Genomic DNA, 57,671 nt, shown 5'->3' with positions numbered 1-57,671 from the left:
ATCGACGACAGACCGTCCTGCGATCACTCGTGGGAGCAGTCAACTTTCTGGGCACCACCGGTTGGCCCAAAGGGCATGCGGAGGCAGGGTTCAACTCGGTTCACTTCACCGAACGCGCTCGACGCATCAACGTCACACTCGTCGGGTTGGTGCTTTCCGCAGTGGCCACACACCTGGCAACTGCGTACGTGCGGCTTGGCGAGGGCCTGCCCTCCACCAAGGATGAGCGCCTCCACGAGCTCCAACGACAGGAACTCGGCCTCTACGCCCCCGGGCACATGGATGGGACCCAGCGGTTCGCCCTTCGCCAAATCATGCCCTCGCCACTGGGAGCTCTTGGGTCCCGCCGATCGGGCGTTCCCGGCCGGGCTGCTGGATGCCCCGCTGCAGAGCGAACCGTGAAACCGCCGATTCGTGCCTGGTCGGCTCGCCAAGTGGAGCCCGCCGCTGCAAATGATGATTGGAAAGGATAGAGGCAGGTCCGGAACCGTCGATTCATGAGGGGTTATCGGAGCCTCCCGGCTTGGCGGGACTGCGGCCTGGGTGCCCCCCCGGACAGATAAGCCCCGGACGTTGTCAACCATCCATCACCACCGCCAGCCTTCCCCGTGGCCGGAATGAGACTTTTTATGTCCCCATCGGTCTGGTTCCCCATCGGTCAAGACGTGGACAATGGCTACGTCACCCATGCGGAAACGGAGCCTTATTGATGAGCGAACGAACGGATCCACGGCGAAACCTGCATGCCTGCTTCGCTGCCGCCACCGGCTTCAGGGGTTCAGAGGCAAAGGCCTGACTTCCACTATGAGCACCGGGATTTGGAAGATTCTTTCCAACCCGTCGGGCACCCGCCCAACGGGCCCCATGCCAGCGCCCAGAGACAGGCGGGAAAGTGATTCAGTTGTCCATTCGATTTCACCAATCAGCCCGATAGCTGGTTGGCCGTTGATCGGGAAAAGGACCCCGGGTCTACTTGTAGGGAGGAAAAGCGGTGTGCCGCAAGTCACACCACCCTCCCGTTCATCCGATCCCAACCGCGAGGAGACCGTCGTGGCAACTACCACGGCCATCGGCTGTAGCGTCACCAAGACCAGCACGCCAAGCAGCCGACGCAACTGGGGCATTGTTCTCATGCTCTTGATTTTCTCGATGCTCAATTTTGCCGACAAGGCAGCAATCGGATTGGCCAGCAAGCCGATCCGGGAAAGCATGGACCTGAGCGCAAGCCAGTACGGCCTGCTGTCCAGCGCATTCTTCTGGCTCTTTGCCCTCGGAGCCGTGGTGCTAACTGCGGTATTCCGAAAAATCTCCTACAACTGGGCCGTCGGCATCCTCATGATCACCTGGATCCTGACGATGCTGCCGCTGACCACGCAAACCACGTTTGGCGTCCTGCTGGCCAGCCGCATCGCCCTCGGATTCTTCGAAGGCCCCGCGCATGCCCTGTGCCAGTCGATTGTTCACAGCCTGTTCCCGGCCGAGAAGCGAGCCGCCGCCGGTGCCGTGGTCACCGCCGGGACGTCGCTTGGCCCGCTGATCGCAGCCCCGGTACTGACCTGGATCATCCTGACATGGGACTGGCATGCGTCGTTCATCTTCCTGATCGGCGTCAGCCTGGCGTGGACCGCCGCTTGGTTCTTGTTCTCCGACCGCCTTCCGTTCAGGAAGCGCATTGAAACCGCCGCAGAGAAACTGGCCACGGTCGACCCCAACGGCGACATCGTTGTTCCCTTCTACCGACTGCTGATGCTTCCAAGCTTCTGGGGACTGGCACTGCTTTCGTTTGCCGGGTATCTGATCACCTCACTGAAGGTCACGTGGCTGCCCGCATTCATGAACGAAGGCCTGGGCTACTCGATGGAAACCGTCGGCATGCTGGTAGCCATGCCGTACGTTGCTGCCATGGCGATCCTGCTCGGCGCTGGAGCACTCTCCGGCTGGATGCTCAAGCGCGGATTCTCCTCCCGGGTGGCGCGCTCCTTCCTCACCGCGACCTGCCTGCTGTTCGCCGGCGTCTCCATGATCGCCTTCACCCAGGTCCCAGCTGGTCCGCTGCAACTGGTTCTCGTGGTCGGCGCCTTCTCCATCAATTCCGTTGCCTTCGCGATTGGCTTCGCCGGCGCCTCCGACTTCCTGCCCGCCCACCAGCGTGCGGCATTCTTCGGCTGCATCATCGCCGCATACTCGGTGGCGGGAATGGTCGCGCCCTACGCGCTGGGCCTCATTGTTGAGAACGCAGCAACCCCCGCCGAGGGGTATGCCAACGGGTTCCTCATCGTCGGCATCGTCATCTGCGTCTTCGGCGTTGCCGGCGGCCTGATGCTGGATCCCACCAAGGCCCGGGCCCGGCTCCTGGAGCTCACCGCGATCCACGCCGTGCGCAAGCAGGCATCCGAGGATGCGGGAACCTCTCGCTGAGCCGCTTCAAGCTCATGAGGTCCAACTTAAATATGTTGATGGCCACTGTGCCCAGATCCGGGAGGATCTGGGTACAGTGGCCATCAAGCGCGGGAACGCCCGAATACCCAACCAGGCCTAGCCTGTACCGCCAGCCCTGCAGCCTCCGGCCTCGTCGACACAGACGCCCCGGCCGACAAAATCTTGGCCGCGCCCCGCGAGCGCACCTCCACGCGGCTCCCCCGCCTGCGTTGCCTCCACCACGCCAGGCCTTGCGTTTCTCGGTTCACAAAGCAGAACATTTCACTCTCTTGACGCGAGTCGAGATAGTGATACGCTATTTTCATGGCTTGCCCGCACGCACAGACGCCCGAGGGCGCCCGCGAAATCGAAGACTCCGTCCGCACCGACTTCCGCAACACCATGTCGTATGGAAGCTACCTGGACCTGGAGCGCATCCTTTCGGCACAGCATCCGGTCAGCGTCCCGGAGCACCACGATGAAATGCTCTTCATCATCCAGCACCAAACCAGCGAACTGTGGCTCAAGTTGATGCTGCATGAGCTTGTGGAATCCCGCCGGCTGATGGACAACAACGAAATGGGCAAGGCATTGAAATGCCTGGCACGCGTCAAGCACATCCAAAAGACGCTCACCGAGCAGTGGTCGGTCCTGGCCACGCTGACCCCTCGCGAGTACGCGCAGTTCCGCGACTCGCTCGGATCGTCTTCCGGATTCCAGTCCTTCCAGTACCGCGCCGTTGAATTCATCCTCGGCAACAAGCACGAAGGCATGCTCAAGGTCTTCGAATCGGACCCCGCCGCACACGAGCTGCTGTCCAGGTTGCTGCGCGAACCCACCGTCTACGATGCTTTCCTTCACGCGCTTTCCCGTGCCGGCTATGCCATTCCCGAAGACATCCTCAACCGCGACGTCACCAAGCCGTGGGTGTTCCACGAGGCGCTGGTTCCCGTCTTCAAGGACATCTACGAATCCGACGACACCACCTGGAGCCTTTACCAGGCGTGTGAAGACCTGGTGGATCTCGAGGACAACTTCCAGGCCTGGCGCTTCCGCCACATGCGCGTGGTGCAGCGGACCATCGGCTTCAAGAAGGGCACCGGAGGCTCCTCGGGAGTCGACTTCCTCAAGCGCGCACTGGACCTCACCTTCTTCCCGGAACTCTTTGCGGTCCGCACGGAAATCGGCAAGTAGTCCCCGCCCCTCATGAACCCGGCACTCGATGACCTGGACGCCCGCCCCGGCAGCACCACCTCACTGGTTCGCACCATCGTGGGTTTGTACATCCGTGAGCTTGGCGGCTGGATTTCCTCCACGCACCTCATCTCTCTCATGGACACGCTGGGCACCAGCGCCCAGGTCACCCGGACCGCCATAACGCGGCTCAAGAAGAAGGGGATCCTTGAGCCGCGCGCCGTGGACGGTGTACTCGGGTTCGCTCTCACCGATGCCGGCGAACGCATCCTTGCCCGGGGCGACCGCCGGATCTTCGAGCCGCGCTCCATGGAGCCCGGGGACCCCTGGTGCCTGCTTTCGTATTCGGTCCCCGAGGCAGAACGCGAAAGACGCCACCAGCTCCGCCGGCACCTCCAAGGAATCGGCGGTGGGTTGGTTGCCCCCGGATTGTGGATCTTCCCCGAATACCTGCGCGCCGAACTCTGGGAAATCCTGCAAGCACTGGAATTGCAGGACCACGCAACGGTCTTCGTGTCGCAAAGCCCGGAGATCACCGGAAGCATGCGTGATGCGGCCTCAACCTGGTGGGATCTCGAGTCGCTGGCGGCCTTGCACCACGCATTTATCGCCCTTAACCATGCTGTCCCCGAATCCGGGGCCCCCGAGGCATCGGAAAGTTTCGCGACGTATGTGCGCGCCATCGATTCCTGGCGAACCATCCCCTACCTTGATCCAGGCCTGCCTCCGCAGTGCCTGCCCGAGAAATGGCCCGGCCGTGACAGTGCAGGACTTTTCCTACGCATTCAGGCGAGCCATGCGAGTCCGGCGCGGGGCTTCGTCCAGGCGCTCCGCTAAGAACTGAAAGGCCACGGGTTTTATCCCCAAACCCCTTGGCTGAGACACGCTGTAGGCGCATTCTGTAATCAACCGAAAGGTTGATAAAGAAAGAAGTTGAATACGTGTCGTTCGATGAGCACGCTCTTGACCGGGCCTTCATGGCCCTCGCCGATCCCACCAGACGGCAAATCATAGCCAGGCTTTCCCGGGGCCCGGCCACACTCAACGAGCTCGCCGAACCGTTCGAAATGACCAAACAGGCGATTTCGAAGCACATTCAGGTGCTCGAGCGGGCAGAGCTCGTCACTCGCACCCGCGAGGCACAGCGCCGGCCGGTCCACCTGAATCCAGCCCTCCTGGCCGAGCTAGCCGGATGGATAGACCAATATCGACTGGTTGCGGAACGCAAGTTCAGCCGTCTCGACGCCATCTTGAAGAATCAATCCGCGTCCAACGGATAACCCAACGAAAGTCTCGTCATGAGCAACGCATTGAAACTCAGCATCCCCGAAGGAAAGCCGTTCATCGATTTCACACGTGAATTCGACTTTCCCGTTGCCGCAGTGTTCGAAGCACACCGCGACCCCGAGCTGGTCGCCCAGTGGCTGGGGCCGGACGGCATGCAAATGGAAATCGACCACTACGATTTCCGCACCGGCGGTTCCTACAAGTACTCCCACTCCGACGGTTCGGGGACGTACGGGTTCACCGGCGTCTTCCACACCGTGCGCGAGAATGAATTCGCCCTGCAGACCTTCGAGTTTGACGGTTACCCGGATATTGTCGCCATGGACTACATGCGCTTCGAGCCCCTCGACGGCAACCGCTGCAGGCTGGTTGGCCACTCCGTGTATCCCACGCAAGAGGCACGCGACGGCATGGCGGCCGCGGGCATGGAACGGGGAATATCGGAAGGCTACGAGCGCCTCGAGGGCATCCTCGCCGCTCGGGGCTAGCTGATTCCACAAGGTCAAAAGGGTCCGTCAGCGCACGCAGCGGAATCCGATATGCGTGGTTGCCGAGTCCGGTGTTTGCGCCGACCTCGCTGCGGGGCGGTACCTGTGGCAGTACTCCGGTGCGCACAGATGCGACCCTCCCTTGAGGACCAGCTGAACCGCGGATTCGCTCCCGGGCTTGGAGCTCGGCCCGCAGCCGCAGCCGCACCCGGCTTTTGCCTGCTCAAGTTTTTTCCGGTGGTCGGGGGTGAAGGGCGAGTTGGTCCACTCCCACACGTTCCCGCACATGTCGTAAAGCCCGAACCCGTTGGCGGCAAAGCTGCCGACCACGGAGGTGCCCGCAAAGCCGTTCGCTCCCGTGTTCCGGTAGGGGAAAGTTCCCTGCCAGATGTTGGCTTGCAGGTTGTTCGGGTCAGGTTCGGCGTTGCCCCATGAATAGATGGCTCCAGCCAAGCCTCCCCGTGCCGCGTACTCGAATTCGGCCTCGGTCGGCAATCGTTTTCCGGACCACGCCGCGTAAGCCGCGGCGTCCTCGTGCGCGACCTGGACCACGGGGTGGTTTTCCTTGCCCGCAAGATCGGACGCCGGGCCGAATGGTCGGCGCCAGTCGGCCCCCGGCACCCATTGCCACCAGGCACGCCAGTTGCCCAGGTCCACGGGCCCGTCGGTCGGGGTGAAAACCAGTGAGCCCGGTGCCCTGTCGACCTCGGACAGCTGGGGGAATTCGGTGCTGTCAAGGGTTCGCTCGGCCACCGTGACATAGCCCGAGTCCGCGACGAACCGGGCAAATTGGGCGTTGGTCACCGGATGCACATCAATCTCGAAGGCCGCCACGGTGACCCTGTGCACCGGCGCTTCCTCCGGGTAGAAGTCCTCGGATCCCATCAGGAAGCTGGCGCCAGGAAGGCCCAACATGGTGGTTGTTTCCCGGAGCGTCGGATCCAAGACATGTCCCTTGTTAGAAGTGTCGATCGGTGGGCCCCGCTCGCAGTGGGACCCACCGACCTTTTCCATTTCCTAGACGGTCGACCCTTCGCGTGGTTTCTCCGTTAGGTTTGCCGGGACAGGCTGCGAATGGTGCGGCTCGTCCCGAAGTTCTTGCTGCAGCTCCCACAGCTGCACCTTGAGGTCCTCACGCACCTCTAGGTACGCGGGATCATGGTAGACGTTGCGCAGCTCATCCGGGTCCACGGCCATGTCATACAGTTCCCATTCGGGAACGAAGACTTGTTCCGAGGTGCCGGCGAGACCCATGCCGTCATTGTAGAAGTAGATCAGCTTGTGGCGCTCGGTGCGAATCCCGTAGTGGGCCAGCACGTGGTGGTTCTCGTCGTCGTTCTCGTAGTACCGGTAGTAGACGCCCTCGCGGGTGGGTGCCTGCGGGGAGGACGTGAGCTGCGGCAGGAAGCTCAGTCCCTGCATGCGCTCATGCGGCTCGATGCCGGCCGCCTCGAGGATGGTCTGGGCGAAGTCGACGTTCGTGACCATTTGCTCCATCGGGGCCCCAGGGGCGATGACGTTGGGGTACGAGATCAGCAGCGGCATGCGGATCGACTCCTCGTACATGAAACGTTTGTCGAACCATCCGTGGTCGCCCAGGAAGAAGCCCTGGTCGGAGGTGTAAAGCAACAGCGTGTCGTCGAACTCGCCGCGTTCCTTCAGCCTGTCGATGACCTTTCCGACGTTCTCGTCCACCGAGGCGACGCAGGCGAGGTAGTCCTCCATGTAGCGCTGGTACTTCCAGAGCGCCAGCTCGTCGGGCGCGAGGTCAGCGGGCGGCTCGACCTTCAGGTCGTCGAGGGTCAGGTGCTCGGCGACGCGCATGGCGGCGTGCCTTGCGGCGGACGACCGGCCAGCGTAGTCGTCGTTGAAGGTTTCCGGAACGGCGATCGGCTCCGCGTACATGCCCTCGTGCTTCGGGTGGGGCTGCCAGTTGCGGTGCGGGGCCTTGTGGTGGATGAGCAGACAGTACGGCTCATCGCCCTCGAGCGAATCGACCCAGTCCAGCGACAGGTCGGTGATGATGTCGGTGGCGTATCCGGGTTCGATGTGGACGCCGTCCTCGGTGAGGATCTGCGGGTCGAAGTACTCGCCTTGGTCGCGCAGCACCGCCCAGTAGTCGAAGGCCTTCGGGTTGTGGGCTTCGCCCTCGCCCATATGCCATTTGCCCACGACGCCCGTCTTGTAGCCGGCATCCTTGAGCAGGGAGACGAAGGTCGGCTGGCTCGCATCAATCGGAGTGACCAAGGTGGTGACGCCATTGACGTGGGAGTGCGTCCCGGTGAGGATCGACGCACGGCTGGGCGTGCACAGTGAGTTGGTGCAGTAGCAGTGGTCGATGCGCCGGCCTGCCTGGGCGATCTCATCGATGCGCGGGGTCTGGTTCACCACCGATCCGTAGGCGCCGATGGCGTGTGCCGCGTGGTCGTCGGTGAGGATCAATACGATGTTTGGCCGTTTGGCGGTTCTGTTCATGGTTTCTTCGTGCTCCAAGAATGCTGTGGTGGAGGTGTGCCCAACTGTTCCGGGTGCGGCGCGGCGCTCGCGCCAGGCTGCGCCCAACCGCACCGGAACATGAGTTTTGCTGTTACTTGCCCGCTTCGGTGAACAGCTCGGAAGTGAAGTAGTCCTTCGGGTCCTTGGGGTCCGTGACCTTGCCGGCGCCGACGAAGTACTCGTTCATGCCGGTGAGCCAGGAGCCCACGGTGCCATCGGCGATCTTCGAGTCAAGTTCCTCGGCGGTGTAGTAGGTGCCGTTTCCGGCGTCGACCTTCACGGTTTCCAAGTCAAGCTTCATCATCTTCGCGGTGAGCTCGATGGTCGCTTCGAGGTTCTTGGCCCGGTAGTCGAGCGCCTCGCGGACGACCTGCAGAACCTTCTTCGTGGTTTCAGGGTTTTCCTCGACGAACTTGTTGGCGCCGACGAAGCCCGAGGCAAAGGCCACTTCGTCAACGAAATCCTTGTTGGAAGCCAGGATGTTCATGTCCGGGACCTGCTTCTCGACGGTCGAGATCAGCGGGTACCACAGCCCCGCAGCGTCGACCTGCTTCGAGGCGAACGCCGCAACGATGGTGGCCGGATCCATGGCAACCTTCTCCACGTCGTCCATTGTCATACCGGCCTTCTGCAGGGCCAGGTTCAGGATCATGTCGCCACTGGTTCCCTCTGGAACGGCAACTTTCTTGCCCTTGAGATCCGCAATGGAGTTGATTCCGGCCTGGGCGATGACGCGGTCGCCGTTGCCGGTCGCGTTGACCGAAACCACCTTTGCTTCTCCCTTGGCCGGAAGCCACATGGCACCGGGGCCGATGTAGCCGAAGTCAAGGTCCTCGGTGCCCAGCGCCTGGATCTGCAGCGGACCGTTGGTGAAGACCGGGGTCTTGACCTTCAGCCCGTACTTGTCCCAGAGCTTCAGTTCCTGCGCGATGGCGTGAACGGAGGCACCGTTGAAGTCCGCGATGTAGCCGAATGTCACCTCGTCCTTGGCTGCCCCGCCGGCCTCGGCGCTGCCTCCCGAGGAACACCCCGTCAACGCCAGTGCCGCCACTGCCGCGATTGCCACTGCCGCACACTTAAAGATCATCTTCTTCATGTCCTTGTTCCTTCGGTTAGGCCGTCGTAGCCGACGGGGCCAGCGCAGAATCGTCTGCAGCTTCTTGGTGGTAAACAGCGTTCCAAACTCGGTTGCGCAGCGCGGTGAATTCCGGGCTCAATCGCGTCTCCTCGGTCCGCTGGTCGGGCAGGTCAACGTCGATGATTTCGTGGATTCTCCCGGGGCGGGCCGCCATGACAATCACCCTGTTGGCCAGGTAGACGGCCTCATCCACGTCGTGAGTGATGAATACGACGGTGCGCTTTTCGGCGCTCCAGGTTTCGCGAAGTTGCTCCTGCAGCTTGACCCGCGTCAACGCGTCGAGCGCGCCGAAAGGTTCGTCCATCAAGAGGATCGAGGGGTTCACCGCATAGGCGCGGGCAATCGCGCAACGCTGGCGCATGCCGCCGGAAAGCATCTTTGGCAACGCATCGGCGAACTGCCCCAGGCCCACGAGGTTGATGAAGTGGTCAGAGATTTTCCGGCGCTCCGCCTTGGGCACCTTTGCGGTCTTCAGGCCGAATTCGACGTTCTCGCGAACCGTCAGCCATGGGAAGAGTGCGTATTGCTGGAAAATGACGCCGCGTTCGGGGCCGGGACCGTTTACCGCGACGCCGTCGACGAGCGCCTGGCCCGAGGAAACCGTCTCCAGGCCTGCGAGGACGTTCATCATCGTGGACTTGCCACAGCCTGAGGGACCGACGATTGTCACGAATTCGTTGTCGGCAACGTCGAGGGAGACGTTGTCCAACGCGGTGAATTGGCCGTTGCCAAGCGGGAAGACCTTGGTGATCCCTTGAACGGAAATTTTGGGGCTGCACGAGGTGCTGGTCATGGTGCTCATCGCCGTTCCTGCCAGGAAGTGAGTTTGTTTTCGGTAAAGAGAAGGACGCGGTCCATCAACAGCCCCAGGATGCCGATGACGATCAGGTTTACGAAGATGGTCGGTAGGTCGTAGTAGAGCTGCGCCTGCTGCATGCGGTACCCCAGACCTGCCTGCGCGGCAATCAGCTCGGCCGCGACCACCGTTGCCCAGGCCGCACCCAGGCCCACCCTCATGCCGACCAGAATGAAGGGCGTCGAGGCGGGGATGACCACGCGGGCAAAGATGCCGGCGTCCTTGGACCCGAGCACGCGCGCCGCGTTGATCAAGGTCTTGTCCACATTGACCACACCCTGGTAGGTGGAAATCACGCAGGACAGAAAGGCCGCCAGGAAGATCACGAAGATCTTGGGTTGTTCCCCAATGCCCATCAGGACAAGTACCAAGGGAATAATCGCAAGCGGCGGAATGGTCCTGAAGAACTGGATCCACGGTTCCATGATCCCGCGGGCCGCCGCGTACCAACCCATGAGGAAGCCGACCGGGATGGCCAGCAAGGTGCCGAGCGCAAAGCCTGCCAGGACGCGTCCCAGCGAGGCGCCTAGGTCGGCGATCAGGGTGCCGTCGGCAATTAGTTCCCCTGCGCGTTCCACGACCTGTGGCGGGGTCGGGAGGCGGAACCCGGACACCGAGAGAACCCACCACAAGGCAATGCCGCCAATGACGGAGATGACATTGAGGCTCAGCATCTTGCGCTTCTCGAGGCGCTTCTTTTCGGCCGGAGTGATGGTGGTTTGAGGCTTGGGGGCAGTCATCGTGCTCATCGGCTTGTGCCGTCCTCGGTGGTTGGCTGGATCATGGGGGTCTTGCTCCTTTGCAGCTGACAAATCTTGGGGAAGTGTTTCGGCGCTCATGGTTCCACCGAGTATCGTTCGAGCAGGCTCGAGCGTCGCAACACGGCGGCGATGGCTCCGCGGGCTCCGGCGTCGTCGCCCAACGCAGCGGTTCGGACCACGGGCGCCGCCTCGGGAATGGGGATGAGCTGGTAGCGGATGGCTGCTTTGACGTAGTCAAGGATCTGCGGGGCAACGGCCATGAGCGCTCCGCCAACGACGATCTCCGATGGATCCACGACTACGGCGAGTCCACCAAGGACCCGGCCGACGGCGTCCCCCACTTCATGCAGCACGGTTCCGACCACGGGGTCCTCGCGCTGGACCGCGCCAGCCAATTCCTCAAGGCCCTCGAGTACAAGTCCCTTTTCGGCACAGGCGGCAAGCACGGCCGGAACTGATGCGACGGTTTCCAGGCACCCCCGTTTGCCGCAGCGGCAAGTCTTCCCGTTGGGGTGCACGGCCACGGTGTGCCCGATTTCCCCGGCGTGGCCGAAGGCGCCTGTCGCCAGCGACCCGTCGACAACTAGCGCGCCACCGACTCCTTGGTCGAGGCGAAGGTAGATGAGGTGTTTGGGTGCCCCGCCCTCGGAACCCCAAATCGCTTCGCCCAGTCCGGCCAGACGCGAATTGTTGTCGATGGTGACGGGCGCGTCGAAGCGCTGTCGGAACAGCTTGGGCAATTCTCGAGCGCCCTCGAGGGCTATGGTGTCCTTGTTGTCGCGCCCCAGCGCCAATCGCGCCCCCTTCTCGGAGAAAGGCCCGGGGAATCCGATTCCGATGGCGTTTAGCGAGTCGAAGTGCACACCCGTGGATTCTTGCAGAGACTCAAGCAGCGCGAAAGCCACCGAGGCCCGTTCGGCCCACGTGGTTTCCGTGCCATATTCGAGCTTTCCGCTTGCCATGATCTCGTGACTTGCATCGGCAACCGAGACCCGGACCCGCGCATGGCTGAAGTCGATTCCGATGACTTGACCCGCTTCGGGATCGATCGCCAGGCGTTCGGCAGGACGTCCCCTACCCGCACGTTCGGACGGCGTGAGGGAGATGATGGCGCGGCGCTCAAGCAAGTTCGCGGTGATCTCCGAGGTGGTCGTACGCGAGAGCTTGACACGTTCGCGGAGTTCCGCCCGGCTCAACGCACCGTGCTCCCGCAGCGCTCGCATGATGCGCTCTTCGTGTGAACGCCTCAGCAGTGAGTGCGCTCCAGTGATCTGGGTCATAAAGCCCAACAGTATGGAGGCTGTTTTTTTCCGTCAACCATCCGGCAAAATTACGATCCCTTTTGACCAATAACCGGCAAATGTGACGTTCGCTAGCGCCGCGGCCCCCCGCTCGCCTCTGAGCACGCCACCGCCCAGATTAGCTTCGAGGCTTCGGGCAGGATCTCGAAAAGGCACATTTCGCGCGCTGACGGCCAACGCGAACACGGGGACGCACCATCCGTTTTCAGCGCCGGCGGGTGTCCGAAATTTCTGCTTTCGTGGTCTAAAAGAATTTCAGCATCGTCTATGAATATCGCGGCAGCAGGAATATTTTGCATGTCAATGCCCAAAGTTTGACTACTGCCGATCCGTCCAGTCGATTGATCGATTCTCGCCGGAAGATGAACGCCACTAACGGCAAATAGAATGAATATAACAATTTTAACAAGCTAATATTTACGATCAAAATTTCCAAATTTTCTGCAGAAATTTGACTTGTTGCACTCCAACTGTTGCCATGGGAGGGAGCCAGTTGCCACTGTCGAACCGAAGCCTGGCTCATTCGGAACCGCACGGACCGCCAGTTTTCGGTCATTTCTATCAGTGCGGCGCCTCTCCCTTGCCGGGATTGAGGCCGTGGAGCAAATTGTCATGCGGCGCTAAGTACGCCGCACCCGATGCAGGGGAACCCGACAAGGGTTCCTCTGCTGGGTTGCACCTCCAAACGCGCTTTCCCTGTGGCGCGGTTCCGAAGTGCCCGAACCCACGGGCAAATATTCGGTTCGAGAAATGAGGAGAAAGCATGAACATGCGAGTCGGAATCATTGGTGCCGGACCGAGCGGAATGGCACAGCTGCGAGCATTTGAGGCAGCAAGCAAGCAAGGCGCCGCCATGCCCGAAATCACTTGCTTCGAAAAGCAGTCGGACTGGGGTGGACAGTGGAACTACTCATGGCACACAGGCATCGACGGGGCCGGAGAATCAGCGCATTCATCGATGTACCGCCACCTATGGTCGAACGGCCCGAAAGAGTGCCTCGAGTTCGCCGATTACACCTTCGATGAACACTTCGGCCGCCCCATTTCCTCGTTCCCTCCACGCGCCGTCCTTTTCGACTACGTCAGTGGTCGCCTCGAAGAGTCCGACGTACGCAAGTACATCCGTTTCAACACCGCGGTGCGCTGGGTCGACTACGACGCGACAACAGAGCTGTTCACGGTTCAGAGCCAGAACGTGAAAACCGGGGAAAGTGAAACCCACGTCTTCGACAAGCTGGTGGTATCCACCGGACACTTCGCCGTACCCAACATCCCCGAATTCGAAGGAATCAACACCTTTCCCGGCGAAATCATGCACGCACATGACTTCCGTGGCGCCGAGCGGTTCGCCGGCAAGGACCTGTTGATGATTGGTTCGTCGTATTCGGCGGAGGACATCGGCATGCAGGCACACAAAATGGGCGCCGCCTCGGTGACCCTGAGCTACAGGTCCGCCCCGATGGGGTACGACTGGCCATCGACCACCGTCGAACGCCCCTTGGTCACCCGCTTCGAAGGTCGCACCGCACAATTCGCCGACGGCACCAGCGGCGCGTTCGATGCAGTGATCATGTGCACCGGGTACCTGCACAAGTACCCGTTCTTGCCGTCCGCCATGTCCATAAGCTCGGCCAACGTGTTGTACCCGGGGAACCTCTACAAGGGGGTAGTGTGGCAGCAAAACACCAACCTGTTCTATCTGGGCGCCCAGGACCAGTACTACACATTCAACATGTTTGACGCTCAAGCCTGGTTTGCCAGGGATGTCATGGTCGGGAAGATCGAGCTGCCGGCAGAGGAAGATCGGTCTTCCGACATCAATCGCTGGCTCGAACGCCAAAGCGCCCTCGAAGGCCACGACGCCGAGTCCGATTTCCAGACCGACTATGTGCGCGAGCTCATCAACACCACCGACTACCCGGAATTCGATCTTGACTCCGTCAACGCGCTCTTCAAGGACTGGATGCGCCACAAGAGCGAAGACATCCTGGGGTACCGCGACCAGACCCATCGCTCGGCGATCACCGGAACGATGTCGGAACCCCATCACACGCGGTGGATCAACGCCATGGACGATTCCCTGGAACGTTATCTCAATGGCCCCTCGGAGAACGTGAACACATATGCCATGGCAACCCTTGATGTCGAGGGGCGTCTCGCCGGCCACAAGTAGTTAGGGGCCTTTCCCCAGGAACTCGCGTCGGGCCTTCCACTATTCAGGGCGGGCCCGACGCCACTTGCAGCTTCCGCTGCCCCCGCTCAACGCAAAAGGGCTGTATGACAGGGCCCGCAGAATGCGGGATTCGTCATACAGCCCTTCCAGTTCCGTTCCCCGACAGGGTGGCGGTTTACTTGGCCGGCAAGTCCAATGACTGGCCAACGAAGATGAGGTTTGCGCTCGGAACAACGTCATGGTTCAGCGAGAACAAGTCCTGCCAGTTGTTCAGGCCCTGCGACTTGGCAATCTTGTACAGGGTGTCTCCGGACTTGACCGTGTAGTTCTTGCCCGAATCCTTCACGTTCACGTTCACCGCGGGGGCCTTGGTTGCAGGCGCGGCAACACGCTTGCCACTCGATGCGAAGCTCTTGGCGGGGACCGACTTGGTCTTGTATGCGGTCCGCTCATACGAACTCCCGGACAACTTCTTTGCCGTCGGGGCGTGGTAGCTCTTGTAGGAATTCTTCTGCGTGGTGGCCTTCTTGGCGGGGCTCGCATAGCTCTTCGAGACCGAGCCCTTGCCGCCGGAAAGTCCCAATTTGGCGGAGCATGCGGGCCATGCGCCCCAGCCCTGGCCAGCCTTGACCTTTTCGGCCACGCGGATCTGCTCAGACTTCGAGGCGTTGTGCGCGCTTCCCTTGCCGCCGTAAGCCTTCCATGTCGAGCTGCTGAACTGCAGGCCACCCTTGTAGCCGTTACCGGTGTTGATGTTCCAGTTTCCGCCGGATTCGCATTGCGCCAGGGCATCCCAGGTGTTGCCGCCGGCGGCGGAAGCCGGTGCCACGGACATTGCCATCGCCCCACCCGCCAAGGCCAGTGCCGCAACCGTTGCTGCACCGCGGCGAATGTTCTTTTTCTTGGTGTTTTGCTGGATCATGGTTCTCCAGTGCCATCCCCGCATAGGTCGTCCCCGACCATTGTGGCGTCGTTGTCCGGCGTCGCATTCGACGTCTGGGTGGCTACCGCCGCGCTGGACAACGGAGGATATCCGGCGGTAGGTGTATCGTGTTCCGCAACCTGCTGTTATAGAAACGTTACTTAATGACCGTACGGTACAACCCCCGCCTCAAGTCAACCCCGACGTCCACAATTTATACATTTGCACTAGTCAGCGCAGAGAAAAAAGTTCTTTCCACGAAAAACGGCACCACGGCAGCCTCAAGGGCCGCCATGGTGCCGTTACCAAGTCGAAATTTTTACTTGCTGACTAGTGCCGATGCAAGCACTTCCGGAAGGTCCTTGACGCCACCCAAAACCCATTCATGGGGGTGGGCTTCGAGCTGATCGCGGTCGAGCGCTCCGGTGAGTACACCCAGGGGTCGCACCCCGGCGTTGTGTCCGGCAAGGAGGTCCACGACGGTGTCGCCGCCGGCAATCACATTTCGAACGTTGTGTACGCCGGTGGCTTCCATGACACGGTGAATCAAGTAGGGCGCAGGTCGTCCCGCAGCCACCTCATCACTTGTCACCACGGCGTCCAGCAGTTCACCCTCGCCGATGCCCCATCCAAGCGTCTCCAGGATCGGTGCGGCCACATCACGGGAGAATCCAGTGGTCAGGCCAACCTTGATCCCGCGTGACTTCAATTCGCGCAGGGCGTCTTCGACTCCCGGCAAAGCCACCGGCGGGTTCGCAGCATAGAACTGCGCCAGCAACGCACGGAACTCATCGAATTGGCGGGCAACGACGATCGGGTCCGGAGTGATCCCGCCGAGTTCCATGAGTGCCGCGATGGCTTCGGTCTTGTCGGCGCCCATCCACGTTTGCAGGTCGTCCGCACTTACCGTCGCACCCGTTGCCTTGACGGATTCTTCCAACGCCCGGTAAACGTCCCCGTGCTCGTCAATGGTGGTGCCTGCCATGTCCAAAACTACAAGTTCAATCATTGTTCTTCCTTTATTTTTGTCGTTTTATGCCACCAAGGGAATGCGAACCAACGCAGCCCTTGTTTGCCTCGTATTTTCAATGACGAAGTTCGCCAAATGGGGCAAATACCTGTCGTCGGAACATTCCAAAACGCTTCCGTCTTTCCCGAAGGTCAGCCGGCGCTCACGCAACAGCGGGGCACCCTGCCGGATCCCCAGCAGGGAAGCGTCCACCTCATCGGCAGCCACCGCGTCAATCAGGTGCTTACCCCTGGAAAGATCAATTCCCAGCGAGGTCAGGTACCCAAAAATCGATCCGCTATCGGTATCGAAATCAAAAAGGGCGTTGCCGGCTTCCGGCACGAAGTTGCCCCGCTCCACCATGGTCGGAGCCCCGTCAAGCAGTCTCAGGCGCAATATCTGCACCACCGGGTCTCCTGGTTCAATGTTCATTTGACCCGCCAGGTACTCGTCAGCCCCACGTCGGGCAATCTCCAAGGTCTTTTGCCCCGGCACCCTACCCATGGAATGCGCCCACTCGGTAAAAGACATAAACGTGGCAAATGGCTGAGAAGGCACGGCATGGGCCACCACCGGAGGCTTGCCACGCCCTCCGGTGATCAGTCCCTCGCTGCGCAAGGTCGCCAAAGCCTGGCGAATTGTTCCACGGGAGACCTCGTGGGCACCGCAGAGTTCGGCCTCGCTGGGAAGGCCTTGGCCCTCCTTCCACGCCCCGGATGAAATCCGTTCGCGGAAAAGTTCGCTGAGACGCTGGTGCATGGGTTCTTCTGCTATCGGCAACACAATCTTGAGCATACAAGTGGAAATGGCATGATTTCGGGGTATTTGGCAAACGCTAAGTGAACAAATCGTGGACGATTAACGACCAAAATGAACCGTTGATGAACTTGTCTGAACAAGTGCCATTTCAGCTTGAAACGAGCATGTTCGATCAGCAAATATCAATGCCGTGAACATCTCTATTACGAATTCCACGGCCACCCAAGAACCGGTGGCGAGCAGCGACGTACTGATCGTCGGGGCAGGCATTATCGGTCTCGCCCACGCTGCTCTGGCCCACCAAGCGGGTCTGAGCGTTACCGTCATCGACCGCGACCACCGCGCCATTGGCGCCTCGATCCGCAACTTCGGCCATGCCTGCATCACCGCTCAGCACGGCGAACTCTACGACCTCGCCCAGGCAGGACGACGCCACTGGCTGCGTTTTGCGGACAAGGCCGGATTCTGGGCCGCCGAAGCCGGCGCCCTGGTGGTTGCAGCAACCGAAACCGAACTGCAGGTCCTGCGCGAGTTCTCGGATTCCCGCCCACCCGGCCAGGTCACCGTGTTGACTGCGGAAGAGGTCCGGGCCAAGCTCGGCCGGGAGAACACCGACGGCATCCGCGGTGGCGCATTCCTGGCGGATGACCTGCGCGTAGACCCGCGCTCTACCGTCGGCACCTTGGCAACTTGGCTGAACAAGCAGGACAACGCCGCAGTTCATTTCAACACCGCGGCGTTGGGCTTCGGCGAAGGAACCGAACGCCGGGCCCGCGTTGCCACCAGCAGGGGCGCCTACGAAGCCGATCAGGTCTTCATCTGCGTCGGCCACGATGTCGACTACCTGTTCCCGGACATCGCGGCCGAACACCAGATCAAGCGGTGCGCACTGCAGATGACCGCAGCTCCGGCACCGGAAAGCACGTCCATCGTCCCGGCGGTACTGACGGCCACGTCGATGCTGCGCTACGAAGCTTTCACCCACATGCCTTCGGCGAGCGCGCTGCGCGACCAGGTCAAGGCGGCCCGCCCCGACTTGTTGGACATCGGCGCCAACGTGATGTTCACCCAGCGGCCAGACGGCACGTTGCTGCTCGGGGACTCCCATTCCTACGCCCTGACCCAGCCGCCGTTCCTCACCGAGTCGACTTCCGACCTGCTGCTGCAGGCCGCCGCGCAAGTGTTGGGCGTGGAAGAGATCATCCCCACCGAACGCTGGCAGGGCGTCTACGCCTCATCCGACGTCGCACCGGTGCTGGTACGCGACATCACCGATTCCATCACTCTGGTCTCGGTCACCAGCGGGATCGGCATGACGCTCTCCTTCGGCCTGGCCGAGGCTAACCTCAACGCACTTCATTCTTCCCCGCTCGCAAACAGCAGCGCACGCTAAGGACCCGGAACACCATGAAACTCCCCCGCACACTCGCACTATCCCTGGCCACCCTGGCTGCCTTCACCATGGTTGGTTGCTCATCCGCCGAGGCGCCGGCCAACGCTGATGCCAAGGCCTCCAGCTTCTGCCCCAACGGCGAGCTGAAGTTCGGCATCGAGCCTTTCGAGGATCCCTCCAAGCTCGAACCCGCCTACAACGTCCTTGCCGCAGCGCTGGGCAAGGAACTGAACTGCAAGGTCGAGGTCCAGGTCGTTGAGGACTACGCGGCCGAGGTGCTCTCGATGCGCAACGGCAAGCTGGACCTTGGCCAGTTCGGCCCCATGGGCTACGTCTTCGCCTCCACCAAGGCCAACGCCGAACCACTGGTTTCCTTCGGCACCGCCGACGGCAAGCTCTCCTCCTACACCGCAGGCATCTGGGTGCCCAAGGACTCCCCGATCCAGGGCATCGACGACCTTCGCGGCAAGGACGTGGCCCTTGGCTCGGTCGGTTCCACCAGCGGCGATGTGCTTCCCCGCTACGGTTTGAAGACGGCAGGCATTGCCGAGGACGAGCTGAACATGAACTACGCCGGCGGTCACCCCGAGGCCCTGCTCGCCCTGACCAAGGGCACCGTCGACGCCGCACAGATCAACTCGCAGACCCTGGCCAGCGCGCAGGAGGCTGGAAACTTCGACCCGGCGAACTTCCGCCAGATCTGGAAGAGCGAAGAGATCCCGAACGACCCGATCACCGTTTCCGCCGACGCCGACCCCGCCTTCAAGGCAGCGGTGAAGGACGCGCTGCTCAACCTGGCGCCGGCCGACATCCAGGCAGTGGGCAAGTTCCTGGATGTCTCCCCCGCCGGGGGCCTGATCGAGGTCTCCAAGGAAACGTACTCCCCGCTCTTCGACCTTGCATCCACCATGGGCCTGACCGAGGACGACATCTAATGACAACGCTGAACCTGTCCAGGCCGCTGGCGTTGCCCGATACCGCCGCTTTCGCCACCGAGCCGATCCTGCGGGTATCGAACCTGACCAAGTCCTTCGGCGGCCGCACGGTCCTGGACGGCGTGGACTTCTCGCTGCACCGCGGATCCGTCGTCGCATTCCTCGGCGCCAACGGGTCGGGGAAATCCACCACCCTCAAGTGCGTCATGGGGCTGGAAAACCCCGAGGCCGGCTCCATCCAGCTGGACGGCACCGAGCTGTCCACCCTGCGCGGCGGCGAATTGACCCGCGCCCGCTCGTCGGTTGCCATGGTCTTCCAGAAGATCCACCTGGTTCCCCGGCGCACCGCACTGGAAAACGTCTGTGCCGGGGCCCTGGGCCGGATCAGCGGCCCGGCATCCTTCAGCCCGATGTTCTTCCCCCGCGAACTCAAGGAAGAGGCGATGGCCGCTCTGGCCCGCGTCGGCCTTGCCGACCGCGCCCACGACAAGGCCGGCCGGCTCTCCGGCGGCCAGGCACAGCGCGTGGCCGTGGCCAGGGCCCTGTGCCAGCGCGCCAGCGTCCTGCTCGCCGACGAACCCGTATCCGCGCTGGATCCCCGGGCGGCCGAGGAAGTCATGGCCCTGCTTGCGGAGCTGGCGCACGAGGAAAACCTCGCCGTCGCGGCCGTGCTGCACCAACCGGACCTGGCCATGCGCCACGCCGACCACGTCATCGGGCTGATCAACGGCCGCATCGAGTACTCCGGAGAGATCTCCGGCCTCGACGCTTCCATGCTGTCCCGCCTTTACACCCCGAATCGAGTCGCGGCATGAGCACGCCGGTTGCAACCCTCTCAGTACCCAAGGTCCCCAACGCCGGTTGGCGGATCACCTCCATCCTCACCGCCATCGCGGTGTTCATCGTGCTTCACGTCTTTGCGCTGCGCGGCACGGACTTCCAGCTCTCGGCCCTGGTCACCGGGGCCGAAGGAATGGCATCCTTCCTGGCCGATGCCTTCCCGCCGGACCTCGACTGGGAGTCCGTGGTGGCACCCGCGTTGAAGGCAACGACCGTCACGCTGTGGATCGGGCTGCTCGGCACCACCCTTTCCATCCCCAGCGCATTGCTGCTGGCGGTTTTCGCCTCGCGCACCACCACACCCCACCCGGTGGTGTACCAGCTTTCCCGGGCGGTCCTGTCCTTCTTCCGCGCGGTGCCAGACATCGTCTTCGCCCTCATCTTCGTGACCGCCGTCGGCCTCGGTCCGTTCGCCGGCGTCCTCGCCCTGATCTGCCACAACACGGGCGTGATGGGCAAGCTCTGGGCCGAGTCCATGGAGGAAACCGATTCCGGTCCGCAGCAGGCGCTCGCCACCGCCGGTGCCTCCCGGTTCCAGCAGGTCACCCACGCCGCACTGCCCATGGTGCTTGGCCAGTTCGTCGGCCTGCTGCTCTACCGCTTCGATGTGAATGTCCGCTCCTCCCTGGTGCTCGGACTCGTCGGTGCGGGCGGCATCGGCCTGCTGATCAACCAGTCCATCAAGTCCTTCCGCTTCGACGCGATGCTCACCCAGATCCTGGTGGTCCTGGTCCTGATCGTCCTCGTCGACCAGCTTTCCTCCTTCATCAGGCGCAAATTGGAGGTCTGATCGCAGACTTTGATCGGCATTCATTTAGACTGAAGGTTCCAACAAACCCCATAGAGACGGAGCGTCTTCGGTGAATCGCGGCGTTCTTGCCTCCATCATTGCCTCGGCACTGTTCGCAACCATTTTCCTCATCTCGGGTTCCCTGAGCGGCATCGGGCCGAACGAGGTCTATGGCTGGCGGATAGTGCTGACCTTGTTGATCCTGGTTCCGGTGTACGCGCTGGTTCCGGGGCGGCGGGCGGAGATGACGGCGCTGCTCGGTCGGGTCAAGGCGCGCCCGGGACTGCTTGTCTACGGCGCGATCGCCAGCTCCCTGGTGGGCGTCCAACTGTGGCTGTTCATGTACGCACCGATGAACGGGTTCGCGCTCGCCACCTCGCTGGGCTACTTCCTGCTCCCCCTGGTCATGGTCGTCGTCGGGCGCCTGTTCTTTGCCGAAAAACTTTCCAGGTGGCAACAAATCGCCGTGGCGCTGGCGGCCGTGGGCGTCGGCCACCAGCTGCTCTTTGCCGGCGGCCTCGCCTGGCCAACGCTGCTGATCTGCCTGGGATACCCGGTCTACTTTGCGGCCAGGCGCAGGGCGCGCTTTGAATCCAACGCCGCGTTCACCTTGGAGATCCTGTTCCTGACCCCGCTGGCCGTCTACTTCATCCTCGCCGGTGTCCGCGAACCGGGCTCGTCCCTGGTGCCGGTGTTTGCCATCGGCATCCTGGGGGCGGTGGCCATGTTCCTGTACCTGGGCGCGGCGTCGTTGCTTTCGCTTTCGATCTTCGGCCTCTTGAGCTATGTCGAGCCGGTGCTGCTCCTGGTTGCGGCCGTGGCCATGGGCGAGCAGCTCTTCCTCCGGGATGCGTTCACCTATGCACCCATCGTTTTGGCCCTGACTGTCCTGGCCCTTGACGGGTTCAGGTCCTCGCGCTCGTTGCGCTGACGGTCGGTTCGCGTAGTGTGGGCTGGATAGCCGACACCATGTGGAAGCAGGTCCCAGCCCGTGAAGTTCCGGAAAAATGACGACCACAAGTTGCGCATGGATTCGTACCTGTATGCGTTCAAGCGCTCCGTCCGCGAATTCTCCCGGGACGGCGGAACCGACCTTGCCGCGGCCCTGACGTACTACGCATTCCTGTCACTTTTTCCGGGGCTGCTTGCGCTGATCTCCATGCTCTCGCTGCTGGGCAGCGGGCCCGAAACCCGGGAGTGGATGGTCCAAACGATCACCCAGATAGGCTCGGCACAGCTGGGCAAGAGCGCAGACGACCTGCTGGCCCAACTCGCCCGGAACACCGGTGCCGGGTGGACCCTTGTCCTTGGCCTGCTCGGTGCCTTGTGGTCCACCTCGGCCTATGTGGGCGCATTTGGCCGGGCCATGAACCGGACCTATGACACCGCCGAGGGCCGCCCCGCTTGGAAGTTGCGTCCCCAGATGTTCTTGCTGACGCTGGCCGTCCTGTGCCTGGCAGTGCTTGCCATCGCCATCGTGGTCTTGTCGGGGCCCGTCGCTCGGGGTGTCGGTTCCGTGCTGGGATTGGCAGACCAGACCCTGTTGGCATGGAACATCGCCAAATGGCCGATCCTCGTCGCCATTGCGGTCCTCATCGTTGCGATGCTGTACTACTTCACCCCGAATGTGCGCCAACCGGGATTCCGTTGGCTGAGCGTCGGCTCCTTTGTTGCTTTGCTGATCCTGGCACTCAGCACCGTCGGGTTCTCCTTCTTCGTAGCGAACGCCAGCAAGTACCAGGCGACGTATGGTGCCGTGGGCGGGGTCATCTTGCTGTTGCTGTGGATCTGGCTGGGCAATGTTTCCCTCCTGCTGGGGGCGGAACTGGATGCCGAGTTGGAACGCTCACGCCAGCTGAGGCGCGGCATGTCCTCGGAGAAAGTGCTGCACCTGCAGGCACGCGAGACCACGGGGATCGTGAAGGCGCAACTGGCATTCCTCGACGACGTGGACGCGGCGCGCGAGCTGCGCGTCAGGTCGGGCGGAAGCACCTATCCGGACCGGGATCTCGCAGGGCCGAGCATGCACTGGGGCCTGCTGGCAGGTGTTTTCGGTGCCGTCGGCGCCTACGTGCTGGGCAGGCGCCACGGCTCGGACGGCTAGGATCGACCGAGGTTGTGCCGCAGCGCGGCTTCAAGGTCCGCATGCCTGAATTCGTAGCCGCTGGCAACGAGCTTTTCGCTCGAAACCCTCTGGTCGGCAAACGCGAGCTCGGACGCGCCTTCTTCTCCCAATAGGAGCCGGGGGCCGAACTTCGGGACCGGAAGTCTTGCCGGCCTGCGCAGGACCTTGCCTAGTATCTGTGCATATTCCTTGGCCTGCACCGGGTTCGGTGCCACGGCATTGACCGGGCCGCTGAGGTCCGGAGTGAACAGTGCGTGGGCGTAGATTCCTGCCATGTCGTCGATGCCCACCCAGGATTGCCAGGCGTCGGCTCCCAACGGGCCGCCGAGCCCCAACACGTAGAGCGGCAGCAGTTGCTGAAGCATTCCCCCGGACGGGGTCTGAACCAGGCCCGTCCGAAAGTTCACCACACGGACGCCGGCTTCCAGCGCCGGTGCGCAGGCTTCCTCCCAAGCCAAACAGACCTCGGCAAGAAAGTCGTTTCCCGCGGGGGCGTCCTCGGCAAGCGGCAGTGCCGCGGAACCGGCATGCGGCGAGGCACCGTAGATCCCGATCCCGGATGCACAGAGAAGAGTGCGCTGCTTCCCGTCATGGGAAAGCGTCGCGAGGGTCTTTGCCAGAAGCTTCGTTCCGTCCACCCTGGACGACATGATTTTGCGCTTGGTCCCTTCGGTGAAGCGTCCGCCAATGGCGTGGCCGGCCAAGTTGACCACCGCGTCGACATCGGAAAGGTCTTCCGGGTTCAGGATGCCCAGTTCGGGATTCCAATAGATGCGGTCAACGCCGTTGGCGGCATCCCGGTTGCGGACAAGCCTCTTGACACGGTGTCCCCCGCCGCCGAGCAGGCCGCAAAGTTGGGTGCCGATCGTTCCCGTGGCGCCGCTCACCGCGATCGTCAGGGGCCGCGAGGCGTAGCGGGCATGGAACTTGAGATCGGCGCGCAACGTCCGTTCGCGGTAGCGGAAGACCTGGGTGAGTTCGCGTGTGAAAGCCTTCTCGCTGAGTGTCCGGGGTTGGTTCCACGGCAGCAGCCCCACGGCCGGCAGCTCGAACTCGACGACGTCGCGCATGAGCGTGCCGGGTTTTCCATCCACCGTGATGTCCGAAAAGAAATGCTGGTGTTCCCAGCGCGACAGCGGTCCGGATTCCATGATGTCCGTGAAACTGTGCCCCCGGTCCAGGGAAATGTGCTTGGCATGCCATGGGATTTCCGCGCGTACCCGGCCGGGCAGCCCCAAGGTCCGGGCACCTGTCGCGACTGCGGCGGTCAGGCCCATTCCCACGGTTCCGGGTGCAGCGACATCCAGGATTGCGCGTGAACCGACGTCGAGGCCACGGTCGGGTTCCTGCCGGATCGTCCCCATGAAAGGCGCAGAAAGCCGGGGCAATGCGCCCGGGCGTTCGAACCACGCGAAGACCGTGTCACGGTCAAACGGCAGACTCGTGTTGTATTCAAAAATCGCCATTGTTCGCACCCTTCAATCCACGTATCACCAAGCCTAGGCGAATCACCTTGATGTGCACCGGAAGGGATCTCAAATATTTTTTCGTTTCCGGGGTCCAAAACGTCGGTGCCGGCGAGTGTACTTGTCATATCGGCGCAAGCTGAAGGGAGCCGAAGATGACCACCGGGATGCCCGCGTACGCCACCTTGATGGAGCTGCGCAGCGCGGGTTGGACACTGCAGCAGATTTCGGACACGTATGGGGTCAGTGAAGCCAGTATTCGAAGCGCCCTTGCGCTCCATTTCATGTGGCGAAAGCCGGCCGCATAGGGCCATTGCGGGAACCCCGCAATCGCAAGATTCGCCATGGCGTTCGTCTGCCGCGATGCGCCGGCGGGTCGTCTAGAGCACGAAGGTGTCGTGAGCTACCAGTTCGTGGAGTTCAATGGTTCCGTCCGGCAACTTCCAATAATGAACGCGGCGTGCCGCGGCAACACCGCTTTCGACGCTCATCCTCCAGCAGGTCGCCCCGTCTTCGTCGCGAACCATCTGCGGATCGTCTCCGCCCATGCCGATGCGCTTCGGGTGCACTTCACGCGCCTTCATCCGGTCCGCGCGGCCCGTCAGCAGTTGCGTCAGCGCCTTCAGCGTCTTGGCCCGGAGGGCAGCGTCGTGGGTGTAGAAGGAAGCCGCGAACTTGGGACCTACCCGGTAGTTGTCGTTCCAGGGGTATTCCGACTTTTCATTCGCAGGCACACGTTCCACCCATTCCATGTACAGCTCGTGCCGCAAGGCCAACTCATCGTCGAGGAACTTCTCGCGCACGTTGGAGACAGCAACGACGTCATGGGACCGGGCCTTCTTCCGGGCCGCCTTGTGTGCCTCGTTCAGCGCCTCCGATTTGCTCTTCAACAGCGTTCGGAGTTTGTTTGCCTCGTCCCGATAGTGCACAACCTGTTCCAGCGCCAAGGCCAGTTCATCAATTGACCCGTTGTCCGCCTGGCGGCGCAGAACCGCCAATTGGGATTTGAGGGCATCGATTTTCAGCAGTGCCTGTCTCAAGGCGTCCCGCTGTTTCTCCGCCGTCGGAATCACCGGCATGTCCAGCGTCGAAGCGGCTTGCTCGGACTCGGAAAGTTCCGGAACATAGTCACGGTCCAAGGCCAACCACGGAGTCCCTCCGCGAATCAGTGCGGGGGCCGGGGCCACCGGCTCGTCGTCGTCCACGTCAACCAAAACCAGTTTCCGAACCCCGGCGGCGTTCACCAGGCGGGCCACGACGACTTGTCCCGGGGCCAACAAGGAATCGACATCATCAAGTTCGTTGGAGGAGACGTCTTCGCGCCAGACCGTGATCTTTTCCCCGGGCATCGGAGTCAACACGGCAAACTCCGTGTTTGCTTCCAGGACCAGGCAAAGGACAACTTGGTTCCAGGAATAGTGTTGCAAAAGGCGCGGATTGGTCAACGAGTCACGAAGCGACAACTGTTGCTTCTTTGGATCATAGACACCGCTGAGCCTGCTGCCTTCGCTGAAAACCCAGGTAAGCGGCGCGTCGACATAGATGTCCTCGCTCTTCAGTTCGGCGGTCTTCCCGGTGTCCAGCGCAACGTCTGCGGTGAAACCGTTGTCACGGAAACCCTTGACGATTCCCGAAACCAGGGCGGTGTGGCTGCTTGTGGCAGTCGAGATCAAACCTGGGGAAGCGATGGTGCGGACGGGTTCGGCAGCGCGGCGGCCCGGTCCTGGGGTTGGCGCAGTGGGCACCACCAGCGTTCTTGGGTTGGGCAGGAAAAGAACCTCGTCAATAACTTCGTTCGTGATCTGTTCAACGGAATCCCCGGGACGAACGATGTGCGGCTTGCCCGGCGGCATGCCGTCCTCACTGATGCCGATCGGATACACACGTGCCGCCGTTCCGAACACGTCCCAGCCCCGAGGAAGATTGTCGCGTAGCTCGTAAGTGATGCGGCCCGAAGATACTTCGATGACCTCCGCCCAATCCTTGACTTCCTCATAGATTGCTTCGGTGTTGAAGTCGGCGCAGTCACGTCGCAAGCTGCTCGTAACGATGATTGAGTGCAACCGACGGGGCTGCATGAGGTGAAGCGCCAGTTCCGCCCCGGAGAACTTCCAGCTTTGTACGCCCATGGCTTGCTCCCCCCGTCGCTGCGCTGGAATCGGAATCTTGTGATTGTGGCTCTAACTTACCCGAGCCTGTCTCCAATCCATCGGCTAAATGCCCAAAGTTTGGCGGGAATCCGGGTTCTTGCGGACCACTGCGTGATTCATTGGGGTTTTGACCTAGCCCTTTTCGTTGGGTACTCCCAGTGAAACCCTCAACCGAGACTGGAGTGTCGCAACCTGATCCAGCAGCGATACGGTTTTGGCGGGCATACCCATGCGATCAGGCCTGCAGCATCAGGGCCAGCATCATCGTTGAGACCACGACGCAGGCACCCACGACAACGATGAACCCCAGCAGCCAAAACCATGCCGGCAGCCAGCTTCGCGTCGCCAGCAAATAGGCATCGGAAGATGCGATAAGTTCCCTTCTGCTGATGTGGACGCCCAGGACCTTGAACAAATCACGGACCCCGCCGATCAGGAGCATGAGTCCCAGCGACAGGACAACCCATGCGATTGCGTACTTTGGAGTGAACACCACCAATAGCTGCGCGATCGCTGCGGAGGACAGTGCCACCATGATCCCCACCCAGTTGCGCAGGAAAATCAGGGACACAAGCAAGATCAGGGCCCCTACGGACAATGCGGCAGATCCGAAGCCGAAGTAAGTCGACCCAATCAGCATTGCCCCCACCAGAGCCGGAACCGGATAGCCCCAGAACCCGCTCCACGCCGCGGAGAAGCCCGGCTTTCCGCTACTGACCAACTCGCCGGAGTGGTCAAGCCCGATCTTGAGCCCATGGACAAACCTGCCGGTCATGAGAGCCGCAAATGCATGCCCGAGTTCGTGGACAAAGGTCACGTAGAGACCGAAATATCTCCACGTGGCTCTGGGCACCGTAAGCAGAATGCAGACGGTAATGATTGCCAGGATCGGGAACATCGTGAAGCTCAGCGGATCGGTTTGAACGAACCCTTGAAGTACCGCCTGCCACCACGTGTCTAGTATCTGCATTTGCCAACCCTACTGGTGCACCCTGTGGACAAGTGGAGACTCCGAACGACATGAGTGCGGACTGGTTTCGCGCTCCCGAAGAATTCCCTTGTTACCGACGACCCAAAAAATAATGAATGTATGTTCGAAGACTTTACAGGGACGAATTCAAGGTTCGAAAATCAAGTGGCTTTCTGAATGGTTTCTGAATCAACGGCAGCCTCTATTGCCCGGAAAACCGGTTGAGGAACGGACGAAACACAGAGGGGAAATGTGACCGATGCCTGATATCTTCACAGCGTCCACACAACTTCCATTCATAAAGTTGAGCACTCAACTAACTTTTTTCGAAGGAGGCACCCCTCGTTGAAGCGACTGTTCGGCTTGTTGCTTGCGTTGGCCCTCCTGTTGCCGCTGTGCCTGTCCAACGGGGCTGCCTCGGGCGCAAGGACTCAAGAGTTGGTTGTTGCCGGCGAGACACATTGCCCGGTGGACATGCCAAATCACCATTACTGCGCACCGGCTGCCGATCCGGTCCCAAATATCTCCCAGATTGCGCCCCGGCCGGACTCAAACGAATTGTTCGGGGCTTCTCCCGCTGTCGTTGCCGAGATGACAAGACTTCCCCGGGCGCAGGATTCCCCCGCCCCTGATCTGTATCAGCTTTCAATCACACGCATATAGGCAGCCTGCCGATAGCTGTCCCCGCGCGCCTGCTATCCAAGGGCGCATTCACTACGTGTATCCAAGGACCAATTTAATGTCCGATTCAAAAACGTCGCGTTCCCTGATCATTGCCCTGGCGGCATTGGTCATTGCCATGGGTTTCGGTGGCTGGATGCTGGGCACCGCCAGTCCGCGCAGCCCCTATCCGTCCGAGGCATCGCCCGAAGCCGGTTTCGCACGCGACATGCAGACCCATCATCAGCAGGCCGTCCAACTGTCAATGATCATCCGGGACAACTCGACCAATGAAGCGGTCCGTTCCTTTGCCTACGACATAGCCCTGACCCAGCAGCAGCAATCCGGGCAGATGTATGCCTGGCTTGAACTCTGGGGGCTGCCGCAATCCGGTGAATCCATGACCTGGATGAACGACCTGCTCACCGAGGACTCCTCGCACGCCAGCCACGGGACCCCGACCTCGAAAGAGGCCCACACCATGGCGTCGATGGGCATGGCGACCCAAGAGCAGATCAAGGCACTGACCGCGGCCCGCGGCACCGAAGCAGACCGCCAATTCCTGACCCTGATGATCGCCCACCACAAGGGCGGCGTCGAAATGGCACAGGCGTACCTGGACCGCGGACGCGACCCCATGGTGCGCACGTTCGCCCAAAAAATCGTTATGACCCAAGAAGCCGAAATTTCGGCCCTGACCCAGCTGTTGGATCAGCTGGACTAAAGGATTCCAACCATGAACAAACGTGAAGAAGCCCAAGCCGTCATCGCCAAGGCAAAGGCCAAGGAAAAACGAACCAAGATCCTTACCATCTCCATTGCGGCGGCGGCCGTTCTGGCCATCGCGGTGCCGACGGCCGTCGTGCTCAGCGGGGCCGCACAGGAAAAGGCGGCGGTGAAGTCGGCCGCAGCCGCACCCATCGACGGCGTGCAGAACTACACGATCGGCGCGGCCAACCACACCCAAGCCCCCGTGAAGTACCCGCAGAAACCGGGCGTCGGCGGGGACCACTTCCCCGTCTGGGCCAACTGCGGCATCTACACGGAACCCATCCAGGAAACGGCCGGCGTCCATTCCCTTGAACACGGCGCGGTCTGGATCACCTACGACGGCATCAGCGACGCCGACGTCAAGGCCCTCGACGCAGTCGTCGGCGACCGCACCTACATGCTGCTCAGCCCGTTCCCTGGCCAGGGAGCAAAGATCAAGATCAGTGCCTGGGGCGAGCAGCTGAGCGTGGACTCCCCGACGGACCCGCGCATCCAGACCTTCATCACGAAGTACCGACAGGGCCCGCAGACCCCCGAGCCGGGTGCCGCGTGCACCGGCGGCATCTAGTAAGAAAGTAAAAGGAGAAGGAACATGTCACTTTTGCCCTCCGCCTTGGCGGGAACCGGATTGATCGGCGGCTTCGCCACGGCCCGATCCACCAAGAACCGCCCGCTGGGCGGCGCCGTCCTGGCCGCCGCCGGGACCGGTGCCTTCCTGCTGTGGAAGTCCAACGCGGGAACGCCCACGGCCACCGCGCTGAGCGCGCTTTACCTGGCCGCGTTCGGCGCCTCGCACCCGCTGGCCAAGAAGATCGGGGCATGGCCCGCCGTCAACACGGTGACCGCGGGAGTGGTCCTGTCATCCTTGGTTGCCGGCCGACGCCGATAGCTTAAACCCCTCCGGCAAACGGCGGCTGGACTGGTAGCTTGACTCCAGAAACCAATGTCGAGCTGTCTTACAAGGTGGTCATCCGCGTCATGCAAGCATTCAACATCCAGGTTGCATCAACGATGCCCGCCCAAGTCCAGCCGGCCGTGTTGCTGTGCGACAGGCACCCGGCGCAGGACATTGCGTTCACCGTGATCGACGCGAACCTCGACTCGGTGGACCTGAGCTACGCACAGCTGAAGGACCGTTCGGAGCGGGCCGCGGCGCTCTTCGCGTCCCTGGGCATCAAGCCCGGGGACCGCGTGGCAACGCTGATGTCCAAGAGCGCCGAACTGGTCTACGTCCTGTTGGGGCTGTGGCGCCTGGGCGCCGTCCACGTGCCGCTCTTCACCGCCTTCGCCACCCCGGCCATCGAGGTCCGTGCGGCGGGAGCCAACGCGAAGCTGATCGTGGCCGACGAGTCGCAGCTGCACAAGCTCGCCGCGCTGGACCACCCGGTGCTTCGCACCGCGGAACTCGGGGCCCTGCTCGAGGAACAGCCGACCGGCTTCGAGGCGTGCACCCGTTCGCTGAACGACCCGCTGGTGGAAATCTTCACCTCGGGAACCACCGGCACGCCCAAGGGCGTGCCGGTGCCTGTGCGTGCGCTTGAGGCGTTCCACATCTACTTCAGCTACGGCCTCGATGTGCGTCCGGACGACGTCTTCTGGAACGTGGCTGATCCCGGGTGGGCCTACGGCCTGTACTACGGCATCCTGGCGCCCCTCTATGCCGGGCGCCGCAACCTCTTGCTGACCGCGGGGTTCGATGCCGACACCTGCTGGGAGGTGCTGGCCAGGTTCTCCGTGACCAACTTCGCCGGGGCCCCCACCATCGTGCGCTCGATGCGGGCGGCGAAGCCCGCGGGCGTTCCGGGCCTGAAGCTCCTGCGGGCGTCCTCGGCCGGCGAACCGCTCGATGCCACGACGATCGCCTGGTCCGAATCCGTCCTGGGCGTTCCCGTCCGCGACCACTACGGGCAGACGGAGATGGGCATGTGCATCGTCAACGGGTGGGCGCCGGAGGTCATCGACGAGATCAAGCCCGGTTCGATGGGCCGCCCCATGCCCGGGTACTCGGCCTGCGTGCTGCAGGAGGACAACGACGAGTACGCCCCGACGGGCACCCGCGGACGCGTGGCAATCAACATCCCCGGGTCGCCGATGATGTGGTTCAACGGCTATTCCGGGGACCCGGAACGAACGGCCGCGCGATACTCGGACGACGGGCGCTGGTACTACACCGGGGACGCGGGCAGCATGGACGAGGACGGCTACATCTTCTTCTCCTCGCGCGACGACGACGTGATCATCATGGCCGGGTACCGGATCGGCCCGTTCGAGGTCGAGTCGGTGCTGGCAGCACACCCGGACGTCCTTGAATCGGCCGTCATCGGCGTCCCCGACGAGCTTCGCGGCGAGGTGCTCATCGCCTATGTGGTGCTGCGCAACGGGCTTCGGGGCAGCGACGAGCTGACCGTCGAACTGCAAAAACTGGTCAAGACGCAATACGCGGCGCACGCCTACCCGCGCCGCATCACCTATGTCGACGAACTGCCCAAGACCCCCTCGGGCAAGCTGCAGCGCTACGTGTTGCGGGAGGCCGAATCGTTGCGGGATTGAGTCCCAATCCCCCGCCCCCGAGTCCTATGCTGTGGCAAAGGGGGGATGGCCATGAAACACAATCGGCCGTTGCATTCGCTGGCACTCGTTGCGGTCCTTGGGGCACTGCTCAGCCTGGAAGGTTCGCCAAGCACGTTCCTGCCCTCGCCCACGGCCTTTGACGCGATGCTCGACCCGAACGCCACGACATTCGTCGTCGCCGGGGATTCGATCACCGCGGCCGGAAGCGACGCGGTGTGGGCAGGCAAGATCGGGGATGCCTCGTGGATCAACTTCGTCGATCCCGCCGGGTCCGGCGGCACCCGGGTCGGCTGGCGTGGCGGGTGGGCCCTCGGCGGGGCGCAAACCGGCGACATGGCCCGGGCGCTGCGCCACCGAAACGCCAACGTGCTGGTCGTCCTGGCCGGCACCAACGACCTGGCCCACCGGATCCCCCATGAAATCACCGGGCGGAACATCGAGCGGATCGCGCTGGTCGCCTCCTCCGACACCGTCATCATTTCCAGCGTCCCCCCGCGCGACAACGCCTCCGATGCCACCCGGGAGTACAACGGCTTCCTGCAGGCCCTCGCCGCCAGGCACGGCTGGCTCTTTGTGGATGCCTCGGCCGGGCTGCGCACCGCCGAGGGCAGGTTCAGGCCGGGACTCAGCGACGACGGGGTGCACCCCAACGTCGCGGGTGCGGCGGTCCTTGGCCATGCCATCGGCGAAGCCCTCGCCGGCATTCGGATGCTCGCCGGCGGCCCCATCCTGCCCGCGAACCCCTAGGCTGGGAGCATGCGTTCCCCGATTGCCGACTACCTCAGCCAACTGCACTGCGACCTGCTCAAACTCACCGAAGGCCTGCCCTACCAGGGCATCCCGGCGATGGCGGGGGCCGACACCTCCAAGTTCGCCATCGCGCTGGCCACCGTCGACGGACACGTCTACAAGGTGGGCGACGCCGACCTGGAGTTCTCCATCCAGTCCATCTCCAAGCCGTTTTCCTACGGGCTGGCGCTGGATGACCAGGGGCTAGAGGCCGTCGATGCGAAGATCGACGTGGAGCCCAGCGGCGATGCGTTCAACGAGATCTCGCTGGCCCGCGAAACCGGACGGCCGGCCAACGCCATGATCAACGCCGGGGCCATCGCCACGGTCTCGCTGGTCAAGGACGCCGAAACGCCGCGCTTCGCCCGGATCCTGGAGCAGTTCTCGCGCTGCGCCGGCCGGGAGCTGCAGCTGAGCGAAACCATCTACGCCTCCGAGGCGCTGACCGGCCACCGCAACCGGGCGCTGGCCTACCTGCTGCGGTCGTTCGGCATCATCGAGACCGACCCCACCCCGGTGCTCGAGGACTACTTCAAGGCGTGTTCGGTCATGGTCAACACGGAGGACCTGGCAATGATGGCGGCGACGCTGGCCAACGGAGGCACGCAGCCGACCACGGGGGTCCAGGTCATGAGCGCCGAGGCCGTCCAGCGGGTGCTCTCGGTCATGACCACCTGCGGCATGTACGACGATGCCGGGGCCTGGATCAGCGCCGTCGGGCTGCCCGCGAAGTCGGGGGTCGGCGGCGGGCTGATCGCCGTGCTTCCCGGGCAGCTGGGCCTGGCCGTGTACTCCCCCGCCCTGGACGCCCACGGCTCCTCGGTGCGCGGCCTTGCCGCCAGCGAGCAGATCAGCCGGGACATGGGCCTGCACTTTGTCCGCGCCGCACGCATCGGCCGCTCGGTGATCCGCGACCACTACGACATCACGCAGGTCCCCTCCGCCACCCGGCACACCGAGGACGCGGAAAAGCTCCTGGCCAAGTACGGGCACGGCGCCCACATCCTGGAACTCGCCGGCGACCTGCTCTTCGCCGGGACCGAGTCGATGGTGCGCGAGGTCAGCGAACTTCCGGTGGACGTGGAACTGGTGATCCTGGACCTGCGCCGGGTCGACGAGATCGACAAGATCGCCGTCCGGATGATCGGGGACCTGAACCGCGGCCTGGCCGCGGAGGGCCGCACCCTCGCGCTGGTCCAGCACGAGCCGTTCGCGCCGCTGGAGGAGGTCAAGTACTTCCCCAACCGCAACGACGCGGTCGAATGGGCGGAAACCACCATGCTGCTGCGCCACGGCAGCCCGGAATTGATGCCGCACAGTGTCGCCATCGCCGATTTCGCGGCGCTTGCGCCGCTGTCCCCGGAAGACATCGCCCTCCTGGATTCCCTCATGGTGGAGAGCGAGGTCGCCGACGGGCGGGTCATCCGCCGCGTCGGCCAGGAATTCGGGGGCGTGTACTTCATCCTCGACGGCAAGGTCGTCACCTCCACCGACCGGGGCGGAAGCCCGACCCGGCACGCCACGCTGTCCGCCGGCATGACCTTCGGCGAGATCGCGCTCGGCGGCGAGGGAGCCCAAACCACCCGGGTGACGGCGCTCGGCCGGGTCCACCTGAAGGTGCTGGCGGCCGAGGCCATCACGGCGCTGGAGGCCGAGCACCCGGAGCTCGCATTGCGTTTTTGGAAGGCCATCGCACGGGACGCCTACACCCGGGTGGAGGCGTACCTCAAGGATTCCGGCCATCCCCTGCGCTGACGGATTCGGTCTCGGCCGCGGGCTCCGGATGCCACCGGATAGAGTTACTGGCATGACCCAGCACGCACCCCACGGCAGAGGGCCGCGCAGCGCCGTGTTCGCGCCCCTGGGCACAGCGGCACGCTCCGCGCAGGTGGCGCAGCGACTTACCGACGCCATACTCCTGGGCGTCCTTAAGCCCGGCGAGCGCCTGCCCACCGAGGCCGAGCTCGCCAAGCGGTTCGGGGTTGCGCTTGTCACCGCCCGTGAGGCGCTGAGCGAAATCCGCGAGGCCGGGCTTGTCGAGACCAGGCGCGGCCGTGACGGAGGGTCCTTCGTGCTGGCCTCCACCGACGCCCCCGAGCAAGTCATCATGACCCGCCTGCGTTCGATCTCCCGCATCGAACTGGCCGACGTCGGCACCTACGAGGCGACGCTGTGCGCCGGCGCGGCCGAACGCGCGGCCGAACTGGCGTCGCCCGAGGAGGCCACCAGGCTGGCAGCCTGGTGGGAGGGTGCGGACTTCTCCTCGGCGCAAAGCGCTGCCCGGAACCAGGGCGGCCTGCTGCTGGAAATTTCCGTTGCCTCGCAGTCACCGCGCCTGGTGCGTGAACAGATCCGCTTCCAGGCGGAATTCGGCCAGCTGCTCTGGCTGGGCCTGGGCGAGGGCGGCATCCGGGAACAGGTGTCGGCGCTGAACTCGGAAATCGTCCAAGCCATCGGCTCCGGCGACGCGGGGCACGCCCGGGCGGTCGTTCGGGCCGAACTGAAGCTCCTGACCACATGGCTGTTGAAGACCAAGGAACGGCTGGAGGCCGCGGCATGAGCCGATTGCAAGAGGTGGCCGACCAGCTCGGCGAGGTTTTTGACGGGTATTTCTCCGAGCTGAACGAGCTCCGCATGGCCGTTGAAACAGGGCTGGCGCGCGGGGGCGAGATCGACCCACTGGTTTTCGGCTTCGTGGCGCCGCGCCTGATGGATCCCACCTCCACGGTTGTTGGCGCGGGTTTCATTGGCGGGCCCGGCAGCGCCGCCGGGGAATCGATCCATTTCGCATGGTGGCTCGGACCCTTGGAGAATAACCCGCTTCTTGGCACCACCACGGAGGTGACCAAACTGGATCTCGCCGCACGCGAGTACGCCGACTACCTCAGGGATTTCACGACCATGGAATGGTACTCGGTGCCGGAATCCACCGGCGATCGGCACATCACGGGCCCCTACGTCGATCACCTGTGCACCTGCGACTACATGCTGACCCTCACTTCGCCCGTCGGCTCCCCCGCAGTTGGCGTGGTGGGCCTGGACATCCTTGTCCGGCAAATCGAGCCGGGAATCCTGCGCCTGTTGCGTTCACTCCAAGGCGCCGCAGCGTTGCTGAGTTCCACCGGGCGGATCATCGCCTCGACCTCGGAGAACTGGGAATTGGGCGCCGGTCTCCGCGACCACGGCGGAATCCCTGTTCCGGGCACCAGCCTGATGGTCGCTACCATTCCAAACTAATCATTCTATTTAGGATGATAAAGGTGTAGCCTGTTCGTGTGACGACGGTCACGAGCGGGTCAAGGTGTTGCGCACACGATGGCCCGGACCCAATTTTTCGTTCGCACCGAATAAGGCCCCACACATCATGAGCAACCAAAGCATTGAAGACGGCAACCACCTCGCCGTCCTGGGATACGAGCAGTCCTTCGACCGCTCGATGTCCCTCTGGGCAAACTTTGCCCTCGGCTTCACCTACCTTTCCCCGCTGGTTGGCGTGTATTCGCTCTTTGCCATCGCCATGGCAACCGGCGGACCGCCATCGATCTTCTGGATCTTCATCGTTGCCGGCGGCCAGTTCCTGGTCTCACTGGTCTTCGGCGAGGTGGTCTCCCAGTACCCCATCCACGGCGGCATCTACCCGTGGACCCGGCGCCTCTGGGGCAAGCGCTACGCCTGGATGGCGGCCTGGATCTACATCTGGGCAATGATCGTCACGATCACCGCGGTAGCCCAGTTCGGCTCGGGCTTCGTGGCCAGCACCTTCGGCGTCGAGCTCACCCGCGGCAGCACACTCCTGTTCTCCGTGGCGCTGCTACTGGTCGCCCTGGTCCTGAACTTCACGGGAACCAAGACCCTGGCACGCGTGGCACGCATCGGCCTGGCCGCGGAACTCATCGGCGTGATCGCCGTCGGCCTGTACCTGTTGATCTTCGACCGCAAGCAGCCCTTCGGCATCTTCTTCGATTCCATGGGCGTCGAGGGCGAGGGAAGCTACTCGACCGCGTTCATGGGCGCGGCCCTTGCCGGCCTGTTCCTCTTCTACGGCTTCGAGGCATGCGGCGACGTCGCCGAAGAGGTCAGCAACCCGGCCCGCCGCATCCCCACCGCCATGATGATGACCATCCTGGTCGGCGGCGTCTCGGCGCTGCTGTCCTTCGGCGGCTACGTCTTGGCCGCCCCGGACCTGCAGGCGATCGTGAACGGCGAAGACGCCGACCCGATCCCGGCCATCCTCGAGTCCGCCCTCGGCCCCGTCGGCGCAAAGATCTTCCTGGTCATCGCACTGACAGCATTCCTGTCCTGCGTGCTCTCGTTGCAGGCCGCGGCCTCGCGGCTCATGTACTCGTTCGCCCGCGACGGCATGATCCCGGGCCACCGCTGGCTGTCCAAGGTTTCGCCGACTACCAAGGTGCCGACTAACGCACTGATCGTGGCCTGCTCGATCCCGCTGCTGATCTGCATCATGATCTACTTCGGCTCCGAACAGCTGCTGGCCCAGGTGACAAGCTTCGCCATCTTGGGCATCTACGTTTCGTTCCAGGCCGTGGTGCTCGCGGCCTTGCGCCAGCGCCTGAAGGGCTGGAAGCCGGCGGGGCCGTTCTCCCTGGGATCGGCAGGCTTCATCGTCAACGTGCTGGCCCTGGCCTACGGACTGTTTGCCATGTACCTGCTGGCGAAGCCGGGCACCTCGGGCGACTTCTTCGCCGACTGGGTGGTACTTATCGGCCTGGCGATCGTCGCCGGCTCCGGCGCTCTGTACCTCTTCATTGCCCAGCCCGACAAGAAGTCGGACGCACCCACCGGGGACGCCATCGAGGTGGCCGAACGGCTTCGCGGGGTGCACGCCAACTCATCCTCATAGGGCGTACCAGTCGCAGCCGGTGATTCCGGCAAATGCCGCGGCAACACCACTTGGCACCGCCTAACGCCAAAGGGTCGTGGCGACATTTCAAATGTCGCCACGACCCTTTGGCGTCGGCATGCGCACCGTCATCACAAGCATTGGCCGCATTCGGGAACTGGATGCCATCGACGCCGCACAGCCCTACCCGTGGACACGCAGGCGTTCAGCCACTTCACTCAGGGCCGCCAGGGAAGCAAAGAGGGACTCCCGATGCTCGGGCGACAGCCCCTCCAAGACCTCTTCAAGCGAACCGGTCACCGCTTGGTCAATGCTCTTTCGGTTTTTCCGGGTCAGATCCGTGATGAAGAGCCGCGCTTTTCGCTTGTCATGATCGTCGGCAACCTTTTCCAGCAGACCCCGCTCGACCAGCGCCCGCACTGCCGCGGAAACATTTGGCGCTTTCATGTTCAACGCGGTCCCGACCTCCGTCACGCCGACCCCCTCGTGGTCTTCGACGTACCCAAGGATCGCAACCTCTGTGGCGGGGAGCGGCTCCAGGCCAACACGTAGCGGGCCCTTCCTCTGAAGCCACCAAGTCAACTGAAAGAGGGCCTTGGCTGCTTCATGAACTTTTTCCATACCTTCCATTTTGCGATGCCGACATTATTATGTCAACATACTTATGTTTCCATAAGTATGTTGTCCAGGATGAAAGCGAAGCGGTCCACCCCATGACTCAGTCTTCAAAAACCTCAGCGTCGCTGATTGCCATGTTGGCGTTGTTGAGCGCCATTGGTCCATTTGCCATCGACATGTACCTGCCGGCTTTTCCGCAGATGATGTCCGACCTAGGCACAAGCGCCGCAACAGTTCAACTGACGCTCACGGCCTTCATGCTTGGCATGGCACTCGGCCAACTCGTTATCGGTCCGCTTTCGGACCAGTTCGGCCGTCGCAAGCCGCTGCTAATAGGTGCGCTTGCCTGCATGGCCGCCAGCGTTCTTTGCGCCGTTTCGCCCAACGTTGAAGTCCTGATCGGAATGCGTTTCCTGCAGGGCTTCGCGGGTGCGGCGGGGGTCGTATTGGCCCGCGCCATCGTCTCGGATTCGGCCCGTGGCCCCCAGGCAGCAAAAATGTTCTCCATCATGATGACCGTCGGCGGCATTGCACCGATTCTTTCGCCACTGGCCGGAAGCTCGGTAATTGCCTTCACTGGTTGGCGCGGCGTGTTCTGGGCCCTGGCGATCCTGAACGTCATCATGGTCGTTGGTTCCATATACCTGGTGAAGGAAACACTGCCCAAGGAACGTCGCAGCAAGGGCGGCATCAAGACACTCGCATCGAACGCAGGCGGAGTGCTGGGCAACAAGGCCTTCCTCGGGTTCACCTTCGCGTTCGCCTTCTCGATGGCTGCGATGTTCGGCTACATCGCCGCCTCCCCCTTCGTCTTCCAGAATATTCTGGGACTTGGGAGCACCGCTTTCTCGTTGGTTTTTGCACTCAATGCCTTGGGATTGACCATCACCAGCATCATTGCCATGAAGCTGGTTGACCGAGTGGGCCCGCTGCGCATGACATACATCGGCGTCACTGGCCTCACGGTATTCAGCGCCGGGCTGTTGGCCGTCATCGCACTTGGTGAGACCCCGCTCATTCCGACATTGGCGCTGGTCTTCCTTGCACTGGCTTCCTTGGGCTTTGTCTTCGGAAACGCCACAGCCCTGGCCACCGACCAGGTCAAGGAGCATGCCGGAAGCGGATCGGCAACCATTGGCGCATTGCAGTTCACTTTGGCAGCCGTCGCTTCTCCGCTGGTTGGCCTGGCCGGCGAAGACAACGCAGTGCCCATGGCTCTCGTCATGCTTGCAGGCGGAATCATCGCCCTGCTGAGCATGATTGCCTTGACTCGAGGCGCAGCAACGACAGCCGGCGCCGGGCTGCACGAAGTGCGCCCCGAGGCCGTTCCAGCCCCCTAGCGTTGGCCCTTCGGGAACCGCGCCAGCAGGAACGGTTCCAAGAGGCAGCAAAAACCATGGACCGGACCATCCCATGGGTTTCCAGGTTTCGGCACGTTCGATGGGACCGCAAGCTTCCGACGGCCACTGGCCTGTCCCCCGTGGGGTTTGCCACCGCGATTTGTCGATTTGCCGTCGAGTGACCACCTCGCCGGACGTTTGGCATGGGCTCCATTGCACCGTCTGGTTCCGGGACATGGATCAAGCCTCATCCGGGATTGAACCACCCTGGGCCGGGGCTCGGCAGACATCGCCCGATGGCCAAAACGAGGCAGGCAGATGCTAGTTTCGAAGCTAAGCCAAGCCTTGAAGGAGCGCCTGCCTCGTGTTTTTCCTCGATCAAGACCTGATCTATTCCGCTAGCGACCTTGTAACCGCAGCCAGCTGTGAATTCACCTCGCTGAGCAAACTCGATGAAAAGCTGGGCCGCAGCAAGGCCGCGAAAGCCGAAGCCGACGAAATGCTCGAACGCACGGCGAAGCTCGGGGACACTCACGAGCACAAGGTGCTAGATGACCTGCTGAAAAAGTTCGGCGAATACGACCCTTCATCCGGCCGCGGCGTCAAGATGCTCCAGGCGGGTGTCCGCGGGGACCGCACCTCGTTGGAAGAGGCCCACCAAGAAACCCAGGATGCCCTGCGTATGGGCGCGGACGTTGTCTTCCAGGCAACCTTCTTTGACGGGGAATTCGTTGGCTTCGCCGATTTCCTGATTCGCGTGGACAACGGCGCCTACGCCGTGTGGGACACCAAATTGGCACGCCACCCCCGTGTCACGGCGCTGTTGCAGCTTGCCGCTTACGGCGACCAGCTTCTGGCCGCGGGCGTCGAGGTTGCGCCGCACACCACGCTGGTGCTGGGCGACAACTCGCATTCGGTGCACCGGATGCATGAGCTGCTGCCCGTCTTCAGGGACCGCCGGGACCGTTTCAAGTCACTGGTCGAGGCCCACCAAGTCCAAGAGCAGACCGTGGCCTGGGGCCAGCCTGGCATCAGTGCCTGTGGTCGCTGCGACTACTGCTCCGAGCAGGTCGCCACCCACCGCGACCTCCTGCTGGTCGCGGGAATGAGCACCTCCAAGCGCAAGAAGCTCATGGAATCCGGCATCGCCACCATCGACGAGCTGGCGCAAAGCAACACCGGCCCCCGGGATGCCCACTTCAAGCTGGCGGAACAGGCCCGCATGCAGGTAGGCCTCGGCGGCAGCGACGGCATCGTCGGAGGCGTCGCATACAAGGTCTCGGGCAACCAGACGATTTCCCGGCTGCCCGCACCCAACCCCGGGGACATCTTCTTCGACTTCGAGGGCGACCCGCTCTGGCAGGATCCCTTCGACGACTCCTGGGGCCTGGAATACCTCTTCGGCGTCATCGAAATCGACACCGCGAACCCCGTCTTCAGGCCGTTCTGGGCCCACTCGAGGGCCCAGGAACGCAAGGCCTTCACCGACTTCGTCGGCTACGTCGAGGACCGCCGGAAAACCTACCCGGACATGAAGGTCTACCACTATGCACCGTACGAGAAGAGCGCGCTGCGGAACCTGTCTCTGCGCCACGTGGTTGCAGAGGACGCCATCGACCAGTGGCTGCGCGACGGCCTGCTGGTCGACCTCTACGACACCGTCCGGCACTCGCTGCTGATCTCCGAACGCTCATACTCCATCAAAAAGCTCGAACCCCTCTACATGGGCGAGAACCTGCGAGGCGGGGACGTGAAGGACGCGGGTGCCTCGGTGGTCGCCTACGCCAAGTACTGCGACGCGCTGGAAAACGACACCGCTGCCGCCGCAAGGATCCTGGAATCCATCAGCGACTACAACGAGTACGACTGTCTCTCGACGCTGCGGCTGCGCGACTGGTTGATGAGCCTGGTCCCCCACGAAGCCCGCGCCGAATGGGTCGAGGAAACCCCGCTGCCCGACATCGACGAGGTCGAGCCCAGCCCCGAGGAACTGGCGCTGCGCGCCTACCTCGACTCGCTGCCGCAGAACCGCGCCCTGACCAACGACGAGCGCGCGATCGCCATGGTTGCCGCGGCCACCGGCTACCACCGCCGCGAGGCCAAGCAGTTCTGGTGGGAGCACTACGACAGGCTCGACCAGCCCTTCGATTCGTGGGCCGACACCCGCAACGTGTTCATCGTCGACGATGCCGAGGTCATCGAGGACTGGTACAAGGCAAGCGCCCGGGCCAGGGTCGAATCCCGGGTCACCGAACTGCGCGGCACCATGGCCGAGGGCTCGGACTTCAAGGTCGGCAGCGGCTGGTTCGCCATGTACGGGCAACCGTTGCCCCCGGAGCTGGAACCCAGCAACGCCGACCGGGCCGGCCTTTTCAATGCTACGGTGAGCGAAAACGACGAGCGTTTTGTCATCACCGAAAAATCCAGCACCAAGGTCCCTCCCTTCGGCGCCCTGCCTGTCGCGCTGACCCCGGACCAGCCGATCAACACGACGTCCCTGCGTGATTCGCTGGCCGAGCTGGCCCGCACCGTGGGCGGTTCCTTGCCGTCGCTGCCCAAGCATCCCGGCATCGACATCCTGCGCAAGGCTGCCCCGCGTTTCAGCACGCTGTCCGGGCCGCCGGTGCCGCGGGAGGTCAACGGGTTGAAGAACGTCGTGCCCGCGATCATCGAGGCCCTGAACGACCTCGACAATTCCTACCTTGCGGTGCAGGGCCCCCCGGGCACGGGCAAGACCTTCGTGGCGTCCCACGTCATTGCCGCCTTGGTGAAGCAGGGCTGGAAGGTCGGGGTTGTCGCACAGTCACATGCTGTGGTGGACAACGTCCTGAACAAGGCCATCACCTCGGCCGGCGTGCACCCGGAACAGGTAGCCAAGAAGCAGAAGGCCGGCGACAAGACCCAGGTGCCGTGGGACGGAACCACCGACGATGCGATCGAAAAGCTGCTGGGCGGCGACGAGGGCGCACTGATCGGCGGCACGGCATGGACCATGACCGGCAAGCGGGTGCCCGAGGGCTCGCTCGACCTGCTGGTCATCGACGAGGCCGGCCAGTATTCGCTGGCCAACACGCTCGCGGTGTCCCGCGCCGCCAAGCGCCTGCTGCTGCTGGGCGACCCCCAGCAATTGCCGCAGGTCACCCAGGGCTCCCACCCGCAGCCGGTCGACGAGTCGGCGCTGGGCTGGCTCAGCGCCGGGCACCCGACGCTGCCGGAGGAACTCGGCTACTTCCTCGCCGACTCGTGGCGCATGCACCCGGAACTCTGCGAGAAGGTCTCGGCGCTGAGCTACGAATCCAAGCTGCATTCGGCGGCCGAGGCCGCCACCCGTTCGCTCTCCGGCGTGCCCGCCGGCGTTGCCACGGTCCTGGTCGAGCACCACGGCAACACCACGCAATCGGTGGAGGAAGCCCGCGAGATCATCAACCAGGTGCGGGCCCACATGGGACTGCACTGGGTCGGAGGCACCGGCAAGGAACCACGGGAACTGTTGGCCGAGGACATCCTGGTGGTTGCCGCCTACAACGCGCAGGTGAACCTGCTGCGCGAGGAGCTGGATGCTGCGGGCCTCGAGGACGTCAAGGTCGGGACCGTCGACAAGTTCCAGGGCCAGGAGGCCCCGGTGGTCATTGTGTCGATGGCGTGTTCCTCGGCCGAGGACGCGGCACGCGGCATCGAGTTCCTGCTCAACCGGAACCGGATCAACGTCGCCGTCTCCCGCGGACAGTGGCGCGCGGTGATCGTGCGCTCCCCCAGGCTCACCCATTTCCTTCCGTCCAACCCCGCCTCCTTCGCCGAGCTCGGGGCGTTCCTGGCACTCGGTACATGTTATGAATAAAGACATGACTTCACGCGTGCTCGCCGGCCAAAAAGTAAACCCCCTCGGATACGGGGCCATGAACATCGTTCACGGCTACTCCAATTTCCCGACCCCGGAGGAAGCCAGCCACCTGCTCAACGAGGTCCTCGACGCGGGCGTCAACCACATCGACACGGCAACCCTCTACGGCGGCCGCCGCAGCGAGGAGCTCATCGGTGAACACCTGAAGCACCGCCGCGACGAATACTTCCTGGCGTCCAAGGGCGGGTTGTCGCTGGTCGACGGGCGCAGCGTCATCGACGGACGCCCCGAGCTGCTGCTCGCCCAGGTCGATGCGTCCCTCCAGCAATTGCAGACGGACCGGATCGACCTGTACTACCTGCACCGACTCGACCCGAAGGTCCCGGTGGAGGAATCGGTGGGCGCCCTGGCGCAGGCGGTGGCCGCCGGAAAGATCGGCGGCATCGGCCTGTCGGAAATCTCCGCCGCAACGCTGCGCAAGGCCCACGCGGTGCACCCGATCGACGCCGTGCAGAACGAATACTCGCTGGCGACCCGCAACCCGGAAATCGCCATGCTGGAAGCCTGCGCCGAGCTGGGAACCGCGTTCGTGGCCTTCAGCCCGCTGTACCGTGGCTACCTGTCGGGCAACCTGCGGGACATCGAGTCTCTGCCGGAGAACGACATCCGCCACTTCATGCCGCGATTCCGGACCGAAAACTACCCGCAGAACCTGGTGCTGGTCGATTCCCTGAAGCAGCTGGCCGCGCAGTGGGGAACCACCGCGGCGGCCCTGTCGCTGGCCTGGGTGCTGGCGCAGGGAGACCACGTCCACGCCATTCCCGGGACCACCAAGTCCGAGCACCTTGCCGAAAACATGGGCGCCTTGGACGTCGCGTTGGACCGGGACCAGCTGGCCCAACTCAACTCCCTCATCAACAACGAGACGATCCACGGCAGCAGGTACAACTCGCACCAGCAGAAGACCGTGGAAAGCGAAGAATTCTAGCCGCGTCCGACGGGCCAGACGCGGGCGACGTTTGGCCGATCGAATCCACATGGCCCGTCCATGTGTGGCCTACCACGGCCACACACGTTGAGCACCAAGCGCCGGCTTGCCCCAGGTTCGTCCCAACCGGTTTGTTTCGGTTGATCGATTCGCTTCGTTAATTCTTGGGCTTCAGCCTCGCGGGGTGTGGATGAAAAGCGCCCTACGCGGATACGGAACGCCCTGCTAATTCCAATGTGCGATCAGGTCCGTGAATGCCAGGCTGGCAGCATTCACATATGCCCCTCTCCTGCGGAGCAAGGCGGCCGTGCGCGAGGGAATTTCTGGCGAAATCGCGATCGTTTCAAGACCATCGCGATCACGGGCTATTGCTTCCGGCAAAATGGTTGCCAGCCGTCCGCGGCGAACAGTCTCCACGATCGCACTGATCGAATTGGCCTCGATCGCGATATGCGGCGCGATGCCGTGTTCTTGGCAGTATCGATCTATATGTCCCCTCGTCGCAAAGTCGCGACTGAGAAGCACCAGATCCTCTTGACCCAGCTCCTTCAACGTCATTGCCTCGGTTCGCCCGGCGCGTGGATGACGCGTGCCCATGACGAGGCAGAGCGTTTCCACAAACAGCGCCTGGGAATCAATCTCCACCGAGCGGACCCCGGAAAACGCTATGCCGAGATCAAGGCGGTCCTCGGCCAACGCCGCCTCAATGCGGTCCTGGGCCATTTCCTGCACGGTCAGTGTGATGCCCGGATGCAAGGCGTTGAAACGCTCGAGCAGGGGCCCGATCAAATACGCGGTAAAAGTGGGCGTCATTGCCAGCCGGAGCGAACCGCGACTCAGGTCTTTGACGTCATGAACTGCACGTTCGCCCGCATCCAAATTTCGCACTGCGAGCTTCGCATAGTGCAGGTAGGCCTCCCCTGCATCGGTTAGTCGCACCGTCCGTCCCGATCTGTCCAGCAGCTGGACCTGCAGCGACTTTTCCAGCTGTTTGATCTGCTGCGAAAGGGTCGGCTGTGAAATGAACAGCTCTTCCGCTGCTCGGGTGAAGTTCCCGTGTTCGGCGACGGCGGTGAGGTAACGGACATGGCGCAGCATCATGCGATTCATACTATAGGGAAATTCTATTGATTTGATCGAAAACAGGTCTTGGACTCTATTGAAAATGGCCGTCATCCTTGAAATACAACCCACCGCAAGGAGACCGCCCATGCAAGACATCATCGATGGCTTTCTGAAATTCCAACGAGAAGCTTTCCCGGAACGTTCAGGGCTTTTCAAGAGACTTGCCACCAGCCAAAACCCTGGGGCCTTGTTCATCACCTGCTCGGACAGCCGGGTAGTGCCCGAGTTGCTTACCCAAAGGGAGCCGGGCGACCTGTTCGTCATGCGCAATGCCGGCAACATTGTCCCGGCGTACGGCCCGGAACCAGGCGGCGTCACCGCCACCGTCGAGTACGCCGTCGCGGTCCTTGGCGTTACGGACATCGTCATTTGCGGCCACTCCGACTGCGGTGCAATGACGGCCATTGCCGCAGGCAAGGACCTCGGGCATTTGCCGGCGGTCGCCAACTGGCTTGCCCACGCCGACGCGGCCAAAGCAGTGAACGCCGCCCACAACCATGGATCGGACCCCGAGCGACTGTCAGCCCTGGTACGCGGGAACGTCGTTGCGCAGCTGAACAACATCAAGACGCATCCCTCAGTGGCGCGCGCACTGGACCAGAGCGTCTTGACACTTCATGGCTGGGTATACGACATCGAATCCGGCTCAATCGACACCCTGGACGATTCCTCGGGCCGTTTCGTCAGCCTCGCGAATCATTCACAAGGACCATCCGAACCAGCCACTTCCGGCTTCGCCGCCTGAATACCCCTTTATCCCAAAATCCCAACCCCGAAAGGAATCGCCATGATTCATTCCCAGTTCTCACAGACACCCCGCGAGGAACTCACCACTGTCATCGTCGATGCAAAGACCCGCAAGGACCTCTCTTGGCAGGATCTCACCGACGGCACCGGCCTCAGCCTGGCCTACGTGACGGCGGCCCTGCTCGGCCAACATCCGCTGCCGGCCGACGCCGCGGAAGTGGTCGGCGAACGGCTTGAATTGAGCCAGGACGCAATTCGACTCCTGCAGACCATTCCCATGCGCGGAAGCATCCCCGGCGGTGTGCCGACGGATCCCACCATCTACCGCTTCTACGAAATGCTGCAGGTCTACGGCTCCACGCTGAAGGCTTTGGTGCACGAACAGTTCGGCGACGGCATCATCAGCGCCATCAACTTCAAACTGGATATCAAGAAGGTTGAAGACCCGGAGGGCGGTTCCCGGGCAGTCATCACCTTGGACGGAAAGTACCTTCCGACCAGGCCCTTCTAGGGTCTCCCGCACAGAGACACCAGGCTGCACCACCGCTGGAAAGATCCGGGCAGCGACCCCCTTCATGTCGGGGTCGTTGCCCGGATCAAACGCAGCCGGGACGTTCACAATGCGAAAACAGATGGGACCGCCCCGAATCGCGGCCCTATTTGGGCCGGGCCGGGTCGAAGACCTTCTTCACGTCGAAGAAGGACTTCAGCACCGGCCGATCCCCTCGCTTTTCCTTGGCGAACTGCAGCCCGTCGAGGTTGATGCGGGCCTGGCGCAGGTAGGCGTCGACCTTCTACACCCAGGAGGTTGCAGTGCCGTCGACCCCGTAGAAGAAGTCGAACCCGTCCTTCTTGAGCATGTCGTATCTGGTGCCCTTGTACTTCTCCACGTGGGCGATGTCGGCGCCGAAGGGGTAGATGAGCTGGTCAGTGTCCCCGATGATCGGGCGGACCTCCGCATCCCACTTCCTCATGTCCCTGGTGATCCGCGGCATGGGACTTTTGCCCATGTCGATGTGTCCCCAGGAGTGGGAGGCGAAAACCCAGCCGTTGGCCTTCATGGTGTCCGCCACCTGCGTGGCGGTCTCGGTGTCCTTGGCCAGGGTCTTGTTCTTGGGGTACTCGCTCTTGGAGGTCCTGTAGCCCAGCACCCCGTTGTAGCCGGTCAGCGCGACGATGCCCTTGGACCCACGGTAGGAGAAGTCCGGGTGCTTTTGGACGTACTCGTCGATGAGCGGGACCATGTCGTAGGCGCCGATCGTCGTCTTGCCGTGGGCGTCGGTGTATTCGTTCTTGACCTGCCCGTGGTCATCGAGCAGTAGCTTGGACGGGAAGCCGTCGCCGTCCATGTACTCGTAGTAGCTCACGTCGTCCTCGGACAGGACGATCGGGGTCTTGCCCTTGGGGAGGTGGATCTTGCGGTAGGCCATCTTGCTGTTCTTGTCCAAGCCGGCGATGTCCGCGGGGTTCACCAACACGAAACCGCGTTTGTGGAGCTCGGGAATGATCTTGTTGAACTCAGACATCGTCACCATGTAGTCCAGGTAGCCCTGCTGGCGGTCGTCCCCGTCGAATGCGCGCTTGGGATCCACCACCAGCGAGTGGAAGAAGAGGTGGGAGATCTTGGAGTTGTCTTCCCAGACCACGGTGCCGGCCTTGGCCTTGGCGATCCCGGCCCGCGCGCTTTCGGCCTCCGGGCCGGCGACGCCTGCCAGGGTCTTTGCCGCGGCGTCGTAGTCGTAGCCTGCGGCCAGCGCCTTGGCCTTGCCGATGAGCTCGGCCTCGGAGGGCTGCGCAGGTTTCCCTGATGCTTCGGGCACAGGGGTTTGCGTTGAGGGGGTTTCGGTTGCCGGGGCCGGGCTGGATACGGTTGCAGCCTGCTTGCTTGGTGCGGGCTCCCCCTGTGGCGCGGGCGTACAGCCGGCAAGTGCCAGTGCCGAGGCAGCCACCACGGCTGCGGCCAGGTGAGTGCGTTGAAGCATCTTCTCCCGTTTCCTCTCCGCGGCAAAAGGCCGCGCATTGGTCGTTGGATCGGTGCCACGGACCCTACCCTCTGGCACCCGAACCTTAAATCGGCGCGCCGATGGACTAGGATTATTGGGTTCAATCCCCCGCAAAAGGACCGTGATGCGACCTACCCACCAAGCGAGCCCGCTGTGGAGTCAGACGCAACAATTCAGGTCCTCGGCGGCCTGGAAGTTGCTCTCCACCGCCCCGTGGGCAGTTGCCTTCCTACGTGCAGAGTTCACCAGCGCCAAGCCCCGGATCGGCCTTGAGGTCTTCCAGGCCTCGCTCGAGGCGTTCCTCAAGGTGGTGCGCTCCGAGGACCCCGGATTCAACGACTCCATGACGGCCGCACAGTATGCCGATGCCTGGGTGAAGAACCAGTTCCTCGCCAGGCCCCTGGTCGACGGGCACTTCGTCTACGAGCCCACCGCGCAGACGGCCCGCGTGCTCAAGTTCCTTGCCGACTTCTCCGGGGACCGCACCAACCTGAACTCCTCGCGGCTGAACACGCTGCTGGTTTCCCTCGAGTCCCTGGCCCACGAAACCGACCCGGACCCGGCCGCCCGCATCCGCGCGCTGGAAGCGGAAATCGCGCAGCGCCAGGAAAAGATCACCGCGCTGCGCGACGGCACCTCCCCCGCGGTGCTGCCCAAGGAGGGCGCGCTGGCTGCCACCCGGTCCGTGCTGGACATGGCTTCGGGCCTGCCGGCGGACTTCAAGCGCATGCGCGACGGCGTGCAGGAAATGCTCCACGCGCTGCGCGGGGAAATCATGGAATCCTCGTCCGTCAAAGGCGTCGCCATCGGCGCGGTGCTCGAGGGCGACAAGCAGCTTCGCAGCACCCCGCAGGGCGAAACCTTCCGCGGCTTCACCGAGTTCCTGAACTCCCCCGAGGCACAGGTGCGCTTCCGCGAGGCGGTCAACGAGGTGCTCGAGCGCGACTTCGTAGACTCCCTTGACGCCCAGGAGCGCCACACCCTGGCGAACCTGCTGCGCGAGCTGCGCCGCCAGGCCTCCGAGGTCCACCAGTCCTACGGCCGGCTCTCGGAATCCCTGCACGCCTACGTGCAGTCCGAGGAGTTCAAGGAAGCCGCCGTGCTGCGCGAGGCCGTGCGTGCCGCCGAGCTCGCCGTCGCGTCCTCGCGTGCCCTGCATTCACGCACGCTGGTCGCCCCGATCAAGCTCTACAGCCCGCGTTTCACCTCGATCGCCGGACTGGGCATCTACGACCCGGACGAGCACGTGGCCCCGCCGAAGCTTGCCGCCCCCCCGGAACTCTCGGTCGCCGACATCCGCCGCACGCCGAGCACCCCGGGACCCGACGTCCCGGCACTGAACAAGGCGGTGTCGGCCGCGCGCAAGGTTTCCGGCGGTGCAGTGTCGCTGACCGAGGCGTACAAGACGCTCGAGGACCGGCACAAGCACCTGAACACCATCCGCTACCTCATCGAGGCCGCCCGCCTCGACGGCGAGGACCCGGATGAAACCAGCTTCGAAGAAATCACGTTCACCCAGGTCGACGGCACCACCCGCACCGCCCTGGTGCCAGCCATCAGCTTCACGAAGGATCCAGCATGAGTACGCCATTGCCCTCCGGCGCCGCAGCCGAACGCCGCCTCTTCGAGGGCGACACGGGTTCCTTCGAACTGCCGTTGCGCCAGCTCCTGGTCCGCCTGCTGCGCGGCCCCTACCTTGACGGGGTCGCCGAACCGCGGCTCTGGCAGCTGGTGCTCGACCGCCGTGCGGAGGTCTCCGCCTACGTCGCCGAGATCTTCCTGGTCCTCGAGGTCGATGCCTCGCGCAAGATCGCGCTGCTGAGCCCTGTCGCCCTCGAGGCCGCACACACCACCGCCATCGCCCCGCGCCGCGCGCTCAAGCGCGAGGAAACCCTGCTGGCGTTGCGCCTGCGCCTGCTGCTCGAGCGCCACGCCGGCTCGGGCACCGACGCCGTCGTCACCCGTGACGCGGCCCGTGAGATCCTGCTCGAGCACCGCGCGCCCGGGGACACCGATGACAAGAAGCTCGAGGAAACCACCGACGCGGCGCTGGCCCGCCTGCTGAGCCTGAAGCTGATCCTGCCCACCGAGCTGGACGACGAATACAAGGTCTCCGGCGCGCTGGCGTTGGCCCTGCCCTTCGCGACCATCGAGGAAATCCCCGACTACATCGCCGCCATCGAGCGCGTGGGCGCGGACGACACCGAAGAACTTGAACTGGAGACCGAAGACGCATGAGCATCGAAATGACCCTGCCGCTCTCCGACGCCGTGAACCCCGGCCAGCACCGGCTGACCCAGATCCAGGTGATCAACTGGGGCACCTTCCACGGCCGCCACACGCTGTACGTCGACCGCGCAGGCACCCTGCTCACCGGCCACCCCGGCGTCGGCAAGTCGACGCTTTTCGACGGCATCGGCCACATCTTCTACGCGGCACCGCGATTGAACGAATCCGCGCACGAGGCCTCCACCCGCAAGGACCGGCGCACCACCTACTCCTACATGCGCGGCCGCCGCTTCAAGACCGAGGCCGGCACGCTCTACCAGCGCCCCGGCGCAAGCTGGAGCGCCATCGCCCTGGTCTATGAGGACGGGCTGGGTTCCAACGTCTGCATCGGCGCGATCTTCGACCTGCCGGCCAACGGGCTCGAGGGCCAGGTCGGCAAGCACTACGTCATGGGCGACCGAGTGCTGGACACCGCCGCTCTGGAGGAACACGGCGCACGCCGCTTCACCCCCTCCTCGCTGCAGAAGTCCCTTCCGGGCTTCGAGGCGTTCGACGTGCACCGCGCGTTCGCCGAGAAGTTCCGCCGCCGCCTGGGCATCGACAACGACAAGGCGTTCTCGCTGCTGCGCACCCTGCAGAACGGCAAGGGCCTGGACAAGGGCGTCAACCAGTTCTTCCGCTACGAGGTGCTGGAAATCCCGACGACCATGAAGGCCGCCGCCGGGGCCATCGAGGACTTCTCGCACCTGCGCGGCATCCACCGCCAGCTGGAGGAGGCCCGCGCCCAGCGCGACGCCCTGGCCAACGTGCCCGAGCAGAAACTGCGCCACGAGGAACTCAGCGCCGAGCTGACAAAGCTCAACAGCCTGGTCACCACGCAGCTGCCGGCCTTCGGCGCGCAGCTGGCCACCCGGGCGCTGCAGAGCGAGACCGAGCAGCTGACCGCCGCCGTGGAGAAGAACGCGGCGCTCATCGAGGAAACCATGGCCCGCAAGGCCGTGCTCGACACCAAGGTGACCTCGCTGAACGAACAGCTCGAGGCCGGAGGCGGCGCGGGCCTGGCCATCCTTGAACGCGAGGCCGAGGCCGCCCGCAAGACGCTGGCCGAGCGCGAGGCGGTGTTGCGCACGCTGCGCTCCGACTTCGAGGCCGCGGGCCTGGGCTTCACCTTCACGGCCTCCGGCCTGCAGGCCATGCGCCGGCAGGCGGCCGTGAGCGCGGAGAACCTTTCCTCCATCGCCAAGGACGCCCGCACCATGGAGTACGAGGCCATGGCGAACGTGATGAACCTGAAGGACAGGATCTCCAAGCTCAAGCTGCAGATCGATTCCTACGCCAAGCGCGGCTCCAACATCGACGACCGTTCGATCGCCGCACGCCGCGCCATCGCCGCCGCCACCAAGCTGGGAATCGAGGACCTGCCATTCGCCGGCGAGCTCATCGACCTGTCCCCCGCCCACGGGCAGTGGCGCCCCGCCGCCGAAAAGGCCCTGCGCTCGCTGGCCACCACCATCCTGGTGCGCGGCGAGGACCTGAAGTCCGTCACCCACGCCATCGACTCGCTCTCCGGGCTGGGCCGCATCCGCTGGAACGACATCTCCAAGACCCCGCGCGAGGTCGTCCCGGGCCCGGGCGACCTGGTCGGCAAGCTCGACTTCAAGCACTCGGACGCCGGCACCTGGCTGCGCGGGAAGATCGCCGCAGACTACCCGCTGGTCTGCGTCGAGTCGGACACCGGGCTGCACATCCACGACAAGGCCATCTCGATGGCCGGCACCATCAAGACCGGCGCGGGCAGCTTCGAGCGCGACACCCGCTCGGTCGCCGCCTCCGACTACCTGCTGGGCTTCACCAACGCGGAGAAGATCTCCGAGCTGGAAGCCAAGCTTGCCTCGCTGGTCGAGGAGCTAGCCCGCATCGAGGGCGTCGCCAACGACCGTTCGGCCGCCAAGGACCAGCTGGCCGCCAAGCTTGCCCTGCTGGGCACGCTGGCCGCGGACGAGCGCGGCTTCGCGTCGCTGGATGCCTCCGGCGCCCTGGCCTCGCTGCAGGACCTCGAGGCCCGCATGGCCGAGGCCCTGTCCACCTCCGGGGACCTGTCCCCGGTGCGCCGCGCCCTCGAGGCGGCCCGCGCGGAGCTCGAGGAATGCGTCGGCACCCTGGCCGTGGCACGCGCCGAGGCAACCACGCTGGCCCGCAACCTGGAGAAGGCCGCCGCCGCGCTGCGTGCCGCCAAGGTCCGCGACTCGGCCACCGAGGAATGGGCCAGCGACATGCTTGCCGCCAGCGAACAGCTGGCCCCGCTGATCACCCGTCTGGAACAGCGCCAGCCGGTCGGCACCTCCGAGCTCGAGGCCGCGCTGAACGCCCTGGCGCTCGCGCTGTCCGAATCCGGCGCCGACCTCAAGCGGGAAAACTTCACCCTGGAGGCCGCCCTGAAGGACACCTTCAAGGCGTTCGCCCGCGAGTTCGGCAACTCGGCCGCGGTCAGCTTCGGCACCGGCGTCGAGGCGGCCGAGCACTACGTCGCCCTGCACCAGGGCATCATCGAGGAAGGGCTGCCGCAGCACGAGGAGGAGTTCCGCGAGTACTTCTCCAACCGCTCCTACGAGCGCTTCTCCGACCTCCTGCAGTTGCTGGAGGAGGAACGCCGGCAGATCGCCGAGCGCATCTCCCCGCTGAACCAGATCCTTGCCGACGTGCCGTTCGAGCACGGCTCCAAGCTGGCGCTCGAGGTCAAGACCACCGTCCCGGACGAGGCCCGGGCCTTCCGCCAGGCGCTCAAGGACGCACTGGCCGGGGCATACTCCTCGCGCAGCGCGTCAACAACGCTGAGCGAAAGCTACAAGGCGCTCGAGTACCTGGTCGATTCGCTGGACGACCCGTCGCGGGCCGCCTGGCGCGACACCGTGCTGGACGTGCGCCAGCACGTGACCATCAGCTGCAACGAGCACAAGCCCAACGGCGAACTGGAGACGGGCCTGGAACCCGGCACGCTCTCCGGCGGCGAGGGCCAGCGCTTCACCTCGTTCATCATGGGCGCCGCCCTGGCCTACCAGCTGGGCTTCGCGACCGCGGGCTTCACCGCCTACGGCACCGTGATGATCGACGAGGCGTTCATCCAGGCGAACTCCGAGTACGCCGCCGCCGGCATCAACGCGCTGCAGGAATTCGGCTTCCAGCTGCTCCTTGCCGCGCCGGAGGACAAGATCGACCTGTCCAGGCACCTGGGGTCGGTCACCGACATCATCAAGCACCCGGGCTCCAACGTCTCGGGCTTCGTGGAGTCGGGCCGCTCCCCCGCCGTGGCAACCTCGATCATCCTGCGCTAGAAAGCACAGAGCCCATGAAAAATGCACCCGGCACCTCACATCTTGGGGGCCGGGTGCGTTTACATGGTGTGGAGATGAAAACTAACCCGCCCTTCGAGCTGGTGGTCCGGGAGCACGGGCCGGCGGTGCTGCGGATGTGCACGGCGCTGCTGCGCCCGGGACCCGACGCGCAGGACGCGTGGAGCGAAACGTTCCTCGCGGCCCTGCGTGCCTACCCGGGGCTCGAACCCGGCGCCAACGTGCAGGCCTGGCTGATCACCATTGCCCGGCGCAAGGCGATCGATTCCCTGCGCTCTCGGCACCCGGTCCCGGTGGATTCCCTGCCGGAGACGGCGGTTCCCATCGACGGTTTCGGCCCCGACGGATGGTTCGACCACGCCGGGCTGTTGGATGCGCTGGGCTCGCTGACCGAGCTGCAGCGCCGGGTGATCGGCTACCACTACCTGCTCGGCTTCCCGTATGCGGAGATCCCGGAGTTCCTGGGCGGCAGCGCCGCCTCGTTGCGCCGGGCCGCGGCCGACGGCATCAAGTCTCTGCGCAAACTACTGGATGTTTCGGAGGAAGAACGATGAGTGAACTTGCCATGCATGAAATCGACATGCTGAAGGAAAACCTGGCCGAGCGCGCCGCCGCCGAGGGGCTGATCGACGTCTCCTACCGGCTGGTGGATTCGCCGGTGGGGCAGCTGCTGCTGGCGGCGACCGAGCGCGGGATCGTGCGGGTCGCCTTCGACTCGGAGGACTTCGACGCGGTGCTCGGATCCCTGGCTCAGAAGGTCGGGGTGCGGGTGCTGCACCGCGCAGCCCCGCTGGATGCCGCCGCGACCCAGCTGGACGAGTACTTCGCCCACTCACGCACCGGGTTCGAGCTCGGCCTGGACCACCGGCTGTCCAGCGGCTACCGGCTGGAAGTCCAGCTGGCCCTGCCGCGCATCGCCTACGGCCACACCGCCAGCTACAAGGAGATGGCCGCGCTGACCGGCCGCCCTGCCGCGGTGCGTGCGGTCGGCACCGCCTGCGCCACCAACCCGTTGCCGATCCTGGTGCCCTGCCACAGGGTGCTGCGCAGCGACGGATCGCTGGGCGGATACCTGGGCGGGCTGGACGCCAAAAGGGTCCTGCTCGCACTCGAGCAGGACCCTTCGGGGAACTAGTTGTCCGTGGCGGTTACTCGCTGGCGAGTCCCTGCACCGGGGCAAGCCTGGCGGCCCGGCGTGCCGGGACGATCGAGGCGGCAAGGGCTGCCACGACGCTGATCGCGATGACGCCGGCCAGCTGCAGCCACGGGATGGAGACGACCATGGATCCGAAGGACGCCATGACCGACTGCGCGCCGAGCAGGCCGTAGGCGGTGCCGATCAGCACGCCGAGCAGCGCCGCGACGCCGCCGATGAGCACGGCTTCGGTGGCCAGCATGCCGCGCAGCTGCCCGCGGGTCAGGCCCAGGGCCCTCAGCAGGGAGTTCTCCCGGGTGCGTTCGAGCACCGAGAGGCTCAGCGTGTTGGCCACGCCGATCAGCGCGATGAACACCGCCACGGCCAGCAGGCCGGAGACGATCAGCAGCAGCATGTCGATGACCTGGTTGAACATCTGCTTTTCCATGACGCCGCCGGACACCGCGTATTCGTCGACGTCCAGCGTGGAGGCCAGGTCCGTGGCCAGCGTGCGCAGCTGCGCACCGCTGAGCGAATCATCGACCTTGAGCCACAGCTTGGCGGAGGTTTCGGCCGGGGCCTTGCCCTGCGAGACGCCCAGCACGCTGGAGGCGGTTTCCCAGGTCATGACCGAGTCGATCATGTTGGCTTCGCTGACAAGCAGCTTCAGCTCGCCCTTCGTGCCGCCGTCGCCGACCGCCTTCACCGTCTTGCCGTCCCAGTAGCTGGCCACCAGGACCTCGCCGGCCTTGGGCAGCTGACGGTCGGTGTTGAGCACCGCCGCCATGTCCGTGGAGTCCGCGGCATAGAGCGACTGGCCGTCCTCGGTCTCCCCCACGCCGGTGAGCAGGGCGGTGGATTCCACGCCGCCCAGTTCCCGGACCTTGCCCAGGTTCTCCGGGGTCAGCGAAGCAAGGTCGCCGCCTTGGACCTCCATGTCCACCAGGAATTCGCTGCCCAGCGCATCGCCCAGGGAGGACTTCGCCGTCTGCGCGCCGACCATCATCATGGACACCAGCGTCACACCGATGAGCAACGCGGTGGCGGTGGCGGTGGTGCGGCCCGGGTTGCGGACGGCGTTGAGGCTGGCCAGCTTGCCCGGGACGGTTCCGCCGGAGGTCAGCTTGCCGATGAAGGCGACGGACTTGGGCAGGAAGAGCGAACCGAGCATGAGGATGCCCGGGAAGGAGAGCAGACCGCCGCCGAAGGCGATCAGCAGGTCGCCCTTGGCCGCGCCGTAGACAAGCGCCGCGGCGCCCGCGGCAAGCAGCAACAGGCCGAGGACGATCCGGACCTTGCCCGAGGTGTTGGCCAGCGACACGTCGTCGGCCGGGCGCAACGCGGCAAGCGGTGCCACGGCCATGGCCTTGCGGGCCGGGACCCATGCTGCGACCAGGGTGATGAGCGTGCCCGCGGCGATGGTTCCCAGCACGGCCAGCGGCGGCACGGCGAGGGTCGCGAAGGACATTTCGGAAACGTTGGCTGCCAGGATCTTGATCAGCAGCGACATGATGCCCGTGGCCAGCAGGACGCCGGCCGCCGAGGCCAGCAGCCCGACGATCAGTGCCTCGACGAGCACCGAGGCCCGGATCTGGGAGCGCACGGCACCCAGGGTGCGCATGAGCGCCAGCTCCCGGGTGCGCTGTGCGACCAGCACCGAGAAGGTGTTCATGACGACCAGCCCGGTGACCACCAGGGCGATCAGCGCGAAGACCAACAGCACGATGGTGAGCTGGTCGTTGCCGTCGGAGAACATGGCGATGTCGGCGACGATGCGCTCGTCGGGGGTCAACACCGTGAAGTACTTGACGCCCGTGCCCTCGACGGAGGCGACCAGGGCGGTCTTCAGCGAGGCGAGGGCCGCGGGGTCCTCGGCGCGGACAATGATCTGGTTGTAGTCGGCGGGCGTGTCTCCCCCGAGCGTTTTCAGCAAGTCGGGGGTCACCGAAAGGCTCATGGTGGAACCGGTCAGTGGGTCGTTGGAGGTTGCGGTGATGCCGCTGACCACCACGTGCCGGCCCTTGGCGTTCTCGGAACCGTCGGAAAGTTCGATGGTGTCGCCCACCGAGATGTTGTATTCCTTGGCGTACACGGCATCGACGGCGACCTGTTCGCCGTCGGCGGGCATGGTGCCGCTTTCCAGGGTGGTGGTGTTCAGCTGCGCATCCGTGGCGGGGGTGCTGACCAGGGCGTAGTAGCGCTTGCTGCCTGCCTGGACGCTGGCCCCGGCATTGCTGGTTCCGTGGACGGCCGCCACCCCGGGGGTCTTGCTGATTGCTTCCAAGGCCTTGGAGCCGAGCGTGAACGACTCGCTCTTGGCGTCGTTGTCGTTGTCATAGGCGGCATTCATGTCGCCGCTGACGACCAGGTCGGAGCTGGCATAGGCCGAGCCGATGCTGTTTTTCAGGGATTCGGTGGCCGAGGCGTTGACCATGAGGGTCGCGGCGAGGAACGCCGTGCCGATCATGACCGCGAGGATCACCGCGATGAACCGGCGCGAGTACGCCTTGAGGTTTGCGAGGGCTAGCTGGATCAACTTAAGCTCCCAAACCGGAAAGTGCCTGGGTCACCGATTCAACGGTGGGGTCCTCCAGCTGGCCGACGAGCTGGCCGTCCTTCATCAGCAGCACGGTGTCCGCGTAGGAGGCGGCGACGGCGTCGTGGGTGACCATGATGATGGTCTGGCCCATTTCCCTGGTGGAGGAACGCAACAGCGAGAGGACCTCGGCACCGGTGCGCGAGTCCAGGTTGCCTGTCGGCTCGTCGCCGAAGACCACCTCGGGGCGGGTGAGCAGGGCGCGGGCCACGGCCACGCGCTGCTGCTGGCCGCCGGAGAGCTCGTGCGGCTTGTGGTTCAGGCGGTCCGTCAGGCCGAGCGTGGTCACGATGGTCTCCAGCCAGGCCAAATCGTGCTTCTTGCCGGCCAGGGCCAGCGGGAGCAGGATGTTCGCCTCGGCGGTCAGCGTCGGGACGAGGTTGAAGGACTGGAAGACAAAGCCGACCTTTTCGCGGCGCATCTTGGTCAGTGCATCGTCATTCAGCTTGGAGATATCGGTGCCGCCGATGAAGATCTGGCCGCCGTTGGCCTCGTCGAGGCCGGCGAGGCAGTGCATCAGGGTGGACTTGCCGGAGCCCGAGGGGCCCATGATGGCGGTGAAGCGTCCGCGGGCGA

At 63.8% G+C, this 57,671-nt stretch carries 48 protein-coding genes (1 of these 48 cut by a window edge); 31 read left to right on the top strand and 17 right to left on the bottom strand.

Annotated elements, in window-relative coordinates:
- The first annotated feature begins 1,050 nt into the window (after nt 1-1,050).
- The 5 genes from ACIQLF_RS18805 to ACIQLF_RS18785 all read left to right on the top strand — a co-directional run bounded on the left by ACIQLF_RS18805 (nt 1,051) and on the right by ACIQLF_RS18785 (nt 5,387).
- Nucleotides 1,051-2,418, top strand: a complete 1,368-nt coding sequence (locus tag ACIQLF_RS18805) for an MFS transporter (protein ID WP_400301871.1) — start codon at nt 1,051-1,053, stop codon at nt 2,416-2,418.
- Nucleotides 2,419-2,742: 324 nt separating this feature from the next.
- A complete protein-coding gene (kynA, locus tag ACIQLF_RS18800; protein WP_400301868.1) occupies nt 2,743-3,612 on the top strand; it encodes a tryptophan 2,3-dioxygenase in 870 nt (289 codons plus the stop codon).
- 12 nt (nt 3,613-3,624) lie between these two features.
- Nucleotides 3,625-4,449 carry a PaaX family transcriptional regulator C-terminal domain-containing protein gene (locus tag ACIQLF_RS18795; protein ID WP_400301865.1) on the top strand — a complete coding sequence of 275 codons (825 nt, stop codon included), beginning with the start codon at nt 3,625-3,627 and terminating at the stop codon, nt 4,447-4,449.
- A 104-nt stretch (nt 4,450-4,553) separates the two neighbouring features.
- Nucleotides 4,554-4,892, top strand: coding sequence for an ArsR/SmtB family transcription factor (locus tag ACIQLF_RS18790; RefSeq protein ID WP_400301863.1), 339 nt, complete (start codon nt 4,554-4,556; stop codon nt 4,890-4,892).
- Between the two features lie 18 nt (nt 4,893-4,910).
- Nucleotides 4,911-5,387 carry an SRPBCC family protein gene (locus ACIQLF_RS18785; RefSeq protein WP_400301860.1) on the top strand — a complete coding sequence of 159 codons (477 nt, stop codon included), beginning with the start codon at nt 4,911-4,913 and terminating at the stop codon, nt 5,385-5,387.
- Between the two features lie 27 nt (nt 5,388-5,414).
- Here ACIQLF_RS18785 and ACIQLF_RS18780 read toward each other — a convergent pair whose 3' ends face one another.
- The 6 genes from ACIQLF_RS18780 to ACIQLF_RS18755 all read right to left on the bottom strand — a co-directional run bounded on the left by ACIQLF_RS18780 (nt 5,415) and on the right by ACIQLF_RS18755 (nt 11,918).
- Nucleotides 5,415-6,302 (bottom strand): formylglycine-generating enzyme family protein, encoded by an 888-nt coding sequence (locus ACIQLF_RS18780; RefSeq protein ID WP_400301857.1) that lies wholly within the window; start codon nt 6,300-6,302, stop codon nt 5,415-5,417.
- Nucleotides 6,303-6,404: 102 nt separating this feature from the next.
- On the bottom strand, nt 6,405-7,862 hold the full coding sequence (locus ACIQLF_RS18775; protein ID WP_400301853.1) for a sulfatase: 1,458 nt from the start codon (nt 7,860-7,862) through the stop codon (nt 6,405-6,407).
- A 112-nt stretch (nt 7,863-7,974) separates the two neighbouring features.
- Complete coding sequence (locus tag ACIQLF_RS18770; RefSeq protein WP_400301850.1) at nt 7,975-8,979, bottom strand: aliphatic sulfonate ABC transporter substrate-binding protein; 1,005 nt, start codon at nt 8,977-8,979, stop codon at nt 7,975-7,977.
- A gap of 16 nt (nt 8,980-8,995) precedes the next feature.
- Complete coding sequence (locus tag ACIQLF_RS18765; RefSeq protein ID WP_400301848.1) at nt 8,996-9,823, bottom strand: ABC transporter ATP-binding protein; 828 nt, start codon at nt 9,821-9,823, stop codon at nt 8,996-8,998.
- A complete protein-coding gene (locus ACIQLF_RS18760; RefSeq protein WP_400301846.1) occupies nt 9,820-10,626 on the bottom strand; it encodes an ABC transporter permease in 807 nt (268 codons plus the stop codon). The genes ACIQLF_RS18765 and ACIQLF_RS18760 overlap by 4 nt, the downstream gene beginning before the upstream one ends.
- An 86-nt stretch (nt 10,627-10,712) precedes the next feature.
- Nucleotides 10,713-11,918, bottom strand: coding sequence for an ROK family protein (locus tag ACIQLF_RS18755; protein ID WP_400301843.1), 1,206 nt, complete (start codon nt 11,916-11,918; stop codon nt 10,713-10,715).
- A 784-nt stretch (nt 11,919-12,702) separates the two neighbouring features.
- On the opposite strand from ACIQLF_RS18755, the gene ACIQLF_RS18750 reads away from it, so the two are divergent.
- Nucleotides 12,703-14,112: an NAD(P)-binding domain-containing protein gene (locus ACIQLF_RS18750; protein ID WP_400301840.1), complete on the top strand. Its 1,410-nt coding sequence runs from the start codon at nt 12,703-12,705 to the stop codon at nt 14,110-14,112.
- A 175-nt stretch (nt 14,113-14,287) separates the two neighbouring features.
- Here the strand turns inward: ACIQLF_RS18750 and ACIQLF_RS18745 are convergent, their stop codons facing one another.
- The 3 genes from ACIQLF_RS18745 to ACIQLF_RS18735 all read right to left on the bottom strand — a co-directional run bounded on the left by ACIQLF_RS18745 (nt 14,288) and on the right by ACIQLF_RS18735 (nt 16,838).
- Entirely contained in the window at nt 14,288-15,034 is a 747-nt protein-coding gene (locus ACIQLF_RS18745; protein WP_400301837.1) for a transglycosylase family protein, read from the bottom strand.
- Between the two features lie 319 nt (nt 15,035-15,353).
- Nucleotides 15,354-16,043 carry a phosphonatase-like hydrolase gene (locus ACIQLF_RS18740; protein ID WP_400301834.1) on the bottom strand — a complete coding sequence of 230 codons (690 nt, stop codon included), beginning with the start codon at nt 16,041-16,043 and terminating at the stop codon, nt 15,354-15,356.
- 24 nt (nt 16,044-16,067) lie between these two features.
- Nucleotides 16,068-16,838, bottom strand: coding sequence for a GntR family transcriptional regulator (locus ACIQLF_RS18735; protein ID WP_400301831.1), 771 nt, complete (start codon nt 16,836-16,838; stop codon nt 16,068-16,070).
- A 154-nt stretch (nt 16,839-16,992) separates the two neighbouring features.
- Between ACIQLF_RS18735 and ACIQLF_RS18730 the strand changes: the two genes are divergently transcribed.
- The 6 genes from ACIQLF_RS18730 (at nt 16,993) to ACIQLF_RS18705 (ending at nt 22,864) form a co-directional block, all read left to right on the top strand.
- A complete protein-coding gene (locus ACIQLF_RS18730) occupies nt 16,993-18,195 on the top strand; it encodes a TIGR03364 family FAD-dependent oxidoreductase (protein WP_400301828.1) in 1,203 nt (400 codons plus the stop codon).
- A gap of 14 nt (nt 18,196-18,209) precedes the next feature.
- Nucleotides 18,210-19,130, top strand: a complete 921-nt coding sequence (locus ACIQLF_RS18725) for a phosphate/phosphite/phosphonate ABC transporter substrate-binding protein (RefSeq protein WP_400301825.1) — start codon at nt 18,210-18,212, stop codon at nt 19,128-19,130.
- Nucleotides 19,130-19,945: a phosphonate ABC transporter ATP-binding protein gene (locus tag ACIQLF_RS18720; RefSeq protein ID WP_400301822.1), complete on the top strand. Its 816-nt coding sequence runs from the start codon at nt 19,130-19,132 to the stop codon at nt 19,943-19,945. Before ACIQLF_RS18725 ends, ACIQLF_RS18720 begins: the two co-directional genes overlap by 1 nt.
- The gene (gene phnE / locus ACIQLF_RS18715) at nt 19,942-20,760 is read left to right on the top strand and encodes a phosphonate ABC transporter, permease protein PhnE (protein ID WP_400301820.1); all 819 of its coding nucleotides are present in this window, start codon (nt 19,942-19,944) and stop codon (nt 20,758-20,760) included. Before ACIQLF_RS18720 ends, phnE begins: the two co-directional genes overlap by 4 nt.
- A gap of 70 nt (nt 20,761-20,830) precedes the next feature.
- On the top strand, nt 20,831-21,691 hold the full coding sequence (gene rarD / locus ACIQLF_RS18710; protein WP_400301817.1) for an EamA family transporter RarD: 861 nt from the start codon (nt 20,831-20,833) through the stop codon (nt 21,689-21,691).
- Between the two features lie 60 nt (nt 21,692-21,751).
- Nucleotides 21,752-22,864 carry a YihY/virulence factor BrkB family protein gene (locus ACIQLF_RS18705; protein ID WP_400301814.1) on the top strand — a complete coding sequence of 371 codons (1,113 nt, stop codon included), beginning with the start codon at nt 21,752-21,754 and terminating at the stop codon, nt 22,862-22,864.
- On the opposite strand, the gene ACIQLF_RS18700 is transcribed toward ACIQLF_RS18705, so the two are convergent.
- The 3 genes from ACIQLF_RS18700 to ACIQLF_RS18690 form a co-directional block, all read right to left on the bottom strand.
- Complete coding sequence (locus ACIQLF_RS18700) at nt 22,861-24,351, bottom strand: TIGR01777 family oxidoreductase (protein ID WP_400301811.1); 1,491 nt, start codon at nt 24,349-24,351, stop codon at nt 22,861-22,863. The two genes, ACIQLF_RS18705 and ACIQLF_RS18700, sit on opposite strands and share 4 nt — an antisense overlap.
- 380 nt (nt 24,352-24,731) lie before the next feature.
- Entirely contained in the window at nt 24,732-26,480 is a 1,749-nt protein-coding gene (locus tag ACIQLF_RS18695) for a hypothetical protein (RefSeq protein WP_400301808.1), read from the bottom strand.
- Nucleotides 26,481-26,736: 256 nt separating this feature from the next.
- Nucleotides 26,737-27,471: a M50 family metallopeptidase gene (locus ACIQLF_RS18690; protein ID WP_400301805.1), complete on the bottom strand. Its 735-nt coding sequence runs from the start codon at nt 27,469-27,471 to the stop codon at nt 26,737-26,739.
- 739 nt (nt 27,472-28,210) lie between these two features.
- Between ACIQLF_RS18690 and ACIQLF_RS18685 the strand changes: the two genes are divergently transcribed.
- The 9 genes from ACIQLF_RS18685 to ACIQLF_RS18645 all read left to right on the top strand — a co-directional run bounded on the left by ACIQLF_RS18685 (nt 28,211) and on the right by ACIQLF_RS18645 (nt 37,123).
- A complete protein-coding gene (locus ACIQLF_RS18685) occupies nt 28,211-28,855 on the top strand; it encodes a DUF305 domain-containing protein (RefSeq protein WP_400301802.1) in 645 nt (214 codons plus the stop codon).
- Nucleotides 28,856-28,867: 12 nt separating this feature from the next.
- Nucleotides 28,868-29,470 (top strand): DUF3105 domain-containing protein, encoded by a 603-nt coding sequence (locus ACIQLF_RS18680; protein ID WP_400301799.1) that lies wholly within the window; start codon nt 28,868-28,870, stop codon nt 29,468-29,470.
- A gap of 24 nt (nt 29,471-29,494) precedes the next feature.
- Entirely contained in the window at nt 29,495-29,791 is a 297-nt protein-coding gene (locus ACIQLF_RS18675; protein WP_400301796.1) for a hypothetical protein, read from the top strand.
- Between the two features lie 38 nt (nt 29,792-29,829).
- Complete coding sequence (locus tag ACIQLF_RS18670) at nt 29,830-31,452, top strand: AMP-binding protein (RefSeq protein ID WP_400301794.1); 1,623 nt, start codon at nt 29,830-29,832, stop codon at nt 31,450-31,452.
- Between the two features lie 51 nt (nt 31,453-31,503).
- Nucleotides 31,504-32,220 carry an SGNH/GDSL hydrolase family protein gene (locus tag ACIQLF_RS18665; protein WP_400301791.1) on the top strand — a complete coding sequence of 239 codons (717 nt, stop codon included), beginning with the start codon at nt 31,504-31,506 and terminating at the stop codon, nt 32,218-32,220.
- 9 nt (nt 32,221-32,229) lie between these two features.
- A complete protein-coding gene (glsA, locus tag ACIQLF_RS18660; protein ID WP_400301788.1) occupies nt 32,230-34,017 on the top strand; it encodes a glutaminase A in 1,788 nt (595 codons plus the stop codon).
- A gap of 52 nt (nt 34,018-34,069) precedes the next feature.
- Nucleotides 34,070-34,822, top strand: coding sequence for a FadR/GntR family transcriptional regulator (locus ACIQLF_RS18655; protein ID WP_400301785.1), 753 nt, complete (start codon nt 34,070-34,072; stop codon nt 34,820-34,822).
- Nucleotides 34,819-35,499, top strand: a complete 681-nt coding sequence (locus tag ACIQLF_RS18650; RefSeq protein ID WP_400301783.1) for a hypothetical protein — start codon at nt 34,819-34,821, stop codon at nt 35,497-35,499. The genes ACIQLF_RS18655 and ACIQLF_RS18650 overlap by 4 nt, the downstream gene beginning before the upstream one ends.
- Before the next feature lie 127 nt (nt 35,500-35,626).
- Nucleotides 35,627-37,123, top strand: a complete 1,497-nt coding sequence (locus ACIQLF_RS18645) for an APC family permease (RefSeq protein ID WP_400301780.1) — start codon at nt 35,627-35,629, stop codon at nt 37,121-37,123.
- 183 nt (nt 37,124-37,306) lie between these two features.
- Here the strand turns inward: ACIQLF_RS18645 and ACIQLF_RS18640 are convergent, their stop codons facing one another.
- A complete protein-coding gene (locus ACIQLF_RS18640) occupies nt 37,307-37,753 on the bottom strand; it encodes a MarR family winged helix-turn-helix transcriptional regulator (protein WP_400301777.1) in 447 nt (148 codons plus the stop codon).
- A gap of 83 nt (nt 37,754-37,836) precedes the next feature.
- Here ACIQLF_RS18640 and ACIQLF_RS18635 point away from each other — a divergent pair, with 83 nt between their 5' ends.
- The 3 genes from ACIQLF_RS18635 (at nt 37,837) to ACIQLF_RS18625 (ending at nt 43,910) form a co-directional block, all read left to right on the top strand.
- Nucleotides 37,837-39,081 carry a multidrug effflux MFS transporter gene (locus ACIQLF_RS18635; RefSeq protein WP_400301774.1) on the top strand — a complete coding sequence of 415 codons (1,245 nt, stop codon included), beginning with the start codon at nt 37,837-37,839 and terminating at the stop codon, nt 39,079-39,081.
- Between the two features lie 364 nt (nt 39,082-39,445).
- Entirely contained in the window at nt 39,446-42,919 is a 3,474-nt protein-coding gene (locus ACIQLF_RS18630; protein WP_400301771.1) for a TM0106 family RecB-like putative nuclease, read from the top strand.
- Between the two features lie 4 nt (nt 42,920-42,923).
- On the top strand, nt 42,924-43,910 hold the full coding sequence (locus tag ACIQLF_RS18625; RefSeq protein WP_400301768.1) for an aldo/keto reductase: 987 nt from the start codon (nt 42,924-42,926) through the stop codon (nt 43,908-43,910).
- 225 nt (nt 43,911-44,135) lie between these two features.
- Here the strand turns inward: ACIQLF_RS18625 and cynR are convergent, their stop codons facing one another.
- Nucleotides 44,136-45,011 carry a transcriptional regulator CynR gene (cynR, locus tag ACIQLF_RS18620; RefSeq protein ID WP_400301766.1) on the bottom strand — a complete coding sequence of 292 codons (876 nt, stop codon included), beginning with the start codon at nt 45,009-45,011 and terminating at the stop codon, nt 44,136-44,138.
- Nucleotides 45,012-45,120: 109 nt separating this feature from the next.
- On the opposite strand from cynR, the gene ACIQLF_RS18615 reads away from it, so the two are divergent.
- A complete protein-coding gene (locus ACIQLF_RS18615; protein ID WP_400301764.1) occupies nt 45,121-45,780 on the top strand; it encodes a carbonic anhydrase in 660 nt (219 codons plus the stop codon).
- 42 nt (nt 45,781-45,822) lie between these two features.
- Nucleotides 45,823-46,293 carry a cyanase gene (gene cynS, locus ACIQLF_RS18610; RefSeq protein WP_400301761.1) on the top strand — a complete coding sequence of 157 codons (471 nt, stop codon included), beginning with the start codon at nt 45,823-45,825 and terminating at the stop codon, nt 46,291-46,293.
- Between the two features lie 283 nt (nt 46,294-46,576).
- On the opposite strand, the gene ACIQLF_RS18605 is transcribed toward cynS, so the two are convergent.
- Nucleotides 46,577-47,764 carry a polysaccharide deacetylase family protein gene (locus ACIQLF_RS18605; RefSeq protein WP_400301758.1) on the bottom strand — a complete coding sequence of 396 codons (1,188 nt, stop codon included), beginning with the start codon at nt 47,762-47,764 and terminating at the stop codon, nt 46,577-46,579.
- Between the two features lie 145 nt (nt 47,765-47,909).
- Between ACIQLF_RS18605 and ACIQLF_RS18600 the strand changes: the two genes are divergently transcribed.
- The 5 genes from ACIQLF_RS18600 to ACIQLF_RS18580 all read left to right on the top strand — a co-directional run bounded on the left by ACIQLF_RS18600 (nt 47,910) and on the right by ACIQLF_RS18580 (nt 54,499).
- Entirely contained in the window at nt 47,910-49,367 is a 1,458-nt protein-coding gene (locus ACIQLF_RS18600) for a DUF3375 domain-containing protein (RefSeq protein WP_400301755.1), read from the top strand.
- A complete protein-coding gene (locus ACIQLF_RS18595; RefSeq protein WP_400301752.1) occupies nt 49,364-50,023 on the top strand; it encodes a DUF4194 domain-containing protein in 660 nt (219 codons plus the stop codon). Before ACIQLF_RS18600 ends, ACIQLF_RS18595 begins: the two co-directional genes overlap by 4 nt.
- Nucleotides 50,020-53,346: an ATP-binding protein gene (locus ACIQLF_RS18590; protein ID WP_400301749.1), complete on the top strand. Its 3,327-nt coding sequence runs from the start codon at nt 50,020-50,022 to the stop codon at nt 53,344-53,346. The genes ACIQLF_RS18595 and ACIQLF_RS18590 overlap by 4 nt, the downstream gene beginning before the upstream one ends.
- A 74-nt stretch (nt 53,347-53,420) precedes the next feature.
- Nucleotides 53,421-53,918: an RNA polymerase sigma factor gene (locus ACIQLF_RS18585; protein ID WP_400301747.1), complete on the top strand. Its 498-nt coding sequence runs from the start codon at nt 53,421-53,423 to the stop codon at nt 53,916-53,918.
- Complete coding sequence (locus ACIQLF_RS18580; RefSeq protein WP_400301744.1) at nt 53,915-54,499, top strand: methylated-DNA--[protein]-cysteine S-methyltransferase; 585 nt, start codon at nt 53,915-53,917, stop codon at nt 54,497-54,499. The genes ACIQLF_RS18585 and ACIQLF_RS18580 overlap by 4 nt, the downstream gene beginning before the upstream one ends.
- 13 nt (nt 54,500-54,512) lie before the next feature.
- On the opposite strand, the gene ACIQLF_RS18575 is transcribed toward ACIQLF_RS18580, so the two are convergent.
- On the bottom strand, nt 54,513-57,035 hold the full coding sequence (locus ACIQLF_RS18575; RefSeq protein WP_400301741.1) for an ABC transporter permease: 2,523 nt from the start codon (nt 57,033-57,035) through the stop codon (nt 54,513-54,515).
- Between the two features lies 1 nt (nt 57,036).
- Nucleotides 57,037-57,671 carry the 3' portion of an ABC transporter ATP-binding protein gene (locus ACIQLF_RS18570; RefSeq protein WP_400301738.1) on the bottom strand. 118 nt of this gene lie beyond the right edge of the window, so the window shows 635 of its 753 coding nt (coding positions 119-753); its start codon lies beyond the right edge, outside the window; its stop codon occupies nt 57,037-57,039.

It is taken from the genome of Paeniglutamicibacter sp. NPDC091659, assembly GCF_044756805.1.
GTDB lineage: Bacteria > Actinomycetota > Actinomycetes > Actinomycetales > Micrococcaceae > Paeniglutamicibacter.
The sequence above is the reverse complement of the archived record's forward strand: the minus strand, read 5'-3'. Positions and strand labels throughout refer to the sequence as shown.

Bases quoted from the DNA above. Each gene is read 5' to 3' on its own strand.
- ACIQLF_RS18590 (WP_400301749.1), top strand. From the start codon at position 50,020: ATGAGCATCGAAATGACCCTGCCGCTCTCCGACGCCGTGAACCCCGGC.
- ACIQLF_RS18675 (WP_400301796.1), top strand. From the start codon at position 29,495: ATGTCACTTTTGCCCTCCGCCTTGGCGGGAACCGGATTGATCGGCGGC.
- ACIQLF_RS18645 (WP_400301780.1), top strand. From the start codon at position 35,627: ATGAGCAACCAAAGCATTGAAGACGGCAACCACCTCGCCGTCCTGGGA.
- ACIQLF_RS18765 (WP_400301848.1), bottom strand. From the start codon at position 9,823: ATGAGCACCATGACCAGCACCTCGTGCAGCCCCAAAATTTCCGTTCAA.
- ACIQLF_RS18580 (WP_400301744.1), top strand. From the start codon at position 53,915: ATGAGTGAACTTGCCATGCATGAAATCGACATGCTGAAGGAAAACCTG.
- ACIQLF_RS18625 (WP_400301768.1), top strand. From the start codon at position 42,924: ATGACTTCACGCGTGCTCGCCGGCCAAAAAGTAAACCCCCTCGGATAC.
- cynR (WP_400301766.1), bottom strand. From the start codon at position 45,011: ATGATGCTGCGCCATGTCCGTTACCTCACCGCCGTCGCCGAACACGGG.
- ACIQLF_RS18725 (WP_400301825.1), top strand. From the start codon at position 18,210: ATGAAACTCCCCCGCACACTCGCACTATCCCTGGCCACCCTGGCTGCC.
- ACIQLF_RS18650 (WP_400301783.1), top strand. From the start codon at position 34,819: ATGAGCCGATTGCAAGAGGTGGCCGACCAGCTCGGCGAGGTTTTTGAC.
- ACIQLF_RS18720 (WP_400301822.1), top strand. From the start codon at position 19,130: ATGACAACGCTGAACCTGTCCAGGCCGCTGGCGTTGCCCGATACCGCC.
- ACIQLF_RS18755 (WP_400301843.1), bottom strand. From the start codon at position 11,918: ATGACCCAGATCACTGGAGCGCACTCACTGCTGAGGCGTTCACACGAA.
- ACIQLF_RS18600 (WP_400301755.1), top strand. From the start codon at position 47,910: ATGCGACCTACCCACCAAGCGAGCCCGCTGTGGAGTCAGACGCAACAA.
- ACIQLF_RS18640 (WP_400301777.1), bottom strand. From the start codon at position 37,753: ATGGAAGGTATGGAAAAAGTTCATGAAGCAGCCAAGGCCCTCTTTCAG.
- ACIQLF_RS18595 (WP_400301752.1), top strand. From the start codon at position 49,364: ATGAGTACGCCATTGCCCTCCGGCGCCGCAGCCGAACGCCGCCTCTTC.
- ACIQLF_RS18785 (WP_400301860.1), top strand. From the start codon at position 4,911: ATGAGCAACGCATTGAAACTCAGCATCCCCGAAGGAAAGCCGTTCATC.
- ACIQLF_RS18795 (WP_400301865.1), top strand. From the start codon at position 3,625: ATGAACCCGGCACTCGATGACCTGGACGCCCGCCCCGGCAGCACCACC.
- ACIQLF_RS18760 (WP_400301846.1), bottom strand. From the start codon at position 10,626: ATGAGCACGATGACTGCCCCCAAGCCTCAAACCACCATCACTCCGGCC.
- kynA (WP_400301868.1), top strand. From the start codon at position 2,743: ATGGCTTGCCCGCACGCACAGACGCCCGAGGGCGCCCGCGAAATCGAA.
- ACIQLF_RS18690 (WP_400301805.1), bottom strand. From the start codon at position 27,471: ATGCAGATACTAGACACGTGGTGGCAGGCGGTACTTCAAGGGTTCGTT.
- ACIQLF_RS18700 (WP_400301811.1), bottom strand. From the start codon at position 24,351: ATGGCGATTTTTGAATACAACACGAGTCTGCCGTTTGACCGTGACACG.
- ACIQLF_RS18695 (WP_400301808.1), bottom strand. From the start codon at position 26,480: ATGGGCGTACAAAGCTGGAAGTTCTCCGGGGCGGAACTGGCGCTTCAC.
- ACIQLF_RS18775 (WP_400301853.1), bottom strand. From the start codon at position 7,862: ATGAACAGAACCGCCAAACGGCCAAACATCGTATTGATCCTCACCGAC.
- ACIQLF_RS18740 (WP_400301834.1), bottom strand. From the start codon at position 16,043: ATGATTGAACTTGTAGTTTTGGACATGGCAGGCACCACCATTGACGAG.
- ACIQLF_RS18655 (WP_400301785.1), top strand. From the start codon at position 34,070: ATGACCCAGCACGCACCCCACGGCAGAGGGCCGCGCAGCGCCGTGTTC.
- ACIQLF_RS18680 (WP_400301799.1), top strand. From the start codon at position 28,868: ATGAACAAACGTGAAGAAGCCCAAGCCGTCATCGCCAAGGCAAAGGCC.
- ACIQLF_RS18745 (WP_400301837.1), bottom strand. From the start codon at position 15,034: ATGATCCAGCAAAACACCAAGAAAAAGAACATTCGCCGCGGTGCAGCA.
- glsA (WP_400301788.1), top strand. From the start codon at position 32,230: ATGCGTTCCCCGATTGCCGACTACCTCAGCCAACTGCACTGCGACCTG.
- ACIQLF_RS18735 (WP_400301831.1), bottom strand. From the start codon at position 16,838: ATGCTCAAGATTGTGTTGCCGATAGCAGAAGAACCCATGCACCAGCGT.
- ACIQLF_RS18665 (WP_400301791.1), top strand. From the start codon at position 31,504: ATGAAACACAATCGGCCGTTGCATTCGCTGGCACTCGTTGCGGTCCTT.
- ACIQLF_RS18780 (WP_400301857.1), bottom strand. From the start codon at position 6,302: ATGTTGGGCCTTCCTGGCGCCAGCTTCCTGATGGGATCCGAGGACTTC.
- ACIQLF_RS18685 (WP_400301802.1), top strand. From the start codon at position 28,211: ATGTCCGATTCAAAAACGTCGCGTTCCCTGATCATTGCCCTGGCGGCA.
- ACIQLF_RS18770 (WP_400301850.1), bottom strand. From the start codon at position 8,979: ATGAAGAAGATGATCTTTAAGTGTGCGGCAGTGGCAATCGCGGCAGTG.
- cynS (WP_400301761.1), top strand. From the start codon at position 45,823: ATGATTCATTCCCAGTTCTCACAGACACCCCGCGAGGAACTCACCACT.
- ACIQLF_RS18615 (WP_400301764.1), top strand. From the start codon at position 45,121: ATGCAAGACATCATCGATGGCTTTCTGAAATTCCAACGAGAAGCTTTC.
- phnE (WP_400301820.1), top strand. From the start codon at position 19,942: ATGAGCACGCCGGTTGCAACCCTCTCAGTACCCAAGGTCCCCAACGCC.
- ACIQLF_RS18585 (WP_400301747.1), top strand. From the start codon at position 53,421: ATGAAAACTAACCCGCCCTTCGAGCTGGTGGTCCGGGAGCACGGGCCG.
- ACIQLF_RS18750 (WP_400301840.1), top strand. From the start codon at position 12,703: ATGAACATGCGAGTCGGAATCATTGGTGCCGGACCGAGCGGAATGGCA.
- ACIQLF_RS18635 (WP_400301774.1), top strand. From the start codon at position 37,837: ATGACTCAGTCTTCAAAAACCTCAGCGTCGCTGATTGCCATGTTGGCG.
- ACIQLF_RS18605 (WP_400301758.1), bottom strand. From the start codon at position 47,764: ATGCTTCAACGCACTCACCTGGCCGCAGCCGTGGTGGCTGCCTCGGCA.